We start from the raw sequence: 52,365 nt of genomic DNA, 5'->3' as shown, positions 1-52,365 counted from the left end.
CACCCTGACCTCGCCCGTCGACGGACCCGATGCCGATGACGGCGCCAACACCTTCACCGGCGTCGAGACCTTCGGCTACACCGCCACCGACGCCTACGGCAACACCGTCACAGGCTCCGTCACGATCGACGTCGTCGACGACGTCCCCACTGCCGTGGCAGCCGAGGATGCGGTCCTTGCGAATAGCTCCACCGGAGGCGGGACATTCTATCTCGACCTCGACCAGGCCCTGCTCGACAATTACGGAGCGGACAGTGCCGGGACGGTGCGCTTCGCAGCCAGCCTGGCAGGCCCGACCGAGCTGACGTCGGCGGGAAACACCATCTACTATTCGATCAGCCAGGACGGTCTCGTGCTGACGGCTTCCACCGACAGCAGCTTCGTCAATGCGGGTGCCGTCGTCTACACCGTGACGCTCGACCCGACGACGGCGACCTATGACGTCGACATGAACCGACCGGTGGACGCATTCACCAACATCAACTTCAATGATGGCAGCTACAATTTCGTCGGCGGCAACGACCCCTGGGCCGGCTTCGTGACAAACGCCGTGAATGGCTCCCGCGATTTGCTGCTGACGCCGATCACCGGCAATTCCGTCAACGGAACGGCGAATTCCGCCGGTATCGGCTCGAACGGCAATACCGGCGGCAACGCCATCGGCTCCACGGAATCCATACGTCTCGACTTCGTCTATGATCTGACCGGAAATCCGGCGGGAACACCGGCGGATTACGACGGCAACATAAGACAGCACGATCACAGCTTCGACGGCCATTATCTGGTCAACGGCGCGACGGTTCGCTTCGGTTCGGGGCAGAACAATACCACGATACGACTGGTGGCTTCCGACGACTTCGGCGCGGACGGCATCGACAACGGCCCCACCGGCGTCGACGACGAGCCGCAGGTGCAGATCAGCGGCAGCCCCGTTACCGCCGCCTCCGATCCCGTCATTTTTGCGGACAGTGTCGGCGACGGCGTCAAGGACAGCATCACGCAGGTCGTCATCAATTTCGGTGGCGATACGGAAACCGTCAGCTTTGCGAATGTCGGCTCGACCCCCACGACCGTGACCCTGACCAATTCGAGCGGGATCTCCCGCAACTATACCGTGACCTTCCAGACAATCGGCACCGGTGTGACGGCCTATGTCGTCGCTTCAATCACCGGCATTCTGGATCAGAACGTATCGATCGCGACCTTCACCGCCGACGGCTACAGCACGCTCGATATCATCCACCAGAGCGGCAATGCCTTCGTGCTCACCGGCTTCGGTGCGGCGAGCTCTTCGACCGATCCGGTGTCCACGACACTCCCCGTCGAAGTCGTGGACGGTGACGGCGACACGGCCCTGTCGGACATCAACCTGACTTTTGCCTCCGGCAGCATCGGCGATCACTCAGGAGAGGCGCAGTCGCCCACAGCATTCACCGCGAACGATGCCACGCCGAACATCATTGGCACCGCGTTTGCGGATGTCATCAACGGCAGCAGCGGCGCCAATGTGCTTTCGGGCGGCGCCGGAGGCGACACAATCGACGGCCAGGCAGGCAACGACACCCTGCTCGGCGGCGCGGGCAACGACACGCTGAACGGTGGCAGCGGCAACGACACGCTCTACGGCGGGGCGGGTGAAGACATCCTGGCGGGCGGCCTGGGCTCGGACGTGCTTCTGGGCGGTCTCGGCGCCGATACGCTGTGGGGCGGGAATGCCGGCGTGCTTGGCGGCGACGGTGCATCCGACATCTTCGTCTTCGACCAGGCGGCGCTCGACGAGGCGATCAGCGGCGGCATCCGCGACGTCATCATGGATTTCGAGGCCGGCTCGGGCGCGGCGAAGGACATGATAGATCTCTCGGACCTGTTCACGGCCGACATAGGCGGCGCGGATCCGAACACCGACCAACTGGCGGATTTCGTCCGGGTTGTCGGCACGACAGTTCAGGTGGACGTCGACGGTGCCGCTGGCGGCACGTCATGGGAGACGGTTGCGACATTCAACACCGCGCCCAATGATGTCGTCCGGATCCTGTTCGACGACAACGGCACCGATGCCATCGCAACGGTGCCCAATACTTGACCTTCGCAAACGGTAGCCACACACTGGGGTGAACGGACCGGACGGTGTGTGGCTGACCCAACGAAAACTCGGGATGGGGAAGACAATGACCACGAACTTCAAACGGATGACTGTCGCATTTTCGATGATCGGGCTTCTCGCAGGGCCGGTCTCCGCCGCGGATCTCGGAGCGGGCATGTGCCGGCTGGCCGGTCCATCGCAGCTCATGACGATCCAGAGCGACGTGCAGCTGACCGACGAGGTCGTACGGCTGATGACCGAGGCGGTGAACGTGGCCGACGACGAACGCTGGATTGCCTCGCGGAGCCCGGCCTTCACCTGGGCCTTCGAAGCGAAGGTCGCCTGCGGCAAGGCCTACGGTTATCTTCGCAACAATTATCGCGACGAGCAGTACCTGGACAAGTGCGAGTGCTTCCACCAGCGCATGGTCGGCTACATGTACTGATCGAGGCACGGAGGAGTTTCCTGCGAAACCGTCGCCGGAACATGTCGATGAGAGGGGGAGGAGCGCTGAACGATGCGCTCGTGCATGAACTCTTGAGCACCAAGCCCGGCCACCCGTTGCTGATCGTTGTCCTGGTTGCCGGCGCCATGCTGCCCTGCGCTCGCGCAGAAGGCGCCGAACCGGTCCTTGCTTCCGTGGCCCCTCACACCGCTTCCACGCAGGTCGCCCCGCCCCGCACCGCCGCCGGCCCAGCCGATTGCGGGGCTGTCAAGGCGCAGGAGCTGGCCTCGCGGGACGACTACGAAGCCTATGCGGGGTGCATGGCGGAAGAGATGGGCCTGCCCAGGCATTTCGCGACAGCGGTGATGGAGATTGAAAGCGGTTTCAATCCGCACGCTCGCGGGCGAGACGGCGAAATCGGTCTCATGCAGATCCTTCCCGCCACGGCATCGATGCTCGGTTTCGGCGGCGATACCGAAGAGCTTGCGGTGCCTGCGACCAATATCCGCTACGGCCTGCGTTACCTCGCCGGCGCCTACCGGCTGGGTTCGGGCGATCTCTGTACGACGGTGATGAAATACCGGGCCGGACACAGGGAGACGCGGTTTTCCGTTCTCTCGGTGCGCTATTGCGAAAGAGCGCGCGACATTTTCAGGCGTGACGGCCACGAGGTCTCGGGACCGCTCCCGGTCGCCACATTCGGCTTCTCCGCAGCGGCGGGTTCCAACCGGCGGGGGACGGCCTGCCTCCGGCGCAGCTTCGTTCCCGGACCGGGCTATGGACGCTGCCTCGCCGCAGCTCAGGGAGCAGCCGGACAGCGCTCGGTGGCGCAGCGTCGCGCGCTTTTCGAATAGATCATGCAGAAAGTCATCGACATGCAGTGGTTCAGCAATCTCCGCCTTCTTCTCGCCGGCTTTCTTCTTCTCCTCGTCGCATCCTGCCAATCGTCGGACAAGGCGAGTGATGTTCTCTCGGTCGATGCGCAGGCTCCGGCAGGGGCGACCGTAAGTCCCGAACGCGTCGGCGAGGGAGAGGCGACGATCATTCTGGCGCTCGACCTCGCCAAGGCGACGCGGGCGAATGCCGACCTCGCCGATGGCGCGCGCCTCGCCGCCGAACTGCTTGGCGGCGGCAAGGTCTCTCTCGCCATCGTCGATGCCGCGGGCGCGCAACTCACGCCTGCCGACAAGCCGGTCTTCTATGCGGCCGGCCCGGGCGTCATACCGCAGCCTCCCGCCGGACTTACGCCCGTCGGCGTCAGCGAAACGGCCCCCGCAGGCGGTTTTGCCTTCGTCGGGTCCCGCGAGGACAGTCTTGCGACCGGCATGCGCCACGCCGCACCGAAGGGCGAACTGGTCGCCGTGCTCGTACCTGAAAACGGACCGAATGACGGTTCACGCGTGGACGCCGCGCGCCTCGGCTCGGCAATCGGCGGCAAGGTCGGCGTGCTCACCTATGGCACGGGCGAATCCGGCGTCGAGATCATCAAGAAGATGGGGGACATATCCAAGATCGCCGCTGTCGGTTTCGCCTCCGCCGACCGGACCGAAATATCGCGGATCGCCACGATGCTGCGCAAGGTTTCCCCCGGCATGCTGATTGTCGGCAATTCGGACTGGACATCCTCGGTGGCTGCATTGCCGGTCCTCGAGGGAGCGGTCATCGCCCGCCCGGACACGCAGAGCGCCGAGGCCATCTCCGAACGGTTCCGGGCCAGATATGGCCGTGTGCCGAGCCAGATGGCCCTTTACGGCTTCGATCTGGTCGCCGTGCCGGCGGGAATTGTTCGTGCCAGGGGTGGATCGGCCGTCACCAGAGCGCAGCTGCTCGCGCCCGCAGGTTTCCGTGGAGCATCCGGCTCCTTCAGGTTCCGTCAGGACGGCCGCATCGAACGGCTTTTGGAACTCGCGGTGATCAAGGGAGGCAGGTTCACTGTCGCAAAACCGGCCGAAGGTGGTTTCTGAAGTCGCCGGACGATGTTGGCCCGTCCATCGGGAAAGCGCGCGGTGTTTCTCTCGCAGCCGCACGCTCGATGTTCGTCGTCGCGCGGTTCAGATGTAGATGCCCGAAAAGACGACCGTCAGTCCGATACCGACGAGAAGAACTGTTCTGAAGACCTTGCGCGTGCTGATGAGCCCGTAGGAGACGAGCCCCAGCCCGATGGCGACGCGAAGGGTGGCGAGGATCGCGAGTACCGGACTGTCGGCCAGGCGGAGCATGTCGGGATTGGCGATCATGCCGAGCGGGATGATATACAGCCCGACCCCGAGAGCCATCGCGGTCAGCGCGACCTTCAGCCAATTCTCACCGATCATCCCGGCCGCGATAAACACGGCACCGCAGACGGGCGGCGTGATCGTCGACAGCAATGCGAACCAGAAGACGAAGAGATGAGCCTGCAAGGGCTCCAGTCCCAGTTGTGTCAGCGCCGGGCCGGCCACGGATACGCAGATGACGTAAGCCGCCGTCGTCGGCACCTCCATTCCGAGAACAAGACAGGCGAGCGCGGTCAGCAACAGCGAGGGCCAGAGCAAGCCCCCCGCCCCTTCGAGAATGAGCGAGGTGATCTTGACGCCCAGACCGGTGATCGACAGGACGCCGATGATGATCGACGCACAGAGGATGATGGCAGCGATCATCGATACCTGGCGCGCGGCATTCATCGCCGCATCGCTGAAGCGCTCGAAGATCTGCGCGGGGCGGAATTCGAGATCCGCGTTCAGGAAAAGCAACAGCGCGCCGGCAAGGATCGCCAGGGCGGCGGCATATTCCGGCGTGAATTTCGCCGCGAACATGGCCCAGAGCAGGACCGAAAAGGGTATGAGGAAGAACAGCGATGTGATGACGACATCGCGTGGTCCGGGTCGGTCTGCGGCATCCACGCCCCTGAGTTCGAAGCGCGTGGCATAGGCATTTATGCCCACCCAGACGGCAAAGAAATAGAGCAGCGCAGGCAGGATCGCGGCCGCCATGATCGAGGTGTAGGGCACACCCGTAAGCTCGACCATGACGAAGGCACCCGCCCCCATCAGCGGCGGCATGATCTGCCCGCCTGACGAGGCGACCGCCTCGACCGCCGCCGCAAGGCGCTTGGGGTAGCCGAGTTTCGTCATTGCCGGCAAAGTGATGGCTCCCGTGGAGGCGACATTGGCGGACGCCGACCCCGAGATCGAACCGAACAGTGCGGACGAGATCACGGACACCTTGGCCCCTCCACCCTTGAGGCGCCCGGCAGCGGCGGCGGCAACATTCATGAACCCCTGGCCCGCCTCGCCCGCATTCAGTACCGCTCCGAAGATCACGAAGATGGACACCACTCCGACGGATACGCCGGTCAGTGATCCCCAGATGCCGCCTTCGGCGATGGTCAGAGTGCCGAGAAAACTGTCGATCGGGGTGCCGGCATGGCCGAACTGGCCTGGAATGTGCTGCCCCAGAAGACCGTAAAGGAGGGCTGTGGCAGCCACGAGAGGCAACGGCCAGCCGATCGCGCGGCGGGCGGCTTCAAGTGTCACGACCAGCAGCACAATGGCGATGGCCAGCTGCAAATTGTTCTCGAGGAAACCGTACTGGTCACCGAGCCTGTCGTGGTTGACCGCGATCCAGAGTGCTGCGGCGATGCCGAGAATTGCGAGTCCGGAACCGGTGATCGTTCCCCAGCGGCTCCTATTGCCCAGGATCAACACGAACGGCAATATGAACGCCATGTGCAGGGGGCGGCTGACGAGGTTCGGGACAAGTCCGGAAAAAACCAGTGCCAGATGGTACGCCACCAGGGCCACGGACAGGATCAGCCAGAATGCTGCGGCACCGCGGCTTTTGAAGAAATCGAGCATGCTTGGGGTCTCGTGCAAGGGAAAGTGAGCAGGCCGGAGGCGATGTCCGGCCTGCTAAAGCGTCGGCCGCCTATTTCTGCGCGTCGCTCAGCTCTATGCCCACCTCGTCGTAGTAGCGCACGGCGCCCGGATGGATCTTGCCTGAAATATTGCTCAGCAGAGCCTCGGCGACACCGTTCCACCAACGCGACGTCTCGCTCAGCTTGGCCTTGCTTTCCCAGAAGGTCTTGGTCAGCTGATAGGCGGTGTCGTCATCCATCCTGGTGGTGGTGAAAGCCACCACCGGCAGCGACGTCGTGGTAATGTCGCTCGTCTGCTCCGCATAGGTGCCGGCAGGGATCGTCATCTTCGTACGCTTGGTCTCCGCAATCTGCTCGTCGGTCAGCGACAATACCGTGACCGGAGTGGAAGCCGCCGCCTCGACCACGTTCGGCGCAGGCCAGGAACCGGCGGTAACGAAGCCGTCGATCTGGCCGTTCTTGAGCGCCGCGACCGCGTTCGAAAGTTCAGCATCCGCGATCTTGACGCTCTCCTCCAGGCCGAAAAGCTTGAGATAGGCCTCGCCCTCGGTTGCGCCGAACGAGCCCTTGCCGAGGAGAATGGTCTTGCCCGCCAGCCCCTTCATCTCGGTCACGTCGCTGTCCCGGGACATGACGAAATGCATGGTGAGCGACGGGATCGGGAAAAGGGCGCGAATGTCGTCGAAGGCGGGGCTGCCCTTGCCTTCGAACATCGCCTTGCCCTGCTGGGCGAGACCGACCAGCGCCGGTGGCGTGGTGAACACGTAGTCGCCGCCGCGCGCCCGCACCTCCATCACATTCTGCACGGACCCCTGGCTTTCCTCGACGGTGACGGAAATCTCCCCGCCGGTGCCGGCCTTCATGGCTTCTGCCAGTTCGACGCCCATCTGGTAGTAGGACGAGCCGGTCTTGGCCGACTTGTAGGTCACGCGCGTCTCCGCGGATGCGGATGTGAGCGCAAAGGCTGTGATCGCGCTCGCCGCAACCGCTGACTTCAGTAGCAAGTTCATCATGTTCCTCCCGAAAATGCTTCGCTGATTCATGATACACGTGTCGGCTCGTTCTCCACAAATTCAGTATCGACTTTCTTCACTGCAAAGACCGCTCAGGGCGAGCGGCAGGCCCCCTAGGTCCGGCGCGATGAAAGTTGGCGGAGCTGGGTGACAAGGTCTTCGCGGCCTTTCTGGCCCAGACTGTGGGCCAGCTGCCGGTCGTACTCCCTGGCGATGACGGCGAGATCCTCATAGACCTTACGCCCCGTCTTCGTCAGCTCCAGCGTCGCGCTGCGCCGGTCGGTGTCCGACGTCGTCCGTGCAACGAACCTCTTCCTTTCCAACGCCACGACGGCCCTGCTGACTTTGGTCTTGTGTACCCGCGCCTGGGCGCCGATCTGCTTGGCGGTCAGCCCGCCGGCCTCGCCCAGATGCGCCAGAACCCGCCACTCGGTATTCAGCATTCCATACCGGTCCCTGTAGATCGCCGCGAACTGCTGGCCGATCGCCTCGGCGGCCTGGCTGAGCAGGTAGGGAATGAAATCGTTCAGACGGAAATCCGGATGATCAGCCATCGCGGCTCCTCCCAGAAAAAGGTTGTTAGTTACAAATGCAACAAATACCCCGGTAGTCAAGAATTGACGGAGGAAACATGATGAGTGAAGCAAGCCACGCCCCTGCCGCGCTTCGATACATGCCGGGTTTCGGGAATGATTTCGAAACCGAAGCGCTGCCGGGCGCCCTGCCGCAGGGGATGAACAGTCCGCAAAAGGTGAATTACGGCCTCTATGGCGAACAGCTGTCGGGCACGGCCTTCACCGCGCCCGGCCACCAGAACGAACGCACCTGGTGCTATCGCATCCGGCCGTCCGTGCGCCATCAGGGCAGGTTTTCCCGCATCGATCTGCCCTACTGGAAAAGCGCGCCCCATGTGATCGACGACGTGACCAGCCTCGGCCAGTATCGCTGGGATCCGGTGCCGCACGGTGACGCCGCCCTCACCTGGCTGACGGGCATGCGCACGATGACGACAGCGGGCGACGTCAACACCCAGACCGGCATGGCCGCGCATATCTACCTCGTGACTCAGTCAATGCGCGATGCCTATTTCTACTCCGCGGACAGCGAACTCCTGATCGTCCCGCAGGAGGGAAAGCTGCGGTTTGCGACGGAACTCGGCATCATCGATCTCGCACCGCAGGAAATCGCAATCATCCCGCGCGGCCTCGTCTACCGCGTCGAGGTCCTGGAAGGCCCGGCACGCGGGTTCGTTTGCGAGAATTACGGCCAGAAGTTCCAATTGCCGGGCCGTGGTCCTATCGGTGCCAACTGCATGGCCAACAAGCGCGACTTCAAGACGCCGGTTGCCGCCTTTGAGGATCGCGACGCGCCCTCCACGCTCACGATCAAATGGTGCGGCCAGTTCCACGAGTGCAAGATCGGCCACAGCCCGCTGGACGTCGTCGCCTGGCACGGCAATTACGCGCCGGTGAAGTACGACCTTCGCACCTATTGCCCCGTCGGCGCGATCCTCTTCGATCATCCGGACCCGTCGATCTTCACCGTCCTGACCGCACCGTCGGGCGTCGAGGGAACCGCAAATATCGACTTCGTCCTCTTCCGCGACCGCTGGATGACCATGGAGAACACCTTCCGCCCGCCCTGGTACCACAAGAACGTCATGTCCGAGCTGATGGGCAATATCCACGGGCAGTACGACGCGAAGCCCCAGGGCTTCGTGCCCGGCGGCATGAGCCTTCACAACTGCATGCTGCCCCACGGCCCGGATCGCGAGGCCTTCGAGAAGGCCTCCAACGCCGATCTCAAACCGGAAAAGCTGGAAAACACGATGTCCTTCATGTTCGAGACGCGCTTTCCCCAGCACCTGACCGAATTTGCCGCAAGGGAGGCCCCCTTGCAGGACGACTATGTCGACTGCTGGGATGGTCTTGAAAGAAAATTCGACGGCACGCCGGGAGTGAAATGATGGGATATCTCAAAAGCTGGGTCGAATCGGCCAATAGCCCCGAAACCGATTTTCCGCTGAACAACCTGCCCTATGGCGTCTTCTCGACAAGCGGCACGGCACCGCGTTGCGGAGTGGCGATCGGCGACATGATCCTCGACGTCCAGGCCGCCGAGGCGGCCGGTCTGACTGGAACCGGCGGCCTGCTTGGGCAAGGGGCGTGGAACCCGCTCATGGCGGCAGGTCCCGCGACATGGGCCGCCTTTCGCCGAACCCTGACCGATCTTTTGTCGGAAGGCGCTGCGGGGAGGGAAACGCTGGCCGACATGCTGCACCCGATGGATAGCGCGACCCTTCACCTGCCGATCACGGTTGCGGAATATACCGACTTTTACGCGAGCAAGAGCCACGCCACGAATGTCGGCACGATGTTCCGGGGGCCCGAGAACGCGCTGCCGCCCAACTGGCTTCACATCCCCATCGGTTACAACGGGCGCGCTTCGACCGTGGTGGTGTCCGGTACGGACATTCGCCGCCCGAACGGCCAGACCAGGGCGCCCGATGCGGATGTCCCGAGCTTCGGCCCCAGCAGGCGGCTGGACATCGAGCTCGAGATGGGTGCCATCGTCGGCACACCCTCGAAAATGGGCGAGCCGATCACGACGGCCCAGGCGCAGGACATGATCTTCGGCTATGTCCTGTTGAACGACTGGTCGGCGCGCGATCTGCAGGCCTGGGAATACCAGCCGCTTGGCCCCTTCCAGGCCAAGGCCTTCGCCACTTCGATAAGCCCCTGGATCGTCACCCGCGCCGCCCTTGCCCCCTTCGCGGTGGATACGCCGCCGCGTGAGAAGGAATTGCTGCCCTATCTCAGCGAAGACTTCCCCGGCAATTACGACCTGCACCTGTCGGTCGAGATGAACGGCCATGTCGTCAGTCGCACGAATATGCGCGAGCTCTATTATTCGGCGGCCCAGCAGCTGACGCATCACGCCTCGTCGGGCTGCGCGATGCGCACCGGCGACCTCCTCGGATCCGGCACGATCTCCGGTCCGACACCCGACAGCTACGGCTCTCTGCTGGAGATGACCTGGGGCGGCAAGAACCCCATCAGCCTGCCGGGTGGAGAGCAACGGACCTTCATCGAGGATGGCGATACGCTGACCCTTGCCGGTCACGCCCAGGGCGACGGCTACCGCATCGGGTTCGGACGGTGCACCGGCACGATCCTGCCGGCAAGGATCTGAGAAATGGACGTCGTGATCTGGGACTACTGGCGATCCACCGCCGCTTACCGCGTGCGCATCGCCCTCAATCTGGCGGGCATCGCCTACAGGTCGGTTCCCGTCGACCTGCTCAGCGGCGAACAGCGCGGCGACGACCATATTGCCCGCAACCCGCAAGGCTTCGTGCCTGTGCTCGACATCGATGGCCAGCGTCTGAGCCAGTCGCTGGCCATCGTCGAATATCTCGACGAGACGCGCGGCCTCGGCCTGCTGCCCGGCGATGCTGTGCGACGGGCACAGATCCGCCGGATCGCCCACATCGTCGCGATGGACACTCACCCGGTCTGCAATCCCTCGGTGGTGGCACGGGTCATGGGGATCGCCGGAGAGGCAGAGCCCGTCCGGACCGAGTGGATGCAGCATTTCATCCACCGCGGGCTGTCGGCCTGCGAAGCGCTGCTTCCCGAAGGCGACGGCTTTGCGATGGGCGAGACCCCGACGCTGGCCGATATCTGCATTGCGCCGCAACTCTACAACGCCGCCCGCTGGAGCGTGCCCCTGGACGACATGCCGAAGCTCACACGGATCGAGGCGGCCTGCGCCACCCATCCGGCTTTCAGCGCTGCGGCGCCGGAAGCCGTGAAAGATCGACCCCCGGCTCGTCCTTCAACGTCTTGAGAACGATCTCGGAACGGACCTGTGCCACCAGTTCGTGTGGCAGCAGCTGCTCGTGGATGAAAGCCGCAAAGCTTCCCAGATCCGGCGTGCGAACATCGAAAATATAGTCGGCATCTCCCGAAACGGAAAAGGCCGCACGCACTTCGGAGCAACGCGCGATAAACTTGGCAAAGCCGCTTTCGCTGCCCCCGCCGTGACTGCGAAGGTTCACCCTTACGATCGCACGGAAGCCGAAGCCCAGCTTCGCGGCATCGAGGCGGGCCGAATAGCCCGCAATCAGCGACGCGGCTTCCAGCGCGGCACGGCGGCGAGAGCATTGCGAGGCGGAGAGATTGACCCGTTCCGACAGCGTCGCGTTGGTCATCGCCCCATCCTGCTGGAGAGCTCGAAGGATCGCGATGTCAAAACCGTCAAGCGTCATATACCCCTCCTTCTTCGCCTGCTCCGTGCGCGACTTGGCGCCGATATGCATTTATTATGCATTTCAGATGATTAATCGCAAGTTTCACGCATATGATGAGAAGGTGAAGGATCAATATACACGCTCTGCGCACGCCGCCCGGCCTACACTCCTGTCAACCATTGAAGGAGGAGACTGACATGGGCCCTTTCCCGCACGACGCCCCGAAAGCCGAAATTTCCGACAGCAACCCGGCCGGCACCGACGGCTTCTCGTTTGTCGAGTTCGCCCACCGCGAACCGGAGAAACTGGACAAGCTCTTCCGCCAGATGGGCTTCAGCCCTGTGGCCAAGCACAAGTCGAAGGACATCACGCTCTATCGCCAGGGCGACATCACCTATCTGCTGAATGCCGACAAGACCGGTCATGCCGCGAAATTCGTCGAAGAGCATGGCCCCTGCGCCCCTGCGATGGGCTGGCGCGTCGTCGACGCCCGGCATGCGCTGAAGCGCGCGGTTGAGCTCGGGGCCGAGGAATATACCGGCGACGGCAAGGCGATCGAGGCTCCGGCCGTTTACGGCATCGGCGGATCACTGCTGTATTTCATCGACAAGTACGGCGATGAAGGCAGCGCGTTCGATGCGGACTATGCCTGGTTCGGCGAAGCCGATCCACGGCCCGAAGGGTTCGGGTTCTATTACCTCGACCACCTGACCCACAACGTCGTCCGCGGCAACATGAACACCTGGTACAAGTTCTATGCGGAAACTTTCAACTTCAAGGAAATCAAATATTTCGACATCAAGGGCAAGCAGACCGGCCTGACCAGCCGCGCATTGACCTCGCCTGACGGGAAGATCCGCATTCCGATCAACGAAAGCGCTGACGACAACAGCCAGATCGAGGAATATCTGCGCGAATACAAGGGCGAAGGCATCCAGCACATCGCCATTGCGACCAACGATATCTATGGCGGCACCGATCGGATCGCCGATGCGGGCCTGGAATTCATGCCTGGCCCGCCCGCGACCTATTACGAGATGAGCCGCGCCCGCGTGAAGGGGCACGAGGAACCCATCGACCGGATGCAGAAGCGCGGCATCCTGATAGACGGCGAAGGTGTCGTCGGCGGCGGTCAAACCCGCGTGCTGCTTCAGATTTTCTCCAAGACGGTGATCGGGCCGATTTTCTTCGAATTCATTCAGCGCAAGGGCGACGACGGATTTGGCGAAGGCAATTTCCGGGCGCTCTTCGAATCGATCGAGGAAGATCAGGTACGCCGCGGCGTTCTCAAGGCCGATGCCGCCGAATGAAGTGGAGTGACCTCTCGACCTCCCCCGCGGCGGGGACCGTTGTCGCCAAGGCGGCCGATGTCCAGGGCGCGGTTACGATGACGATCAATACGGCAGCGGGGGACTTTCCCCTGCTGCTCGTGCGTATCGGCGGGGAGATAAGGGGCTACGTCAACATGTGCCCGCATCAGTACCTGCCTCTCGATTACCGAAGTGCGCAGGTGCTGTCGGCGGACGGCACGAAGCTGATGTGCAGCGCCCATGGCGCAATGTTCGACGCACACACCGGCGCTGGGATCGGCGGCGAGGGTTTGGGGTGCACGCTCGTCCCCGTTCCTCTTGCAGATATGTCCGGTGAGATCAGGATCGCCGGATAGGCTGCCCGATCCGGAGTGAAGCCATTCACCAGACTGCGAAACAGGCAAACGGCGCTGCCTGAAAGCTGTTGAGGGTGATTTGGAATCTACGACGCGTTACTTCGCGCCCCCTACTCCGCTGAATCTCCCGTTGCCCGGAAAGCAAACATCGGCCCACCCTTCCAGCGGGGAAAACCGTAGCCGTGGATTTCGACCAGATCGATGTCCTCGGCACATGTCGCGATGCCTTCGGACAGGATCGCCTGCCCTTCGGCATTCATGGTTCCCACAAGATGCCGCGCGATATCCGCGCGGGATGAGGGCCGAGAGGGATTGTCCGATATGCGGCTCCCCAGAAGCGCGGCCACCTTGTCCGATGGAAGCGGCGTCCGGTCTCCCTCGGCGTAGTCGTACCAGCCGGCACCGGCTTTCTGCCCCTTGCGCCCGGCATGTACAAGAATGTCGCCGAGCGTTTCAGCCACTATCTGTCCGGCGGCACGAGCCCCTTCGCGCTGCAGGAAGGCGATATCCAGACCACCGAGATCCTGCGCCTCGAACGGCCCCATCTTGAAGCCGTAATCGCGCATTGCGGCATCCACTTCGGCAATTGGCACGCCTTGCGTCACAAGGCCCTCGGCCTCGGCGCGATAGCGCTTGAGGATCCGGTTGCCGATGAAGCCTTCGCAGATCCCGGCCTGAACGGGAATTTTCTTCAGCGCCCGTCCGAGCGCGAAACCTGTTGCCAGAACGTCCGGCGCGGTATCGGGGGCCGGCACGATTTCCAGCAGCTTCATGATGTGGGCAGGACTGAAGAAATGCAGCCCGATGAAGCGGTCGGGATTGGACAGGCCCTCGGCGATCAGGCGGGGGTCGATATAGGAGGTATTGGTCGCAAGGATCGCATCGGGCCTGCAGACACGGTCGAGTTCGGCGAAGACGCTGCGCTTGACCGCGAGATCCTCGAAGACGGCTTCGATGACCAGGTCGGCGGCTGCCAGATCGCCATAGTCGGAACTGCCGCGCACCCCTGCCATCCGGTCGGCCCGGCCCTCCTCGCTAAGCTTGCCGCGCTTGACCCCGCCAGCAAAGATCCTGTCGATGTTCTCCAGTCCCCGCGCGACGGCTTCGGCATTCCGTTCGATCAGGATGATCTTCATCCCCGCCTCGCGGCAGGCAGCGGCGATGCCCGCACCCATCGTGCCGCCGCCGACAACGCCGATGGTGGCGAAGGCGCGCGGCTCGGTTCCTTTCACCGCGGCAGGCTTCGGCGCCGCGCGCTCGGCGAAGAAGACATAGCGCAGGGCCGCGGCCTCGTCCGAGCCGCGAAGGTCGAGAAAGGTTTGCCGCTCCTGCGCCATCGACGCGGCGAAGTCGTTCTCGGTCGCGAAACGGATGCACTCGAGCGCCCGCAGCGGCGCCTGATGGCCGGCCTTGGCGGCGGTCTTGCGCGCTGCCTGCCAGAACGCCTCGGACACGGGCTCCAGCGCGCGGGCAGAAACCGGCTGCGGCAGCTCCGCAGTCAGCGCCTGACGGACAAAGGCGATCGCCGCGGCTTCGAGGTCGGCGCCGACCACGAGATCCAGCAGCCCCGCATCCAGTGCCTCCGCTGCGGACAGCGGCTTGCCGCCGGTCACCATCTCGACGGCCGTTTCGACGCCTGCAAGCCGAGGCGTACGCACGGTCCCGGAGGCGCCGGGGATGATGCCGAGATTGACTTCCGGCAGACCAACCCTGGCACTCCCCACTGCCACGCGGAACCGGCAGCCCATTGCGATCTCCAACCCGCCGCCGAGAGCCGTTCCATGAATTGCAGCGACCCAGGGCTTCTTCGCCGCCTCGATCCGGTCCACGACGTCCGGCAGGTGCGGCGGAACCGGCACCTTGCCGAACTCGCGCACATCGGCGCCCGCGATGAAGGTGCGACCGGCGCAGATCAGCACCACTGCGCGCACGGATGGGTCTGCATCCAACTGATCGGCAAGATCGACCAGCCCCTTGCGCACCTCCCCGGAGATCGCATTGACCGGCGGATTGTCCAGGGTAACGACGGCGATCTCGTTATCGCGGCGCAGGCTCAGAAGTGTCATGTCTCAAAGTCCCAGGTAAGCTTCTCGGATCCGTGGATCGGCGATGAGGTCGGCGGCGGGCCCGCTGATGGTAATCCGCCCTGTTTCCATCACATAGCCGCGGTCGGCGATCTTGAGCGCGCCGAAGGCATTCTGTTCGACCAGCAGAACGGTGACGTCGCGCGCCTTGAGCGATTTCACGACATCGAAAATCTGCGCCACCAGCAAGGGCGCCAGCCCCATCGAGGGCTCGTCCAGCAGCAGGCAGTGCGGACGGCCCATCAGCGCCCGCGCGATGGCCAGCATCTGCTGCTGGCCGCCCGACAGCCCGCCGGCTGCCAGATTGCGTTTTTCCTTCAGGATCGGGAACATGGCGAAGGCGTCGGCCATGTCGCGATCGACCTGATCATCGGCGAAGAGGAACGCGCCCAGGCGCAGGTTCTCCTCGACCGAGAGATTCGTGAAGATCTGCCGCCCCTCCGGAGACTGTGCAAGCCCCAGCTTCAGCCGCTTGTGGGACGGGACCGCGGTCAGGCTTTGGCCACGAAAGACGATGGTGCCGTCGCTTGCGGGCTGTGTGCCAGACAGGCATTTCAGCAGCGTCGTCTTGCCCGCGCCATTGGCGCCGACCACGGTCACGATCTCGCCCTGGCTGACCTTCAGGTCCAGCCCGTGCAACACCTCGATCCGCCCGTAGCGCGAGCGCAGCCCCTCAACCGTCAGCATCGGCCTGCTCCTCTTCCTGGGTGCCGAGATAGGCCGCGATCACGGCAGGATCGCGCGACACGGTGGAGGGCTCGCCCTCGGCGATTTTCTCGCCGTGGTCAAGCACCACGATATGGTTCGAAATACGCATCACCAGCTTCATGTCGTGCTCGACCAGCAATATCGCGATGCCCGAGGCCGAGAGCTCGGCAATCAGATGGTCGATCTCCTCGGTCTCGACGGCGTTGCACCCCGCCGCCGGTTCGTCGAGCAGCAGGATCCGCGGCTCCAGGGCCAGCGCACGCGCGATTTCGAGCCGCTTGAGCGCGCCGTAGCTGAGGTTGCCAGCGATCTGATCGGCCTTGTCGTCGAGCCGCACCCGCTTCAGAAGTTGATGCGCGCCGGCGCGAGCCCGGGCGGCGCGGCGGCGCATGCCTGGCAAGGACAGAAGGTCGGCCCAGACCGAACCGCGCTCGGAGAGATGATAACCGGCCAGCACGTTGTCGAGCACCGTCATCTCCTGAAAGATCTGCAGGTTCTGGAACGTGCGCGACAATCCCATCTCGGCCAGCCGGTGGGGCGGGACGCCCGTCACATCGGTTCCGTCCAGGGAAACGGACCCGCGGCCGGGCAGGTAGATGCCGGAGATCATGTTGAAGAGCGTGGTCTTCCCGGCCCCGTTCGGCCCGATGACCGAAACGATCTCGCCGGGGGCGACTGCAAAGCTCACATCTTCGACCGCCTTCACCCCGCCGAAGCTGATGCCAAGGCCCGAGACTTGCAGAAGGCTCATGCGTCCCTCCCTTTCAGCCGCCGCGCGATCGAGGGCAGCAGCCCCTGCGGCAGGAAGATCATCACCAGCACCATGACGAGACCGAGAACCAGCTGCTCGTATTCGGCGAAAACGGTCAGCACCTGCGGAAGCAGCGTCAGGATCGCAGCGCCGAGGGTAGCCCCGAGCACCGACCCGACACCTCCGAGCACCGCCATCGTCACCATCTCGACGGAGTGGAGAAAGCCCGCGACATCCGGTGTGATATAGCCGTTCTGCAGCGCCAGCAACGACCCGGCGACCGAGGCGTAGACCGCCGATATCACGAAGGCGCGCAGCTTCTGCCGGGCGACATCGACGCCCACCGTGGCGGCTGCGACCTCCGAGCCGTGCAGCGCCCGCATCGCACGGCCCGAGGGGCTGTCGAAGAGGTTGAGCGCCAGCCAGGCCCCGACCAGAAGCACCAGACCGCTGATGCCATACCAGAATTCGCCGCCCGACAGCCGCCAGCCCATGTCGCGCAGCAGGCTGCGCAACCCCGGATCGGCAACGTTCATCCCGTCGGGACCGCCGGTCAGCGCCCGCTCGTTGGTCAGGATCATGGAAACGAGAATGCCGAAGCCGAGTGTGGCCACGGCAAGATAATAGCCCTTGAGCCGCAGGATCGGCTTGCCGATCAGCGCCGCCATCGCAGCCGATATCCCTGCCCCCAGAACCAGCGACAGCAGTGGATGCAGGCCGAGATGTTCTGGCGCCAGCGCGCAGGCATAGGCGCCGATCCCGGCAAAACCCGCATGCCCGAGGCTGATCTGCCCGGCATAGCCGATCAGGATCACCAGCCCGATCACCGAAAGCGCGTTGACGAAGATCAGGGCTCCGACGCGGAAGTAATACCCCGAGGGAAAGACCAGCGGCAGCAGTCCGATCAGCAATGCCAGCACGGCGAGCGATATCCATTTTCCGCGACCAGCCATCATACGCGCTCCGTGGTCTTGGCGCCGAAGAGCCCACGGGGCATGACGAAGAGCACCGCGAGAATGACGATGAAGGCGACGGCCTCCTTGTACTGGGAACTGACGTAACCCGCAGTCATCGCTTCCAGGCAGCCAAGCAGCAGCCCGCCGACGAGAGCGCCCTTGGGATTGCCCATGCCGCCGAGCATCGCCGCGGCAAAACCCTTCAGCGCAAGCGCCACGCCCACGTCGTAACTGACCAGCGTGATCGGCGTGACCAGAACGCCCGCGAACGCGCCGATTGCGGCCGACAGGCCGAAGGACAGCGTCATGATCCAGCCGGTATTTATGCCAACCAGCTGGGCTGCGATCCGGTTGTTCGCAGTGGCCAGCACCGCCTTGCCGGTCAGCGTGCGTGTGAAGAACACCCACAGCCCGACGAATACCGCCAGCGCGCCGCCGATCACCCAGAGGCTTTGGGGCAGGATCGTCGCCCCCAGGACCCGGATGGGATCGTCACCCGAGAAGGCCGGAAACCGGTGCAGCTGCTTGTCGAACACCAGCTGCGTTGCCCCGCGGATCAGGATCGAGGCCCCGATCGTGATGATGATCAGCGACACCACCGGTGCGCCACGTGCGGGCTCGATGGCCAGCTTGTTCAGCGCCACCCCGATCGCGGCGGTCACGAGGATCGCGACCACGGCTGCCAGCGGCAGCGGCACTCCGGCGTCAAAGGCGAAGACGGTGATCATCCCGCCCAGCATGACGAACTCGCCCTGGGCAAAGTTCACCACGTCCGAGGCGTTGTAGATGATGGTGAATCCCAGCGCCACGAGCGCGTAAACAGCACCCACGGTCAGACCGGAGAAAAGGAACTGTAGCAGGGCGTCCATCGGGGCTCCCGGAGCTGTTCGGGTTGGCAAGATGGCTCCGGAGGCATGCCCCCGGAGCCGGCATCGGTCACTCTATCGGTGTTACTCCACCGGCTGCCAGCCGCCATCCTTGACTTCGAGCATGCGGAATGCGCTGAGATCGAGGCCGAGATGGTCCTCGGGCGAGAAGCTGTAGGTGCCGGTGGTGCCGACGAAACCGCTGGTTTTCTCGAGCGCGTCGCGGATCGCCTCCGGGTCCTCCGCGTCGTCGGCGCGCGAGATGGCGTCTGCCATCAGCGCGAAAGCGTCATGCGCATAGCCGCCGAAGGTCGAGACCTCCTGGTTGTATGCCGCCTTGAAGGCCTTGGTGTAGCTGGTGACCACCTCGTATTGGGGATCGTCCTCGGACAGGCTGTCCGCGATCAGCAGCGCCGTGCCCGGCAACCGCAGCCCCTCGGCGGAATCCGCGCCCGCAAGTTCGATGAAGGCGTTCGAAGCAACGCCGTGGCTCTGGTACAGCGGCACGTCGAAGCCGAGCTGCGCCACGTTGCGCGTCACGATCGCGGGACCCTGGCCGAAGCCGGGGTTCAGCACCGCCTGTACGCCATCGGTGTTGCGGATGCGGGTGAGCTGCGGGGTCATGTCGGCATCCTGCGGCCCGTAGGTCTCGTCGGCCACGATCTCGACCCCGTAGTCGCCGGCGACTTCCTTGCACTGCGCCTGCATCGAGGCGCCGAAGCCATCGGTGCCCGAGATCATGCCGACCTTGCTGATGCCCTGTGCCTGCATGTCGGTGAAGATCTTCTCGCATGCCATCCGGTCGGTGTGCGGGGTCTTGAAGACATATTCGCGCACCGGGTCGATGATCGAGATCGCCCCGGCGAGCGAGATGAAGGGAATGCCCTCCCCTTCCGCCACCGACAGGATCGACATGGTGGTGCCGGTGGTCGAGCCGCCGATGATCGCCACGACCTCGTCGTCTTCGATGAGACGCGTGGCGAAGGTGCGCGCCTTGTTCGGATCGCCACCGTCGTCATAAAGCGTCAGGGCGACCTTCTCGCCGTTGATGCCGCCCTTCTCGTTGAGTTGCTCCACCAGCATCTCGATGGTCTTGGCCTCGGGGTCGCCGAGAAAGGCGGCCGGTCCGGTGGCCGAAACGCTCACGCCGAGACGGATCTCGGCCTGCGCGGCACCGCTCAGCGCGCCGAGCGCGGCAAGCGTGACAAGTGCGGTTGTGGTCTTGGTCAGCATCGTAATTCCTCCCAGAGTGTTGACTGTCGATTGCATTTCGCCGTCAGGCCGCTTTCGGCCTGCGGATCATCACGCGTCGAAAGCGCGACGCGACGAAGGCGGTGTCGGTCAGGCTGGCATTGCCCGCGGGGTTCGCCCCGGTGACGTGGAAATCGGAGAATGCCGCGGACTGGTTGACGTAGATATTGCCGGTCAGGTTCACCGACAGGTTCACACCGGCCTGCGCAAAGGCCTTCGCGGCGCGCTCAACGGTCGCGTCCTCGATGGCGTAGAGGGCCGCGGTGATCGCGCCCTTCTCCCTGGCTATTGCCGAGGCGCGGGCGATCGCATCCTCGGCATTGTCGCAGGGCACCAGGAAAGACACGGGGCCAAAGCATTCGGCGTCCTGCATCCCCTCCCCGGCAGCAACCTTCACCAGCAGCGGAGTGGCGCTGCGGCCATGCCCCGTACCCGCGCTTTCGCGAATGACCTCACCTGCCGCACGCGCCGCCGCGATGCGCTCGAGCGTTGCCGGATTGACGATGGTGCCGCAGACCCCCGCAGCGCGGTCGGCGTCCGACAGCAGCGCATCGATCGCCGATTTGATACCAAGCGCCACCTCATCGAAGCTCTTGTGCCCCTCGTCGGTTTCAATCCCGTCCTTTGGAACATAGATGTTCTGCGGCGAGGTACACATCTGCCCCGAATAGAGCGACAGCGAAAAAGCGAGGTTCGCGCACATGCCGGAAAAATTGTCGGTACCGGTGATCGTGACCGAGTTCACCCCGGCTTCTTCGGTGAAGATCAGCGCGCGGCTGTTGGCGCGGATCCAGTCGGCAAAGGCGGTCGAACCCGTATAGTCGACCAGCGCGATCCTCGTATCCGTCACCAGCGCCCTGGTGATTTCGGCGCCGGGCGCATCGGCGGCCAGCAGCACCGCGTCGCGCGGCAGGCCCGCCTCGGCGAAAACCTCGCGCAGCACGCGAACGGTCAGGGCCAGAGGCAGGATCGCGCGCGGATGCGGCTTGACGATCACCGGATTGCCGGTCGCCAGGCTGGCGAATATCCCCGGATAGCCGTTCCACGCCGGGAACGTGTTGCAGCCCACAGTCAGGGCAATGCCGCGCGGCATCAGAGCCCAGTGCTTCTCGATGACCAGCGGCGCATGCTTTCCCTGCGGCTTCTCCCACACGGCATGGCGGGCACTTCGGGTCAGCTCGGCATAGGCCGTGGCCACGGCCTCGAGCCCGCGGTCCTGCGCGTGCGGCCCGCCGGCCTGGAACGCCATGGCGAAGGCCTGGCCGGTGGTGTGCATGGTCGCATGGCCGATCAGGAAGCTCATCCTGTTGAGCCGCACCAGGGCTTCCAGCAATGCGCCGATGCGCTGCTCGACACCGGCCTCCGCGAACGGCACCAGCGCCGTCCCGGCGGTTTCGATAATCATGGCGGGATCGCAGGCAGGATAGGAGATGTTGAGTTCCGGCCCCCAGGGAGATACCTCCGCCCCGACACGCCCTACCTCGGGGTGACCGGGCAGGCCGAAGGGCGTGCCCAGCAGGTTCTGCCAGGCCGTCTCGCCGTCATCTCTTGCGGTTTCACCGTAGATCTTGCCGCTCGGAATTTCGGGAAAGGGCGTCCAGAACGCGCGCGTTTCCAACGCCGTCAGGGCGTCTTCGAGCATGTTGCGATGTCGGTCGAAGAAATCAGTCATTGCTCCTCCCAAAGCTTGATTGCTATCATTGACCGTCCGGTCGGTATATGCAAGATTATTTTTCGAGGACCTCTTGGAGAGGGTCCGGGAGGATTACATGACGGCATCGCAGACCATTCTTTCGGAGCAGAACTCCGGCGTCTTGAAACTCACGCTGAACCGCCCGGAAAAGCTGAACTCGTTCAACGAGGAGATGCACCTCGCCCTGCGGGCGGAAGTGCAGCGCGCCCACGATGACCCGGCCATTCGCGCCGTATTGCTGACGGGCGCCGGACGCGGCTTCTGCGCCGGCCAGGACCTCGGTGACCGCGATCCGCGCAAGGGCGGGCCGAAACCCGACCTCGGCCACACGATAGAGACATTCTACAATCCTTTGCTGCGGCTGATCCGAAAGCTGGACAAGCCTGTCGTGTGCGCCGTCAACGGCGTGGCTGCCGGAGCGGGAGCGAACATCGCCTTTGCCTGCGACATCGTGCTGGCGGCGAGGTCGGCGAAGTTCATCCAGGCCTTCTCGAAGATCGGACTGATCCCCGATGCAGGCGGCAGCTGGTCTCTCGCACGCATCCTCGGCGAGCCGCGCGCCAAGGCGCTCGCCCTGACGGCCGAACCGCTGATGGCCGAGACCGCCGCCGACTGGGGCTTGATCTGGAAGGCGATCGAGGACGACGCCCTGATGACGGAAGCCGAGGCACTGGCGGCCAAGCTCGCCGCCGGACCGACCGTCGGGCTGGGGCTGACCAAGCGGCTCATTCAGGAAGCCGCCGGCACCGATCTCGACACGCATCTCGACCGTGAGCGCGACCTTCAGCGCGAGGCGGGCTTCTCCGACGACTACGCCGAGGGCGTGGCGGCCTTCCTGGAAAAGCGCTCACCCAATTTTCGCGGGAGCTGACCGATGAAAGACAAGGAAGCGATGAACGCCCAGGAACTCGCGGAGGCCTGTGCGCAACAGATGTGGAACTCCGACAGCGCCTCGCAGCGTCTCGGCATGGTTCTGCGGCATATCGCACCTGGCGAGGCGACCCTGGAGATGGAGCTTACCGAGGCCATGACGAACGGTCACGGCAATGCGCATGGCGGATATCTCTTCACCCTGGCCGACAGCGCCTTCGCCTTTGCATGCAACACCTATGATTCCGTGACCGTCGCGCAGCACTGCTCGGTCACCTACATCATTCCGGGCACGCTCGGAGACAAGCTCACGGCCACTGCGCGCGAGGTATCGCGCAAGGGCCGATCCGGCATTTACGACGTGACGATCGCCCGCGAGGACGGGGCCGTTATCGCAGAATTCCGAGGGCATTCACGAATGCTCGGCACGCCGCTGTTGTCCACGACCCGCTCGGACGGCTGACCGCGAAGGGAGGAGACCCCATGACAGACCTGACACCCGCAAGGGACATTCTCGATCCGATCGAAATCGCCAGCCGCGACGAAATTTCTGCGCTGCAGGAAAAGCGCATGGCCTGGTCGCTGCGCCACGCCTACGAGAATTCGGCATTCTACCGGAAGCAGTTCGACGCACATGGCGCGCATCCCGACGATTTCAGGACGCTCGCGGATCTCGCCAAATTTCCCTTCACCCTGAAGCAGGACCTGCGCGACACCTACCCCTTCGGCATGTTCGCCGTCCCGCGTGAGGAACTGGTGCGCATCCACGGCTCGTCCGGCACCACCGGCAAGCCCACCGTTGTCGGCTACACGCAACGCGACATCGACACCTGGGCCGACTGCATGGCCCGGTCGATCCGCGCCTCGGGCGGACGCAAGGGCGACATCTGCCATGTCGCCTACGGCTACGGCCTTTTCACCGGAGGACTTGGCGCGCATTACGGCGCCGAGCGCCTCGGCTGCACGGTCGTACCGATCTCGGGCGGCATGACGGAGCGTCAGGTGACCCTGATGGAAGACTTCCGCCCGCAGATCATCATGGTGACGCCATCCTACATGCTGTCGATCCTCGATGAATTCCACCGCAAGGGGCTCGACCCGCGGCAGAGCTCGCTGAAGGTCGGCATCTTCGGGGCCGAACCCTGGACCAACGCCATGCGCGAAGAGATCGAGCAGGCCTTCGACATGCACGCGGTCGATATTTACGGCCTGTCCGAGGTGATGGGCCCGGGCGTCGCGCAGGAATGCGTCGAGACAAAGGACGGCCTGCACGTCTGGGAAGATCACTTCTACCCCGAGATCATAGACCCCGCGACGGGCGACGTGTTGCCCGACGGCGAAATGGGGGAGCTGGTGTTCACCACCCTGACCAAGGAAGGGTTGCCGATGGTGCGCTACCGCACCCGCGACCTGACCCGCATCCTGCCCGGCACCGCCCGCTCCATGCGGCGCATCGAGAAGATCACCGGCCGCAGCGACGACATGATCATCCTGCGCGGCGTCAATGTCTTCCCCACCCAGATCGAGGAACAGATCCTGAAATGCGAGGGGCTCGCCCCGCACTTCCAGATCGAACTGTCGCGCAAGGATCGCATGGACGTCATGACCGTGCATGTGGAATGCACGCCCGCCCGCAGCGATACCGATGCCCGCGCCGCTTCCGCGAAGGAACTTTCCCACCACATCAAATCCGTGGTCGGGGTTTCGACCAGGATAGAGGTGCACGATCCCGAAACTGTCGCCCGATCCGAGGGAAAGGCCAAACGCGTGGTGGACAACCGGCCGAAGTAGGCGCCCCTCAGGTGGCATAAGCTTCGTCCGGCGAATAGTGAGAGATCAGCATTCCTGCCGGCGGACAGAGAAGGAGCGATCGTACCAATGGCCAGAACGCGCGCAAGCGACTTCGAGGAGAAACAGCACAGCCTGCTTCTGACGGCCGCGAATGTCTTCGCGACGCAAGGCATGGAGAAGGCCTCCATGTCCCAGATCGCGCTGGAGGCAAACGTCTCGAAATCGCTCCTCTATCACTACTACCCGTCGAAAGACGCACTGATCTTCGCGATCATCAGGGGCCATCTCGAGGAGGTCGACGCGGCACTCGCAGGCGCCAAGGATGAGGCGCTGCCGCTGCGCGACCAGCTCGAGCTTCTGGTGATGACCGTGCTCGACGCCTACAAGGGCGCTGACGACCAGCACAAGGTCCAGCTCAACGCGGGCCCGGCGCTTTCCGACGAGCAGAAAGCGGATATCACCAAGATCGAACGCCGGATCGTCAAGCATTTCTCCAGCGTCCTCGGCCGGATGCATCCGCAACTGGACAAGCCGGAACGGCCGCTCCTGATGCCGGTGACGATGTCGCTCTTCGGAATGATGAACTGGGTCTATATGTGGTTTCGCGATGGCGGAAAGATCAGCCGCGAAGACTATGCGCGCCTTGCCACGACGCTGATCCTCGAAGGGGTCAAAGGCGTCCGCTAGCCCCACGTGCCCGGCAACGACCCCGTTCGCCGATTGCTGCAATCTCCCCGCACGAACCGGACAGATAGATGGAATCGGCGCCCAAGACGACCGATGGCGCAGCGATCCGCGCCACCGGTTCCAGGTCCATGGTGCCGGGCTCAGTCCTCTTCCGGCAGCGGCCAGCTTTTGGCCACCATCGTCAGCACGTCATATTGAGCGACGACCTCGTCCTTCTGGTTGGTGACCCGGCAATCCCAGCGCACCTCTCCGTAAACCGTTCCCTCGCGCGGGTTGATCTGCTTGCAGGTCAGCTGCACCCGAAGGCTGTCGCCGAAATAGACCGGCGTGAGAAACCGCAGATTGTCGACGCCGTAATTGGCCAGAACCGGCCCCGGATCGGGCTGAACGAAGAGCCCTGCCGCGAAGGAGGCGATCAGATAGCCATGCGCCACACGATCCTCGAAAAAGGGGTTCGCCTTGGCCGCCGCGCTGTTCATGTGGGCGTAGAACGTATCGCCGGTGAAATGGGCGAAATGCTCCACGTCCTCTTCGGTGATCAGCCGGCTTTCGGTGATCAACTGGTCACCGATGCGAAGCTCTGCCAGTGACTTGCGGAAAGGATGCGTGCCATGCTCCGCCGGCGCACCGGGCACCCAGTTGCCCGTTACCGATGAAAGCAGACGCGGCGTGCCCTGAACGGCGGTGCGCATCATGAAATGCTTCACGCCGCGCATGCCGCCCATCTCCTCGCCGCCGCCCGCGCGGCCGGGCCCGCCATGCACCAGCGGTGCCAGGGGCGATCCGTGCCCGGTCGAACTTTTGGCGCTGTCGCGATTGCCCAGCATCACCCGCCCGTGGAAGGGCGCGACGCCCAGCACCAGTTCGGCAGCCACATCGGTGTCGTTGGTGAAGACGGAGGAGACGAGCGAGCCCTTGCCCTTCATCGTCAGCGCGATGGCCTGGTCGAGACCGTCATAGCCCATCACCGTCGCGACGGGACCGAAGGCCTCCACCTCGTGCGGGGCGACCGCGTTCATCGGGTCGGCACAGCGCAAGAGGACGGGGTTGAGGAAAGCGCCCTTCTCGGCATCGCCCGAAACGACCTCCACCTTGTCCGGATCGCCGAAGACGATCTCGGCTTCGCGGGCGATCTCTGCGATCTTCTCCCGCACGCCATCGCGATCAGCCACGGAAGCCAGCGCGCCCAGACGGGTGTCGGGCCTGTCCGGCAGGCCCGCAGGTGTTTTCGCCAGCCGCTCGGAAAGCGCCGCGATGACGGCGTCTTCCAGTGCCTTGGGGACGATGATCCGGCGAATTGCGGTGCATTTCTGCCCCGCCTTCGACGTCATCTCGCGATGGACCTCCCTGATGAAGAGATCGAACTCCGGCGTGTCCGGTCCGGCGTCAGGGCCAAGTATCGTGGCGTTGAGGCTGTCCGCTTCCATGGTGAAGCGCACGGAGTTCTCGACGATCGCCGGATGCGACTTGAGCTTGCGACCGGTCGTGGCCGAGCCGGTGAAAGTCACGACATCCTGTCCGGTGACGTGGTTGAGCATGTCGCCCACTCCCCCGCAAACCAGCTGCAGCGCACCGTCCGGCAGGATTCCCATCTCGATGATTCGGCGCACGACCAGCTCGGTCACATAGGCCGTGGACGACGCGGGTTTGACGAGACACGGCATGCCCGCGATCAGCGCGGGGGCAATCTTTTCCAGCATGCCCCAAACCGGGAAGTTGAAGGCATTGATGTGGATCGCGATCCCCCGCATGGGCACGAGGATGTGCTGGCCGACGAAGCTGCCGTCACGCGACAACGGCTCGATCGCGCCTTCCGGGATGACCTTCGCATTCGGCAGTTCGCGCCGCGCATGCGAGGCGAAGGTCAGCAGCGTGCCGATCCCTCCATCGATGTCGGGCCAGGCGTCTTTCGGCGTGGCTCCGGTCGCCAGGCTTTCAGCGTGAAACTCGTCCTTCATCTCCATCAGCTTCAGGCCGACGGATTTGAGCATCAATGCACGTTCGTGGACGGTATGGCTGCGCAGGGCCGCGCCGCCGACCTCGCGGCCCCAGTCGAGCGCGCCCGCGAAATCGAGACCGTCAGAGCCGATATAGGCATGCACCTCGCCGGTGGCGGCATTGGCAAGCGGCTTGCCTTCGCCCTGCCCGGCGCGCCAGGCGCCCTGCACATAGCTTTCGAGGCGGCGAGCGGTGCGTCCCGTATCCTGCATCTGTCTGTCCCTTTCGTTCATTTCAGTCCGAGCGCGGAGAGCGTGCTCTCCGCCTCGGTCCGCCACACCTCGCGCAGCGTTTCGTTGTCCACCCGGCGCAGCCCCATGGCCTTGAGCCTTTCGAAACGGTCGGACTGCGCCGGCCCAAAGGTTTCGGCCACGCGCGGCATCCAGTAGGCGACGGAAGCCTTTGCCTCGTCGGTCGCCCCTATCCTCTCCAGCCCTTCCAGTCCGAGCTCCATGTGGCGCTTCTCGCGCGGAAGGAGATCGCGCAGCACATCGGCGAGAGGCTGGTAGGAGCAGCGCGTGAGCTCGCCCACCGCATGCTGCGTCGCCAGCCCCATGAGCACGTTCATCACCGCCGCATCGGTCCAGCCGATCAGGGGGTAGTGAAAGACCGACAGCCGCATGTCGCCGCCGTGACGCCTGGCCTCGAGCGTACTGTCGCGGCTTTCGCGCGCCGACCAGTCATGCGCACGTTCGTAAAGGGCCGCGTCGGTCCCGAAGCCCTCCATCAGGCGCAGGACCCGTTCGGCGTGGTCGGCTTTCTCCAGGGTGATCCGGCTGGCGGCAATCCGCGCCTTGATGCCCGGCGCCCAGTTGATCGCGCCGGCGAACCCCGCCGAGGCGGCCAGCTGGCTGTCGACGAAGGACGACATCAGCCGCAGCAGCTCGCCGCGGTAGCGCGGCGGCACGTTCTCGGGAGAAGTCAACTTGCCGCCCTGCGCGAGATAGTCGCCCATGGCCATCGTGTCGGGATCATTCGTCATAGCTGAGCACCAACCTGTCTGAGAGCGGAATGCACTGGCACGAGAGCACGTAGCCCGCGCGCACCTCGTAATCCTCGAGGGCGTGATTGATCTCCATTTCGACTTCACCTTCCAGCACCTTGGCGCGGCAGGTCGAACAGACCCCCGCCTTGCACGAGAAGGGCGCGTCGAGATTGTTCGCGATCGCGGCGTCCAGCACGGCAGTGCCGTCTTTCGGCATCTGGAAACTGCGCGTCGCACCATCGAGCGTGACCGATACCTCGCAGGTATTTCCAGCCGCCGCGGCCTGTTTCGAAATCACGCGTTTCCTGGCGCGACCGGGCTGGGAGGAGGCGAAAAGTTCGAACTTGATCTGATCGTCGCCCAGACCCGCCTGGCGCAGGCTTTCAGCGATGGTCAGCATCATCGGCTCGGGTCCGCAGATGAAGGCGGTATCGACACTTTCGGCGTCGATCCAGAGGCGGAACAGCATCTCCATCTTCTCGGCGTCGATACGACCGGTGAAGAGATCGATCTCCTGGCCTTCGCCATCGAGGATGTGGATCACCGAGAAGCGGCCGAGATAGGTGTTCTTCAGGTCCTCCAGCTCTTCGCGGAACATGATCGAACTGACCTGCCGGTTGGCGTAGACCAGCGTGAAGCTGGCGTTCGGCTCCTGCGCCAGCGTCGTCTTGATGATCGAAAGGACCGGCGTGATGCCAGAACCGCCGGCAAAGCCGAGATAGGTCCTGGCGCTTGCCGGATCGATCTGGGTGAAGAAGCGGCCCTGCGGCACCATGGCGTCGAGCGTGTCGCCGGGCTTCAGCTCTTCATTCGCCCAGGTGGAAAAAGCGCCGCCGTCGACGCGCTTGATGCCGACCTTCAGGCAGTTCTCGTCCACGCCGGCACAAATCGAATAGGAGCGCCGCAGCTCTTCCCCATCGAATTCGCGGCGAAAGGTCAGATACTGGCCCTGGGTGAACTTGAAATGCGGCGCGGCGTCCTCGCGCGGCCTGAGCGTGACGACGACGGCGTCGCGTGTTTCGCGACGGATGTCGGTCACTTCGAGGGGATGGAAACGGGGCATGTCAGACCTCCTCCGGGCTGGACAGGGACGCAAAAATCACGGCAGTGCCCGCCGGGGCACCGAAGAATTCAATGGCACTTGAAGTAGTCGAAGGGCTCCAGGCAGTCGCGGCAACGGTAGCTGGCCTTGCACGGGGTGGATCCGAACTGGCTGACCCGCTCGGTATGGCTCGAGCCGCAGCGCGGGCAGGCAATCACGAGGTTCGTCCGGCCAGACAAGCGCGCCGCGCGGCTCGCCGTCATCCCGTCCGAGGCGGTGCCGTCGACCGGGGGGGCGATACCGTAGGCGCGGAGCTTCTCGCGGCCAGCGGCACTCACCCAATCGGTTGTCCAGGGCGGTGATATACGGCGCTCCAGCCGCAGGTTTTCGATACCCTTTTCCCGCAGGTGGTTCTCGATCATCAGGTCGATGACGGCCGTGGCGGGGCAGCCGGAATAGGTCGGCGTCACGGCCACCACCAGCGCGCCCTCGTCCCAACGCACCTCGCGCACGATGCCGAGATCGGTGACCGAAACCACGGGAATCTCGGGGTCGGGCACTTCGCTCAACCAGTCCCAGACTTCTTCCGTCGATGGCAGGACCGTTGTCATCGGACTACCAGCTCGCGCCCGGATAGGCCCGTTGCAGGAACTGCATCTCCGCCAGGATGAAGCCGAGATGCTCGGTGTGTCGTCCCTGCTTGCCGCCCTTCTGCGCGTCGAAACGCTGCTCGGGCTTGCTCAGCGTCGCTTCGGCCAAAACCTCGTCCACCGTCTGCTGCCAGCGCGGCAGCAGCGCCGCCAATTCGGGCGCTATCCCGGCTTCGGCGACGGCGTCATCGACCGCATCGGCGGCAAACATCTCGCCTGTATAGGGCCACAGGCGTTCCAGAGCCGCCTGCATCCGCGCATGGCTTTCCTCCGTTCCGTCACCCAGCCGGATGACGAGGTCGGACGAGCGTTCGAGGTGATAGGAGACCTCTTTCAGCGCCTTGGCGGCGATTTCCGCCACACGTGGACTGGTGGAGTGCGTCAGCGCGGTCAACAGTTCGAAATGGAAGGCGTCGAACAGGAATTCACGCATCAGCGTGACGCCCATGTCGCCGTTCGGCAATTCGACCAGCTTGAGATTGCGGAACTTCATGGCGTCGCGGAGATAGGCCAGATCGTCGGCGCTACGTCCCGCATCCTCGACCTCGGCGGCAAGACCGAGCCACATCTGCGTGTGCCCGATGAGGTCGAGCGCGGTGTTGGCGAGCGCGATATCCTCTTCCAGCACCGGACCGTGGCCGCACCATTCCGAAAGGCGATGGCCGAGAATCAGCGCATTGTCCCCCATCCGGCAGAGCCAGTCGAAGAACGCCGGCTGAAGATCCACGTTCGCGAGGTGCGGATCGTGTGTCTGATGGGCGGCGGCCTGCCTGGCAAGCTCTGCGGCGTCGGGCGTTGCGGCATCGGGCAGCGAAGGCATCACATGTGCCCCACTTCATCGGGGATGTCGTAGAAGGTCGGGTGGCGATAGACCTTGCTTTCGGCCGGGTCGAACATCGGTCCCTTCTCGGACGGGCTCGACGCCGTGATCTGCTGGCTCTCCACCACCCATATGGACACCCCCTCCTTGCGGCGGGTGTAGACGTCACGCGCATTGCGGATCGCCATCTCGGCGTCCGGTGCGTGCAAACTGCCGACGTGACGGTGGTTCAATCCGTGCTGACCCCGGATGAAAACCTCCCAGAGCGGCCATTCTTTCTTGGTCATGTCAAAATCCTCCCGATTGCCTGTTCACTCGGCGGCTACGAGCGCATTCGCGCGGCGGGCGGCGGCCTTGTCGGCATAGGCCGTCAGGCCCTCGCGGAACCATGCGCCTTTCTCCCAGGCGTCGCGACGCGCACCGAGGCGCTCCTCGTTGCAGGGTCCGTTTCCCTTGATCACTTCGAAGAACTCGGACCAGTCCGGCTCGGCAAAGTCATAGCCGCCCTTTTCCTCGTTCCAGGACAGGGTTTCGTCGGGCACGGTCAGGCCGAGATATTCGGCCTGCGGCACCGTTTCATCGACGAATTTCTGGCGCAGTTCGTCATTGGTGTTCATCTTGATCTTCCACGCCATCGACTGCGCGGAATGCACCGAATCCTTGTCGGACGGACCGAACATCATCAATGCGGGGAACCAGAAGCGGTTGAGCGCGTCCTGCGCCATTTCCTTCTGCTCGGGCGTGCCCTTCGCCATCTTCATCATGATCGCGTAGCCCTGCCGCTGGTGGAAGCTTTCCTCCTTGCAGATGCGGATCATCGCCCGGCTGTAGGGACCGTAGGAGGTTCGCTGCAGCGGCACCTGGTTCATGATCGCCGCCCCGTCGACCAGCCAGCCGACGGCGCCCATGTCGGCCCAGGTCAGAGTGGGGTAGTTGAAGATCGAGGAATATTTCATGTTGCCCGACAACAGCTTCTCGGTCAGCTCGTCGCGGGTGACGCCCAGCGTCTCGGCAGCGGAATAGAGGTAGAGCCCGTGGCCTGCCTCGTCCTGCACCTTGGCCAGCAGGATCGCCTTGCGCTCCAGCGTCGGCGCGCGCGTGATCCAGTTGCCCTCGGGCAGCTGGCCGACGATTTCCGAATGGGCATGCTGTCCGATCTGGCGGATCAGCGTCTTGCGATAGCCATCCGGCATCCATTCCTTCGGCTCGATCTTCTCGTTGCGGTCGACCCGCTCCTGAAAGGCACGTTCCTCGGGGCTCATCTCCTCAGGAGATTTCATGCCTTCCGACTTGACCAACTGTGCGTACATGCTCGTTCCTCCGGATGAATGGTTATGCCCGCTCGAGGATCATGGCGATCCCCTGGCCCACGCCCACGCACATCGTGCAAAGGGCATAGCGGCCACCTGTGCGGTGCAACTGCCGCGCGGCGGTCAGCACGAGCCGTGCGCCGGACATGCCGAGCGGATGGCCCATGGCAATGGCACCGCCATTGGCGTTCACGTGCGGCGCATCGTCGGGCAGCCCCAGTTCCCGCAGGACGGCCAGGCCCTGGGCCGCGAAAGCCTCGTTGAGCTCGATGACATCCATCTGGCCGAGCGTCAGGCCCGCGCGCTCCAACACCTTGAGGGTGGCGGGAAGCGGCCCCATGCCCATCACACGCGGAGCCACGCCTGCCGCCGCCATTCCGACGATACGGGCCTGTGGCGTCAATCCGTTCCTTTGCGCGGCCGCCTCGGAGGCGACGATCGCCGCCGCTGCCCCGTCGTTGACGCCCGACGCGTTGCCCGCAGTAACAGTCAGGTCCGGGCCGTTGACGCCGCGCAACCGGGCAAGATCCTCTGAAGTGGTGCCGGGTCGCGGGTGTTCGTCGGTGTCCACCACCTTCGGGTCGCCCTTGCGCTGGGGGATCATGACCGGGACGATCTCGTCGGCGAAGATACCAGCTTTCTGCGCCTTCTCCCACCGCTCCTGCGAGCGGACGGCGAAGGCGTCCTGGTCGGCACGGCTGATGCCGTAATCCTCGGCCACATTGTCGGCCGTCTCAGGCATGGAGTGCGTGCCGAAGGCACTGTCGAGCCTGGGGTTCTTGAACCGCCAGCCGATGGTCGTGTCATACATCTCGGCATTGCGCGAAAATCCCGAAGTCGCCTTGGCGACGACGAAGGGGGCGCGGCTCATGCTTTCCACGCCTCCGGCCAGCAGAAGTTCGCCATCGCCTGCGCGGATGGTGCGGGCCGCAAGCCCGATCGCATCCATGCCCGAGCCGCAAAGGCGGTTGACCGAGGTGCCCGGCACCTCGATCGGCAGGCCGGCCAGCAGCCCCGCCATGCGCGCCACGTTGCGGTTGTCCTCACCGGCCTGGTTGGCACAGCCGAGGATGATGTCGTCCACGCTCTTCCAGTCGACGGCCCCGTTGCGCTCGATGAGCGCGGCCAGCGGAACGGCGGCCAGATCGTCGGCGCGGACGCCGGACAGCGCCCCGCCGTATCGGCCGATCGGCGTGCGGACCGCGTCACAGATAAAGGCTTCGGGCATTCGTGCTTCCTCCCTGGTCGCTCCATTCATCCAACAAAGACCGACCGTTCGGTCACTGTATTAGCACGCAATGCGGCACATGTTAAGACAAATTTTGAAATCACTGTAATGTTTGGTGTGAACTCCCGGCCCGGGCCCATGACGCGGCTTCGCTTTCAAGGCGGCTCAGACGCTGTTCCGTTTCGGCATTTACGGCCTCCAGGGCTCCCTGATCGTTGAGAAATGTCTCGCCGACAAATGCATCTGCGCGACCCGACAGGCCAAGATAGGCCGTCACGAAGAGGCGCCGCGCCCGCTCCGCGGGCCAGTCGGTCGGGCAGGCTGCGGGCGGCAATCGCGGATCGATCAGCGCTGCCTGGCGATAGTCGTGAACCAGCCGAAGCCGACGGGCAAGCGCCTCCTCCGGCGAGAGGGATGCCACAAAACTTGGCCCATCAAGCAGGCACTGATGACGGTCGAGAAACGCTTGGTAAGAGTGCGCGACATCCTCCAGCGCCCACTTCTCCCGGGCGAACGACCGCAGGTCACCCTGCCCCTCGACCTGCCCTGCCCGCATGACGACACCGTCGACGGGCGCAACACCCTCCCGGTTGGGCGCAATGGCCACTGTCGGCGAGAGGCGCACCCAGCCTGCGCCAAGCTCCTGATCCGACGAGGTTTCGGACAGGCAGAACAACCAGTCCTCGGAAGCGGGAGGCGGAAGGAACAATAGGCGCGACGCCGCGCGAAACTCGCTTCTCGCCGCGTCCGACAGGCGATAGTAGCTTCTCCGGCCGATACGCAGCCCCTCAAGTCGCCCCGCCGCAACGAGCCGGGAGACGGCTGTGCGCACAAGCGTTTCGCTCAAACCGTGCGCCCCGCAACATTCAATCAGGGTCCCCATCCAGAGCATTCCGCCGCGCGGCTCGACGACGTCTCCATAGATGGTCACGATGAAGGCGGGCGCGCGCGGCAGGTCAACGGAAGTTGTATCCGGCTCCTTCACAATTCGCCCCTGCTCCATCGTCATCACATGCTCCCGATACCGCACAGCCGCCCGCGGACTGTGATTGCGCATAAACATTACACGACATATGAAGTGCGCGGAAATCTGTGCCCAAACAAATGTCGGGCGCCCACCCTGCGATGAGCGCCCGAACAGGTCGGTCAATCCGCCGACCGATCATGAGAGCCGATCAGAACGCCGAGGCCGAAAGCGCGGCATCCGTCTGCGCACGTACCTTCTCCGCAGCCAGTTCCTTGACCGGACCGAAGCCGCGAACATCCATCACGAGCGCGGCGATCCGCGCCGCCTCGTCCCGGTTCTGCGCTGTCAGGCCCGCGGCAAGCCGCTTGAGAAGCGCCCGATACTCCCCGATCATCTCGCGCTCCATCCGGCGCTCGGCGGTATAGCCGAAGGCGTCGAGCGGCGTGCCGCGCAGGGACTTCATCCTCGCCATCGCCTTCAGGCCGGTTTGCATCCAGGGACCGAAACTGCGCTTGTAAGGACGTCCGCGCGCATCAAGTTTCGCCGGAATGAGAGGCGGCGCCATGTGATGCCTGACCTTGAAATCGCCCTCGAACCGCGCGCCGAGGCTTTCGTAGAAGCCGGTCTGGCTATGTAGTCGCGCGACTTCGTATTCGTCCTTGTAGGACATCACCTTGAACAGCCCCTTCATCGCGGCTTCCGTCAGCGCGCCCGGCGCACCGGCGGCCGCCGTTTCAGCGTCGCGGACCTCCTTGACGGCCTCGATATAGCGGCTTGCCCAGCGCGCATTCTGATAGTCGGTCAGGAAGGCGGCGCGACGGGAGATCTGCTGGTCGAGGGTATAGACCTCGGTAACCGGGATCGCCGCAATCCGCTCAACCGCGGCGCGGTCGCTGACGATGACCCGCCCCCAGGTGAATGCCGCCTTGTTGAGCTCCGGCTTGACCCCGTTGAGCTCGATTGCGCGCATCAGGCTCTCCTCGCCGAGCGGCACGAGGCCCGCCTGCCAGGCAGCACCCAGCATCATCACATTGGCAAAGACGCTGTCGCCCAGAAGCGCCTCGGAGAGCGAATTCGCATCCAGCGCCTGCAGGCTCCCCGCATGGACGGTGTCGCGAATTGCCTCCAGGCGGGTCACGGCGTTGAGGTCCGCATCCCGGTTCTGAACGAGATCGCCGGTCGGCATCACCGCCGTGTTGATCACCGCGCGGGTTTCGCCCTTCCGATAGGTCTTCGATGCCTTGGGCGAAGAGCTGACCACCAGATCGCAGCCTATCAGCGCATCCGCCGAGCTCGGCTCGATCTTCACCTGGTTCAGCTGCGCCTCGGTTCCGGCCATGCGGATATAGCTGAGCACCGGGCCGAACTTCTGCGCAAATCCCATGAAGTCCAGCACCGAGGCGCCCTTCCGCTCGAGATTGGCGGCCATGACGATCAACTGGCCCACGGTCACCACGCCGGTGCCCCCGACGCCGGTGACGAGCACGTCCCACGGCTTGGACAGTTCCGGCAGCCGAGGTGCGGGCAGTTTCGTCGCAAGACTCGCGAGCTGCGCCGGATCGGCGCCCGCGCCGGCCTTTTTCAGCGTTCCACCCTCAACGGTCACGAAGCTGGGACAAAAGCCGTTCACGCAGGTGAAGTCCTTGTTGCAGGTATTCAGGTTGATCTTCCGCTTGCGTCCGAACTCGGTTTCCAGCGGCTCGACGCTCAGGCAGTTGGATTCCACCATGCAATCGCCGCAGCCTTCGCAGACCAGCGGATTGATGACGGCGAATTTCTTCGGATCCTCCATCTTTCCACGCTTGCGAAGCCGGCGCTTTTCCGTGGCGCAGGTCTGCTGGTAGATCAGGACGGTGGTGCCGGGGATTTCCCGAAGCTCCCTCTGCACCCGGTCCATCTCACGCCGGTGCAGGATCTCGATGCCTGAAGGAAACTGCGAACGGTCGAATGCCTCCGGCGTATCCGAGACGATGACGACCTTGCTCGCGCCCTCGGCGGTGACCGACTGCGCGATGGCCGGCACCGAGATCGGCCCGTCGACATCCTGCCCGCCGGTCATTGCGACCGCATCGTTGAACAGGATCTTGTAGGTGATGTTGGTTCCCGCCGCGATCGCCTGGCGGATGGCGAGCGAGCCCGAATGGTAATAGGTGCCGTCGCCCAGATTCTGGAACACGTGCCTGTTGCCGTTATACTTGGACCTCGACACCCAGTTCACGCCTTCGCCACCCATCTGGATCAGCGACGTCGTGTTGCGATTCATCCAACTTGCCATGAAGTGACAGCCGATTCCGGCCAGCGCCTGGCTGCCCTCGGGGACCTTCGTCGAGGTGTTGTGCGGACATCCCGAGCAGAAATAGGGCGTGCGGGTCGCACCGGGCACATCGATCAACGACGGCGCGGGCACCGCCGTTTCCGCCTTCGACACCAGGTCGAGTTCGGGGAAGTTGCGCTTCAGCCGGGCGGCGATGTGGCGGGCGAGCATGACCGCGCCCAGTTCCTGCGTCCAGGGGATCAGCCGCGCGCCGTTCTCGTCGCGCTTGCCCACCATGCGATCGGGCTTGCGGCCCGGATAGTCGTAGAAATATTCCTTGAGCTGGCTTTCGATGATGCCGCGCTTTTCCTCGATGACCAGCAGTTCCTGCTTGTCCTTGGCGAAAGACAGCGCGCCATCGTGCTCGAGCGGCCAGACCATGCCGACCTTGTAGATGTCGAGGCCGATTTCCCTGGCTCGCGCCTCGTTGATGCCCAGGAGGCGCAGCGCCTCCAGCACGTCGAGATGCGACTTGCCGGTGGTCACGATACCGAAACGGGCATCGGCATGCCCCCATTCGGCCCGGTCTATCGGATTGGCGCGGGCGAAGGCGAGAACGGCCGCCTTCTTGTGTTCGAGCCGTGCCTCGATCTGCGGCCCCGGCAGGTCGGGCCAGCGGAAATGCAGGCCGTCTTGCGGGGCTTCGAAGTCCGGGGTGACGAAAACGCGATCGCCGGGCAGGTCGAAGGACATGCCCGACTCGACCGTTTCCGAGATCGCCTTGAACCCGACCCACATTCCCGAGAAGCGCGACAGCGCATAGCCCCACTCGGCGAAAGTCAGGAATTCCGCGACATTGGCCGGGTTGATGGTCGGCATGAAGAAATTCATGAAAGCGACATCGGACTGGTGCGACATCGAGGAGGAAACGCATCCGTGGTCGTCACCCGCCACCACCAGAACGCCGCCATGCGGCGAGGAGCCGTAGGCATTGCCGTGCTTGAGCGCATCCGCCGCCCTGTCGACGCCCGGCCCCTTGCCGTACCAGAGGCCGAACACCCCATCGACCGTGCGGTCGGGATCGGTCTCGACCTGCTGGGTGCCGATGATCTGCGTGGCGCCCAACTCCTCGTTCACCGCCGGCACGAAATCGACGCCCGCCTCGGTGACGAGCTTGCGGTTCTTCGACACTTCCAGGTCGATGCCGCCCACCGGCGAGCCACGGTAACCCGAAATGAAGCCACGCGTGTTCAGACCGGCCTTGCGGTCCCTGCGCGCCTGATCGAGCGCGATGCGCACGATCGCCTGCGTGCCGGTCAGGAAAATCCGCCCCTCCGTCTGCGTGTAGCGGTCGAGAAGCTGGTAGTCGCTAAGGATAGGCTTCTGGTGTGTCATGATATCCCCCCGGCGCTGCGCGTTGCGCATTTTGGCCGATTGTAAGGATACACGATGAAAAGTGTTTTCAAATTCGCCCATAATCATGGCATTCTGGCTTCGATCACACCGCAAAGAAGCAAAATATGAAATCTGATTTCAAATTGGGTCGGCTGGAAGCAAAGATCGCATCGATACTTCAGAAGGACGCCTCGATCAGCATCGACGAGCTGGCGGAGCGGACGAACAGTTCGACCACAACCTGCTGGCGTCGGATTCGCCAGATGGAGGAGGCGGGGTTATTCAGCCCGCCCGTGCGTCTGGTCGACCCTGCCAAAGTCAACCGTCCCATGGATGCCTTCTGCCAGGTACGCATGAAGTCGCAGGATGTGAAAGCCCGCGCGCTGTTCCAGCGCAGCATGGAGGCCGAACCGGCGATCGTCGAGGTCTACTCGATTTCGGGCGAATGGGATTACCTGCTGCACCTGGTGGTCCGCGACATTCCCGACGTCGAGGAGGTGCTGATGAACCGCGTCCTCGAACTCGACTGCGTGGCAAGCGCATCCACCCTGTTCGTCTTGCGCCGGGTCAAGCATACGACGGCCATCCCCGTCGACCCGGACGATTGACGGCTTCAGAAAACCGGACACCCATCATTGAAGGATGATGTCGGCAACGCGCTCCCGCCGCCTCCGGAAAAGTAAATTATTTTGCATCAGAGGCTGCAATATCGACTGATACTTTCATTATCGGTGTGTTTTTATCGCAATTTTCTTCGAAGTAATAATTTAGATTATTTCCATAACCATCCCAGAGGATAGAAAATTGCTTCTGCTTAACACCCACACACGCCATAATGATGCGCTGGATATGGAAGATGCGGAGGTTCTAGGCTCCGATGCCGCTAAGAAAGCAGCTCGCTTTCTCTCCTTTCGCGCGGATCATAGAATTACGCCGCTGCATTCTCTCTCCGGTTTGGCGAAGAAAGCCGGCGTTTCAGCAATCCACATAAAGGATGAAAGCGAACGCCTGGGGATGAACAGCTTCAAGGCCCTGGGCGGTTCTTACGCCGTTATTTGCCTTGTACTCGAGGAAGCCGCCCGCAAGCTCGGGATACCGGTCGACATCTCCGAACTACAATCGCCAGCAGTTCGCGAGATTGCATCCCGGATGACTTTCGGCTGCGCGACAGACGGCAACCACGGCAAATCTGTCGCCGCAGGCGCGAAGATGGTGGGAGCTAAGGCAGCCATCTTCGTTCACTCCGGCGTCTCGGAGGAACGGGTCGCTGCCATTGCCGAGTATGGCGCAACAATGATCAGGGTCGACGGCACCTACGATGATTCCGTCGCGGAGGCGCAGCGCAAATGCGCCGATATGGGGTGGACTGTCGTCTCCGACACCTCGTGGCCCGGCTACGAGCGGATACCTTCATTGGTGATGCAGGGTTACACGGCAATGCTCAAAGAGGTGGTCGCATCTCTCCCGGAGACGCCCACCCACGTCTTCATTCAAGCCGGGGTCGGAGGGCTTGCCGCGGCTGTCGCAGGCTTTTTCGACATCTTTTACGGCGAGGATCGCCCGCAATTCATCACCGTGGAGCCCGATCGCGCTGCCTGCATTTTCGCAAGCGCGGAAGCCGACGATCTGATCAAGGTCGACAGCACGGAGCCCACCATCATGGCGATGCTCGAATGTTACGAACCGTCGCTCGTGGCCTGGCGCATCCTGACGCGCAAGGCCGATGCCTTCATGACCATCACCGAGGAAGACGCTGCCGAGACGATGCGCCAGCTGGCGCGTCCCGTCGACAACGACCCGCCGATCATATCAGGTGAAAGCGGCGCGGCGGGACTGGCCGGATTGCTGGCTGCCGTGAGGGATCCGGACATGCGCTCAACGCTCGGCATCGACGAAACCTCGCGGATTTTCGTCATCAATACCGAAGGAGCAACCGACAAGGGACGCTATGAGAAGATAGTGGGCATGACGGCGGAAGAGGTGAAACGGGTCGGCTGAAAAGCCGACCATACGGAAGCGGATCTGCGGCTGGCCTCGCGAGATGAGACAGCGGTCACTCTGATTTAGGGACCTTGTTCTCCAGAAGATCGACCCGAAGGGCAAAGCAGTCCTTGTGGTAATGAATATGGGCGATGTAAATCGCGATGCCGTTCGCGTCCACGAGTGTCAGCTGACAATCGGCGGTGGGTTCTCCGAGACCGATCTTGAGGAGCTCTGCGGTTTCCGGGGTAGCCACTCCGATGGTCAGAACCTGGTGTGCATGGACGATTTTGATGTCGTCCATCTCAATGAGCCTCGGCAGCGCCGCTGAGTGCGAGAACTTCTTGCGATCGCGCACAAAAAGGTTCTGTTCCAGGAACAGGTTGACTACGGAAAAAGGCTTGCCGTCATTGTACTGAACGCTACGCAGGAATGTGTACTCGGGTGCAAGCTTGCCTTCGTCCTTGGAAATTTTCGGAGCATCGACGTTTTCCTCGACATAGACACGCTCGATCACATTGTCTTTGACGAGGCTCACCATTGTGTCGAAATCGTTGGCGATGTTGAGCCATCGATTGTGCTTCGGCTTACCGGAGACGAATGTGCCGCGTCCCTGCTGCGCGTCCAGAAGCCCCTCTTCCCGCAGAAGTTCAATCGCCTGCCGGATCGTGACGCGAGCTACGCCGAACTCGGCTTCGAGTTCCTCAAGCGTTGAAATCTTGCTGCCCTGCGTCCAGAAACCGCTGTCGATGCGCTGACGCATGACGGACGCAACCTGGGCATAAAGAGGAACCCTGCTTCGATCGTATAGAGAAGTTATCGTTTTCATATTCACGCATAGTTTCAATTGAAAGGGAGACATATCCTACAGATAGGAACAATGCCAGAGCGTATAGAGCCGTTTGCAAGCCGGTTGGCAACATGCCATGCAACCCTGACTTGAAGCAACTAGAGAGAGCGACCCGGCGGCCACCGGCATCGCCTGCCGGTTCGTCGCCGAAGCCGGTTTAATCCCAGCCTCCTTCGAAGCAGTTCCTACCAATCATCGGCGGCCGAGCAGGCGGGCGAAAAACTGCTTGATCTGACCGATGACGACCGACGACATGAGCGATCCCGCATCCAGCGCGGCGGATTCGGGCGCGGTCTCCTTGGTGCCGCCGCCCGCCTCGTGATTGAGACGCGCCTCGAGATTTTGCACGAAGACCGCGATCAGCCGGCCCGCGACATCCTGAACCAGGCCCGAACGGCTGAATTGCGCCAGCACGCCCGACAAGGTGTAGCCGATCGAAAGCTCGACCAGCGTCTCGCCGGGCCTATCGCCCTCGCGCACCACATAGCGGATCCTGCCGCGTGTGGCGGAATTGCTGCGCTTGTCCTTGCCGGCGCCGTCGATCGTCCCGGCTTTCGCTGTTTCGTCACGGGTGATGTCGGCCACACCCTGGAACTCTGCGGAAATCGGTCCGACCTTGACCTTGATCTGCCCTTCGACATGACCGTCTTCTGCCGCACCTTGAAGCGAGGCGCCGGGCAGGCAAGCCGCCACCTCCTCAACTCGACCGAAGAAGTCCCAGACCACTTCCGGAGGATGCGAAACGGTGAAACTGTCCTCCAGCGTGGTCTGCGGCCGCCAGTTGTCATCCCGGCTGACCTGGGCGGCCCGCGTAGCCGCGGCGGCTTCGGCGGGCGCCGCCCGCTCCCGTTTGTTTTCCTGCACGGCGCCGGCATGACCCGAGCCCGCAGGCCCGAGCCGGTCTCGGCCGCCTCCCGGCACGGCGGCTATGCCGCGGGCGCGTCTGGCCTCGATGACGCTCTGCACCGCACGGACGATGCCGACATAACCGGTGCAGCGGCACAGATTGCCGCTCAGGGCGACGCGGATGTCATGCTCGCTCGGAGCTTCCATGCGCAGGACGATGTCGCGCGCCGAAACCACCATGCCGGGCGTGCAGTAGCCGCATTGCAAACCGTGTTCCTTCGACAAGGCCGTGCGCAGTTCGGCGGCGATCTCATCCTCGTCGAGACCCTCGATCGTGGTCACCCGCGCCCCCTCGCAGGCATGGGCGAAAGTGATGCAGGAACGTGTGGGGACGCCGTCGACCAGCACGGTGCAAGCCCCGCAAACGCCGTGTTCGCAACCAAGATGCGTCCCAGTGAGATTCTCTGCCTCACGGAGAAAATCGGCCAGATGCGTGCGCGGCTCGCACTCGCCGCTGACCTGCCTGTCGTTGATCGTGATCTGAACCATGCTCACACCGTCCCGGATTGCTCGAGTGCGCGGCGCAGGGCCGCGACGTGGATTTGGCGGTCGATCGGGTCGTTCATCCCGTTGTCTCGGATCAATTCGTCCGCGCGGCGGCTGTCGAAGCCCTGGGCGAGATCCCTCTCGCCGGTTCGGCCGATGAGGTCGCCCGCCTCGCTCACCACCAGAGGCTTGCTCTCGGTGGCCCCGAAGACGGCGCGACACACGTCACGATCGGGATCGATCAGGAAGGCGCCGATGGCATGGGCGAATTCGCCGGTCTTGCGGCAGCTTTTGTAGTAGCCCCAACGCGCCGCCGGACCGAGCTTCGGCACGTTGACCGACACCAGCAACTCGCCCAGGCGCAGATCCGCCTCGAGCGCACCGAGCATGTAATCCTCCACGGCGAGCGAACGGACGCCGTCGGGGCCGCGCAGCGTCACCGTGGCGCCGATCGCGGACAGGATGGAGATCCAGTCTGCCGATGGGTCGGCGTGGGTTATGCTGCCGCCGATCGTGCCGCGGTTGCGAACCGCGCGATAGGCGATTCCGGCGGCGACCTTGGGCAGCGCGCCGCGGGTGACGTCGGCGACCCGCAGATCCTCGATGTCGGAATGGGTCACGCAACCGCCGATGCCGACCTCATCGGCGCGGTCCTCCACCTGACGAAGCTCCTCGATGCCGGTGATGTCGACGACCAGATCCGGCTGGACGAGCCGCATGTTGAGCATGGGCCCGAGCGACTGACCGCCGGCGAGAATTTTCACAACCCGGCTCTCGTCGCCGATCAGCGAGATGACGCCCGCGACGTCCTTTGGCCGCGCATAGTCGAAATTGACTGGTTTCACGTCCTCCCTCCCCTGTCCGAGTGGTCTTGGCTGTCCGCGTTGGTCGCCGCGAAAATCGCTTCGAGGACGCGCCTTGGCGTCATCGGCGTGCGGACCAGCTCGGCCCCCAAATCCTTCAATGCATCGTTGACGGCATTGCCGATCGCCGCGGGTGGTGCGATCGCTCCGCCCTCGCCGATGCCTTTCACCCCGAACTCGGTGTAGGGCGAGACCGTTTCCATATGATCGAGCCGCGGCGCGGGCACTTCCGTCGGCCCCGGCAGCAAGTAATCGGCGAAGGTCGAAGCAAGCGGCTGGCCGGAGGAATCGAAATTCATCTCCTCGTAGAGCGCCGTGCCGATGCCCTGGGCAAGACCGCCATAGATCTGGCCGTCGACCACCATCGGATTGATCAGCTTTCCGCCGTCCTCGACGATAACGTAGTCGAGAATCTCGATGTCGCCATTCTCCGGATCGACCGCCACCACGGCGGCATGCGCGGCATAGCTGAAGGTGCCGGTGTCGCGCTTCGGCTTGTGCCCGACGGTTCCCTCCAGACCGCGCGGATCGACATCATCCGGCAGGTTCTGCGGGAGCCGATACCAGGTGTGCGCGATTTCCTCGAGGGAAACGCTTCCCGAGGGGCCCTTCACCCGGCCACCGACGAGTTCGACGTCGTCGACATGGACCTGGAGAAGGTGGGCGCCGATCTTTCTGGCGCGGGATGCGACGTCACGCGAAGCGGCGGCGACGGCACCGCCGGCCATCACAGCGCAGCGCGAGCCCCAACTGCCGGTCGAATAGGGAGTGTATTCCGTATCGCCGTGGACGAGCTTGATTTTGGAAATATCGATTCCGAGGATTTCATGGGCGATCTGCGGCAGCGTCGTTTCCATACTCTGCCCGTGCGAATGGACACCGACCCGCAGTTCCAGCCCGCCGTCCGGCGTCATCCGTGCGGTCGCCTGCTCGTGCCCCGGCACCATGGGAATGCCCCAGCCCGAATAGACCGAAGTGCCATGGGCGCCCTGCTCGCAATAGATCGAATGCCCGACGCCGATTAGCCTGCCGTTTTCCTCGCCGCGCTTCTGGCGCTCGCGGATCGCCTTGACGTCGATCGCCTCGATCGCACGCTGCAACGCCTCCGGATAATCGCCGCTGTCGAAGTGCTTCCTGGTGATGTTGTCGAAGGGCATCTGGTCGGGCTGGACGAGGTTCTTCAGCCGCACCTCGTGCGGTTCCAGCCCCGCTTCCCGGGCGACCGCGTCGAGCACCAGTTCTAGCGCATAGCACACGCCGGTTCTGGCCACGCCGCGATAGGGCAGAATCGGGCACTTATTGGTTGCCACCGACCAGGTCCGGCAGCGATAGGAGGGGAAATCATAGGGGCCGGGCAGAATGCTGGCGACCTGAGCCGCTTCCAGACAGGCGGAGAATGGATAGGAGGAATAGGCTCCCGAATCCACCGTCGCTTCGCAGTCGATGCCCCGCAATTTGCCGTCGCGATCCGCATAGGCGGTGATGACGTAATGGTGTTCGCGGCAATTGGCGCCGGCGGTCAGATGCTCGCGCCGGTCCTCGATCCATCGCACCGGATGTCCGCAGCGCATGGCGTACCAGCCGAGGCAGATGTCTTCCGGAAGCAGGATGCCCTTGTAGCCGAAGCCGCCGCCGACGTCCGGCGACACGATCCGCACCTGGTGCTGACCGAGCCCGAGACATTCGGCAAGACCGGTGCGCACGATATGAGGCATCTGCGAGCCCGAGATCAGCACGAGCTGCTCCATGCGCTTGTCCCAGTAGGCGACCGTACCGCGCCCCTCCATGGGAGCCATGCTCTGGCGGGCGGTCTTGATCTCGCGCGTGATCTTGATCGGCGCGTCGAAAGCAGCCTCGATATTGACGTCGACAAAGGTCTCCAGGAAGACGTTGTCGCCCCAATCCTCGTGCAACAGAGGAGCGTCCTTGTCGCGCGCGGCAATCATGTCGTGGACAGCCGGCAATTCCTCGAGATCAAGCTCGACGCGGGCGGCGATGTCTTCCGCCGCCGCGCGGGTGTCGGCGACGCACATCGCGAGAAGCTCGCCGACCTGCCTGACCTTCTCGAAAGCGAGTACAGGTTGGTCCGATGGCTTGAAGCCGGCCAGACCGGAAACGGCACGAATCGGCTTGACGCCTTCCAGATCGGCGGCGGTGACCACCTGGCTGCGCAGATCCTCCGGCGGGTGAACGCCCTTGACCCGCGCATGAGCGATAGGCGAGCGGACGAAGGCGACGTCTTTCATGCCGGCGAGCCGAACGTCACCGACGAACTGGCCGCGACCGCGCAGCAGCCGGTCATCCTCCTTGCGCAGCATGGAGACGCCGACGCCCTGCTTTTCGACCTCCGCTATTGCCATGATTGGTCTCCTCCTGAACCGACGATTGACCGGGATGGGGTCGGTCGACCGATATGTACCTATATATAGAATGATAGAAACAATCAGTCGACCCGTTTTGCCCGTCTGGTCACACCTGTTTTATCTCGACGCCGAGCTGGGCTATGGACTGTTTGGCGTCGCCGAACAGCATACTGGCCTTGGGGGACACGAAAAGCTCGTTCTCCACGCCGGAGAAGCCCTTGCCCCTGCCCCGCTTGAGCACGATCACGCTCTTGGCGTCCTGCACGTTGAGGATGGGCATGCCGTAAATCGGCGAGCTGCGGTTGGTCCGGGCCGCCGGATTGACCACATCGTTGGCGCCGATCACGAGGACAACGTCCGCATCCGAGAAACGGTCGTTGACGTCGTCCATGTCGAGCAGCTTCTCGTAGGATATGCCCGCCTCTGCAAGCAGCACGTTCATGTGCCCGGGCATCCGTCCCGCGACGGGGTGGATTGCGAAGCTGACGTCGACCCCGCGCTTTTCGAGCTGATCGGCCAGTTCGCGCACCTGGTGCTGCGCCTGTGCCACGGCGAGACCGTAGCCGGGGACGATGATCACGCGCTGCGAGTAGGCGAGCCGGATCGCCGCGTCGTCGGCTTCGATTGCCACCATCTCGCCGCCGCTGGCGGAAGCGCCTTCATCCGCGCCGCCGGATTCGGAACCGAAGGCGCCGAACAGGACGTTGGCGAAGGACCGGTTCATCGCCTTGCTCATCGCCATCGAGAGAATGAAGCCGCTGGCCCCGTCGAGCGCGCCGACCACGATGAGAATGTTGTTGTCCAGCGCAAAGCCGGTGGCGACGGCGGCGAGACCCGCATAGGAATTGAGCAGGGAGACGATCACCGGCATGTCGGCGCCGCCGATCGGCAGCACCATCAGGATGCCGACGAGCGTTCCGATGACGAGGATGACCATGAAGAAGGTGACGTCATAGGGCGTGGCCACGAGCCAGACGAGCGAGGCCAGCCCGACCGCGAACAGAGACAGGTTGAAGAGGTTCTGGCCGCGAAAGGTGATCGGCGCGCCGGGCAGGATTCCCTGCAGCTTGCCGAACGCCATCAGGCTGCCCGTGACCGTGAGAGAGCCGAGGAAAATCTCGAAGCTCAGAGCCAGCGTTTGTCCGTGGCTCAGCGTTTCGGCATGGAGGCCGTGCAGATATTCGCCGACACCGACGAAGGTTGCCGCGAGCGCGCCGAAGGCGTGGCTGAAGGCGATGCGCTGCGGCATCGCCGTCATCGGCACCCACATGCCGAGCGGATAGCCCACAATGCCGCCCGCCACCAGGCCGACGATCAGCCATTCATAGCTGACGATGCGCTGGTCGACGAGCGTGGCGCAGACGGCGACAAGCATGCCGAAGGCGGCCATCTGCATGCCGCGGCGCGCCGTCGTCGGCTGGCCGAGGGAGCGCAGCGCCATCACGAAGAGCGCCGCGGAGGAAAGATAGGCGAGCTGGATACCGGTTGTTATGATCACGCGACGGACTCCTTGGCCTCGAGCTTCGCCGGCTTGAACATGGCCAGCATGCGGTCGGTGATCAGGAAGCCGCCGACGACGTTGGCGGTCGCGCAGCCGACGGCGATTGTTCCGAGAATGGTGCTGAACAGTCCCTGGTTCGACCCGGCCAGGACCAGCGAAGCGACCAGGGAGATGCCTGAGATCGCATTGGTGGCCGCCATCAGCGGCGTATGCAGCAGGGGCGGAATGCGGGTGATGGTCTGAAAGCCGACGAAGCCGGCGAGCAGGAACACGAATAGCTGTATGATGACGGTAGGCGTCATGATTGTTCTCCAGATTGAGGGAAAGGCGGAAGCGTGTCGCGGCCCTAGCCGGGCTGCGCCCCGCCGAAGGCCGGATGCACGATGGCGCCGTCTCGGGTCAGGTTGGTGCTTCTGACCAGTTCGTCGTCCCAGTCGATCGCCAGACCTTGCTGGTCGCGGTCGACCAGTTTGGAAATGAAGCTGTACATGTTGCGCGCGTAGAGGCTCGAAGCGGTCGTGCCGATCCGGTCTATGCTCGAATTGCCGATGATCCTGACACCGCGGCCGAGCTCGACGATCTCGCCCGCTTTCGAACCTTTGATATTGCCGCCGCGCTCGACGGCCAGATCGACGAGCACCGAGCCGGGCCGCATGCTATCGATCATTTCCCTGGTGATCAGACGCGGGGCGTCGCGACCGGGGATGAGGGCCGTGGTGATGACGATGTCCTGCTTGGCGATATGGGCGGCGACGAGTTCGGCCTGCTTGGCAAGATATTCCTTCGACATCTGCTTGGCGTAACCACCGGCGGATTCGGCCGCCAGGAACTCTTCGTCCTCGACCGCGACGAACTTTGCCCCCAGGGAAGCCACCTGTTCGCGTGTCGCCGGGCGCACATCGGTCGCCGAAACGGAAGCCCCCAGCCGCCGCGCGGTCGCAATTGCCTGAAGGCCCGCCACTCCGGCGCCCATGACGAAGACCTGCGCCGACGGGATGGTGCCCGCTGCGGTCATCATCATCGGCAGCAAGCGGGTGAATGCGCTGGCGGCGTCGATGACGGCCCGGTAGCCGGCGAGGCTCGCCTGACTTGAAAGGATGTCCATCGACTGGGCGCGGGTGATGCGTGGCATCAGCTCCATGGCGAAGGCGTCGACCCGCGCATCGGCCATGATTTCAAGAGAGCCGTTGGCCCGATAAGGATCCATCGTCGCAAACATCGCCGCACCCGGCTTGCAGGCGCGGATAATCCGTTCCTCCGGTCGGCCGACTGCAAGAATGATGTCCGCTTCCTTCACGGCCGCATCGGCACCCTCGACAATGCGTGCGCCGGAGGCCTCGAGATCGCCGTCGAGCATGCCTGCCTGCGCGCCGGCGCCCTGCTGCACGAATACCGTGCCGCCGAGCGCTTCGTACTTGCGGATCGTCTCGGGGGTTATCGCAACACGCGTACTCGTGTCGGCCAATACCGCGATATGCATTTTCGTCTCTCCTTGAGTTGCCGGGGGAGCGACGGAAAAGCCGCTGCCGGGCATGTCCGCAATCTGACTCAGCGTAAGCAACAAGTCAATCTATTTATAGTAAGATAGTACCTATTGATTGCCGGACGACTGTACCGAGACGAAAAAGCGCCGCTCGAGAGCGGCGCTTCATGGGGAGGTCGGTTGGCTGGTCGGGGGCGGGAGGGGTTGACATACGCCCGCCCTTCGAGCCGGGTTCAGCTTTTTGCGACGGGCTCGGCGTTGCACCAGTCGTAGATCGAGAGGGCCATGACCTTGATGGAGGTGAGGTAGTCGTCGATCGAGACATACTCGTCGTTCGAGTGCATGATAGCCGTCGACCCCGGTCCGAAAATGACGGTCGGCGTCTCGCCATAGCTGTTGAGGAACCGCGTGTCCGCCGCGCCCTGCCTGCCGCTGATGGTCGGTTCCTTGCCGGTCACCTCGGTGTAGATCCGCGAGACCGTGTCGACGATGGCGTGATCGCGCGGGATTTCCGAGGCTTCGGCGTCATAGCCGACGAAACGGACCACCGGCGGATGATCCTTCATCCAGGGATCCTCGGCGGCGACCTCGGCGATCTTGTCGACCAGGCTCTGCTTCACGCCTTCGTGGTCTTCGCCCGGGACCGTGCCGATTGATCCCTTCAGCAAGGCTGTCGCCGGGAAGGCGCTCGGATAGGTTCCCGCCTGGAAGCTGCCGATCAGGCACGGCAGAGAATCGATGGCGCTCGGATAAAGCGGATGCGTCACGGTCGCGACGCGGTGGTCTTCCAGCTCCTGCACCGCCTTGGAGATCTTGTAGCCGAGCTCGATCCCGCTGATGCCGAGATAGCGCTGCTGAACCCCGGCAGGTTTGCCCTGGATCTCGATCTCGAACCAGATGCGGCCGATGCAGGCGGGCTGCACGTGAAGATCGGACGTCTCACCGGAAATGCCGGCATCCGCCGAATAGCCGCGGATGACGGTGTCGAGCGTGCCGTGGCCGCTGACTTCTTCATCGATGACGATGTTGATCATCACATCGCCCTTCGGCGTCAGCCCCAGTTCCTTGAGATACTGCACCGCCAGGATGTGGCTCGCCACGCCGCTCTTCATGTCGCATGAGCCGCGACCATAGATGCGTCCTTCCTTGATCGAGGCAGACCAGGGATTGTCGCTCCAGCCCTCGCCGTCGCCGACGGGAATGACGTCGGTATGGCCGTTGAGCAGCAGCGAACGTCCGCCGCCGGTGCCCTTGAGCGTCGCCACGATATTGGGACGGCCCTCGTAACCGCGCGCGACTGGACGATAGCCGGGATGCTTCTTGAGCTCCTCCCAGTCGGTCTCCCACATGTCGACGTCGAGGCCGACCTCGGTAAGGTAGTCGTGCATCAGCTTCTGGATGGCCGCCTCGTCCCCGGTGACGCTGGGGACGGCGACCATGTCTTGCAGCAGTTTGATTGCCTGGTCGCGCGATTGATCGATCTTGTCGATGATCTTTTGACGATTTGGATCAGTCATGAATTCCGGTCCGCAATTGAGTTGGGTAAGCGGGCCGCCGCCCGGCGGCCCGACGTGAACGTCCGTGGGCGCCTCAGGCGTTTCGCAGGCGCGGGATGATTTCCTCGGCGATCGTCTCGACCTGATCCATCTGGTACTTGTAGGGCACGAAGATGATCTTCTGCACGCCGGCATCGATGTGCTCGCGCAGCTGGGCGACGCATTCGTCCACCGATCCCATGATCGCGCTTTCGCGGGTGCAGTCGCTGTGCTCCGGGAAGTCCCATTCCTTGTTCAGCCAGTCCATCATGTCGTCCTGGACGGCTTCCTTCGACTTGCCGATCATGATGGGCAGCTGCGACGCGTTCATGATGTTGTCGGGGTTCTTGCCCGCTTCCTGGGCGAAACCGCGGATCTTGTCCCACGACTTCTTGAAGTCCTCGGCGCGGTAGAAATAGGTCAGCCAGCCGTCGCCGCTGGTGGCGGCACGCTTGAGCGCAGCGTCGGCATAGCCGCCGATCAGCAGCGGAAGCTGCTCTTGTGCGGGCTTCGGATACATCACCGCCTTCGACAGGGCATATTCGAGCTCGATCCCGGTCTTGTCATCGGAGATGTTGTAGGTTCCGGTGACAGCGGGCTCCGTCCACAGGCGGCGCATGATCTCCAGGTTCTGGTCCATGATCTTGCCGCGCTTGGTGAACGGAATCCCCATCGCATCGAATTCGCGCTTGTACCAGCCGGCAGCCATGCCCATCACGAGGCGACCGCGCGAGAGCTGGTCCATCGAGGAAAGCTGCTTGGCCAGCGCGACCGGGTTGCGCAACGGCAGGACGAGAATGCCCGTGCCCATCTTGATGCGCGTCGTGCGCGCTGCAATGCCGGTCAGGACGGTCAGGGAATCGATGATCGGGAAATTCGGATCGACACCGAGCAGCATGTGATCCCACACCCACACGGAATCATATCCCAGTTCCTCGACGCGGACGCCGTACTCGACGAGTTCCAGCGCATCAGGCATCTCCGGATACGCCTTGAAGTTGCGCGCGGCGATACCAAACGTGTTTGACAGCATTGTCATGAATTTCCTCCAGTGATCAATTGATGAACAGGCGCTCGGAATCGAGCTCGCGCAAAACGCGCAGTTCCGTTTCGGTGGGTGGTTCGGTGACGGCGAGGTTGTCGGCGAAGTCGAGCGTGAAGCCCGTATTGTCCTGAACCTCTTCGCGGGTGACGCCCGGGTTGAGCGCGAGTACCTTCATCCGGCGGGTCTTTTCGTCGAAGCCGAAGACCGCCAGTTCCGTGATCACCCGGAACATGCCGCCCGCCGGCAGGCCGCTATCGCGCCTGCTTGTCCCGCCACGGATGAAGCCGGGACTGGTGATGAAATCGACATGCTCGACGAAGCGGCGCTTTTCGTGCTTCATCGCCACGATCATGTTTGTCAGGCTTGAAATGTCGTTGCCGCCGCCGGTGCCCGGAAGCCTCGTCTTAGGCGCCGCGGGATCACCGATGAAGGACGAGTTGAGGTTGCCGAACTGGTCGATCTGCGCCCCGCCCATGAAACCGAGATCGACATAGCCGCGCTGCAACAGCAACAGAACGTCCGAACTGCCAAGGACCATGTTCGCCCGCCGCGTGCAGCGCTGGTCGTTGGTGGAAGGGGGCAGCTTGCCCGGCTCGACGAACGCGCCGACGACACCACCCTCGAACAGGATCGTGAGCCGCGGACAGTTGAGCCGCTGTGCCAGCGTGGCCGCCAGCAGCGGCGTTCCCACCCCGGCGAACACCACCATGCCGTCGCGCAGCTGGCGCGCGCTCAGAATCGGCAGGATTTCGGATGTCGTATAGTTCTTGCTCTCAGTCATTGTAGATACTCCGGCCGTGCTGGCTTGCTTCCAGGACTTGCCTCATGCCGATCAGGTCGAGGTAATCGTTCCAGTCCTCGGGTCCGTGGAAATAGCGGTCGAGATAGGCCTGCATGCCGTCGATCGGGTCTGCGTTGACCTGCTTCACATATGCCTCCATGTGCTTCATCATCGGCTCGTAAAGGCCGAAGCACTCGTGCGGCGCCGAGCCGTAGGGCACTTCCACCACCGCATCGACGCAGAAGAACGGAATTTTCGTCTGGTCCGGTGCGCGGCGGATCTGGTCGTTGGACACGATCCGCTCGGTGGTCAGGATCACCCGGTCTGCTGCAAGCGCCAGATCGATGTCCATGAACTGCAAACCATCGATCTGCGCGTTGCCATAGGCGTCGCACCGCTGAACGTGGATCAGCGCGACGTCCGGGTTGAGGGCCGGCGCAAGCAGCAGCTTTTCGCCGGTGAAGGGACAGTCGATCTCCTTGGCTTCGGGCCGCTGCTTGAGAACGTCGGAACCGAGCATGGCGCGCATCGGCAGGAACGGCACACCCATGCCGCCCGCACGGAAGCGCATGCCGACACCCATGTGGCTCCACTCCTCGTAGGTCTTGCCTTCCTTCTCCACGTGGTGACGCATCACCTTGGACAGGCCCCAAAGGATGCCCTGGGCAAACCAACTCGTGATGATGTGGTCGGAAACGCCCGAGCCGAACAACAGGTCACCGTCGGTGGAAACGATCGCGCGCGAACAGGTGAGGTTCTTCCGGCGATCCCGGATGAGCTGCCACAACAGCGCCATCGGCGTGCGCGACATGGTCGACCCTCCGACGCCGATGCTCATCCCGTCCCGAACGAACGAGCCGGCCTCCTGCAGCGACATGACCTTTTCACGCAGACTGCGGTCGCGTGCCGCCATCTTTTCCCTGAGCCTGTCGTAAGACTCCACTGAATGCT

47 protein-coding genes are annotated in these 52,365 nt (G+C 63.6%); 15 read left to right on the top strand and 32 right to left on the bottom strand.

Annotation, left to right across the window (positions count from 1 at the left end; translation table 11 throughout):
• The 4 genes from E2A64_RS16060 to E2A64_RS16045 all read left to right on the top strand — a co-directional run.
• A partial coding sequence (locus E2A64_RS16060; RefSeq protein ID WP_133285497.1) for a type I secretion C-terminal target domain-containing protein occupies positions 1–2,083 on the top strand: 2,083 nt, incomplete at its 5' end.
• 85 nt (positions 2,084–2,168) lie between these two features.
• Entirely contained in the window at positions 2,169–2,528 is a 360-nt protein-coding gene (locus E2A64_RS16055; protein ID WP_133285496.1) for a hypothetical protein, read from the top strand.
• A 47-nt stretch (positions 2,529–2,575) separates the two neighbouring features.
• Positions 2,576–3,382 carry a lytic transglycosylase domain-containing protein gene (locus E2A64_RS16050; protein WP_244598326.1) on the top strand — a complete coding sequence of 269 codons (807 nt, stop codon included), beginning with the start codon at positions 2,576–2,578 and terminating at the stop codon, positions 3,380–3,382.
• A gap of 3 nt (positions 3,383–3,385) precedes the next feature.
• The gene (locus E2A64_RS16045) at positions 3,386–4,492 is read left to right on the top strand and encodes a type 1 periplasmic-binding domain-containing protein (protein WP_133285495.1); all 1,107 of its coding nucleotides are present in this window, start codon (positions 3,386–3,388) and stop codon (positions 4,490–4,492) included.
• Between the two features lie 87 nt (positions 4,493–4,579).
• Here the strand turns inward: E2A64_RS16045 and E2A64_RS16040 are convergent, their stop codons facing one another.
• The 3 genes from E2A64_RS16040 to E2A64_RS16030 all read right to left on the bottom strand — a co-directional run bounded on the left by E2A64_RS16040 (position 4,580) and on the right by E2A64_RS16030 (position 7,951).
• A complete protein-coding gene (locus E2A64_RS16040; RefSeq protein WP_133285494.1) occupies positions 4,580–6,364 on the bottom strand; it encodes a TRAP transporter permease in 1,785 nt (594 codons plus the stop codon).
• 70 nt (positions 6,365–6,434) lie between these two features.
• Positions 6,435–7,397 (bottom strand): TAXI family TRAP transporter solute-binding subunit, encoded by a 963-nt coding sequence (locus E2A64_RS16035; protein ID WP_428977495.1) that lies wholly within the window; start codon positions 7,395–7,397, stop codon positions 6,435–6,437.
• Positions 7,398–7,510: 113 nt separating this feature from the next.
• The gene (locus tag E2A64_RS16030; protein ID WP_133285492.1) at positions 7,511–7,951 is read right to left on the bottom strand and encodes a MarR family winged helix-turn-helix transcriptional regulator; all 441 of its coding nucleotides are present in this window, start codon (positions 7,949–7,951) and stop codon (positions 7,511–7,513) included.
• Positions 7,952–8,031: 80 nt separating this feature from the next.
• Here E2A64_RS16030 and hmgA point away from each other — a divergent pair, with 80 nt between their 5' ends.
• Genes hmgA through maiA form a run of 3 tightly spaced genes read left to right on the top strand, consistent with a single transcriptional unit; the run spans position 8,032 to position 11,246 of the window.
• Positions 8,032–9,363, top strand: coding sequence for a homogentisate 1,2-dioxygenase (hmgA, locus tag E2A64_RS16025; RefSeq protein WP_244598325.1), 1,332 nt, complete (start codon positions 8,032–8,034; stop codon positions 9,361–9,363).
• Positions 9,363–10,589, top strand: coding sequence for a fumarylacetoacetase (gene fahA / locus E2A64_RS16020; protein WP_133285490.1), 1,227 nt, complete (start codon positions 9,363–9,365; stop codon positions 10,587–10,589). Before hmgA ends, fahA begins: the two co-directional genes overlap by 1 nt.
• 3 nt (positions 10,590–10,592) lie before the next feature.
• On the top strand, positions 10,593–11,246 hold the full coding sequence (gene maiA, locus E2A64_RS16015; protein WP_133285489.1) for a maleylacetoacetate isomerase: 654 nt from the start codon (positions 10,593–10,595) through the stop codon (positions 11,244–11,246).
• Here maiA and E2A64_RS16010 read toward each other — a convergent pair.
• The gene (locus tag E2A64_RS16010) at positions 11,185–11,667 is read right to left on the bottom strand and encodes an Lrp/AsnC family transcriptional regulator (RefSeq protein ID WP_133285488.1); all 483 of its coding nucleotides are present in this window, start codon (positions 11,665–11,667) and stop codon (positions 11,185–11,187) included. The genes maiA and E2A64_RS16010 overlap by 62 nt on opposite strands.
• A gap of 179 nt (positions 11,668–11,846) precedes the next feature.
• On the opposite strand from E2A64_RS16010, the gene hppD reads away from it, so the two are divergent.
• Both hppD and E2A64_RS16000 read left to right on the top strand, forming a co-directional pair.
• Complete coding sequence (gene hppD, locus E2A64_RS16005; RefSeq protein ID WP_133285487.1) at positions 11,847–12,959, top strand: 4-hydroxyphenylpyruvate dioxygenase; 1,113 nt, start codon at positions 11,847–11,849, stop codon at positions 12,957–12,959.
• On the top strand, positions 12,956–13,315 hold the full coding sequence (locus E2A64_RS16000) for a Rieske (2Fe-2S) protein (protein WP_133285486.1): 360 nt from the start codon (positions 12,956–12,958) through the stop codon (positions 13,313–13,315). The genes hppD and E2A64_RS16000 overlap by 4 nt, the downstream gene beginning before the upstream one ends.
• 110 nt (positions 13,316–13,425) lie before the next feature.
• Here E2A64_RS16000 and E2A64_RS15995 read toward each other — a convergent pair whose 3' ends face one another.
• From E2A64_RS15995 to paaN, 7 genes are all read right to left on the bottom strand, one after another.
• Positions 13,426–15,381, bottom strand: coding sequence for a 3-hydroxyacyl-CoA dehydrogenase NAD-binding domain-containing protein (locus E2A64_RS15995; RefSeq protein ID WP_133285485.1), 1,956 nt, complete (start codon positions 15,379–15,381; stop codon positions 13,426–13,428).
• A gap of 3 nt (positions 15,382–15,384) precedes the next feature.
• The gene (locus E2A64_RS15990) at positions 15,385–16,086 is read right to left on the bottom strand and encodes an ABC transporter ATP-binding protein (RefSeq protein WP_133285484.1); all 702 of its coding nucleotides are present in this window, start codon (positions 16,084–16,086) and stop codon (positions 15,385–15,387) included.
• The gene (locus E2A64_RS15985) at positions 16,073–16,858 is read right to left on the bottom strand and encodes an ABC transporter ATP-binding protein (RefSeq protein ID WP_133285483.1); all 786 of its coding nucleotides are present in this window, start codon (positions 16,856–16,858) and stop codon (positions 16,073–16,075) included. The genes E2A64_RS15990 and E2A64_RS15985 overlap by 14 nt, the downstream gene beginning before the upstream one ends.
• The gene (locus tag E2A64_RS15980; RefSeq protein WP_133285540.1) at positions 16,855–17,811 is read right to left on the bottom strand and encodes a branched-chain amino acid ABC transporter permease; all 957 of its coding nucleotides are present in this window, start codon (positions 17,809–17,811) and stop codon (positions 16,855–16,857) included. Before E2A64_RS15980 ends, E2A64_RS15985 begins: the two co-directional genes overlap by 4 nt.
• Positions 17,811–18,683 carry a branched-chain amino acid ABC transporter permease gene (locus tag E2A64_RS15975; protein ID WP_133285482.1) on the bottom strand — a complete coding sequence of 291 codons (873 nt, stop codon included), beginning with the start codon at positions 18,681–18,683 and terminating at the stop codon, positions 17,811–17,813. The genes E2A64_RS15980 and E2A64_RS15975 overlap by 1 nt, the downstream gene beginning before the upstream one ends.
• Positions 18,684–18,764: 81 nt before the next feature.
• Positions 18,765–19,913: an ABC transporter substrate-binding protein gene (locus E2A64_RS15970; RefSeq protein WP_133285481.1), complete on the bottom strand. Its 1,149-nt coding sequence runs from the start codon at positions 19,911–19,913 to the stop codon at positions 18,765–18,767.
• Positions 19,914–19,956: 43 nt separating this feature from the next.
• Complete coding sequence (gene paaN, locus E2A64_RS15965; RefSeq protein WP_133285480.1) at positions 19,957–21,603, bottom strand: phenylacetic acid degradation protein PaaN; 1,647 nt, start codon at positions 21,601–21,603, stop codon at positions 19,957–19,959.
• A gap of 97 nt (positions 21,604–21,700) precedes the next feature.
• Here paaN and paaG point away from each other — a divergent pair, with 97 nt between their 5' ends.
• The 4 genes from paaG (at position 21,701) to E2A64_RS15945 (ending at position 24,972) form a co-directional block, all read left to right on the top strand.
• A complete protein-coding gene (gene paaG, locus E2A64_RS15960) occupies positions 21,701–22,495 on the top strand; it encodes a 2-(1,2-epoxy-1,2-dihydrophenyl)acetyl-CoA isomerase PaaG (RefSeq protein ID WP_133285479.1) in 795 nt (264 codons plus the stop codon).
• Between the two features lie 3 nt (positions 22,496–22,498).
• Positions 22,499–22,957, top strand: coding sequence for a hydroxyphenylacetyl-CoA thioesterase PaaI (gene paaI / locus E2A64_RS15955; RefSeq protein WP_206662462.1), 459 nt, complete (start codon positions 22,499–22,501; stop codon positions 22,955–22,957).
• Between the two features lie 20 nt (positions 22,958–22,977).
• On the top strand, positions 22,978–24,285 hold the full coding sequence (gene paaK / locus E2A64_RS15950; RefSeq protein ID WP_133285478.1) for a phenylacetate--CoA ligase PaaK: 1,308 nt from the start codon (positions 22,978–22,980) through the stop codon (positions 24,283–24,285).
• A gap of 87 nt (positions 24,286–24,372) precedes the next feature.
• Complete coding sequence (locus tag E2A64_RS15945) at positions 24,373–24,972, top strand: TetR/AcrR family transcriptional regulator (RefSeq protein WP_133285477.1); 600 nt, start codon at positions 24,373–24,375, stop codon at positions 24,970–24,972.
• A 140-nt stretch (positions 24,973–25,112) separates the two neighbouring features.
• Here the strand turns inward: E2A64_RS15945 and paaZ are convergent, their stop codons facing one another.
• The 10 genes from paaZ to E2A64_RS15895 all read right to left on the bottom strand — a co-directional run bounded on the left by paaZ (position 25,113) and on the right by E2A64_RS15895 (position 37,621).
• Positions 25,113–27,182: a phenylacetic acid degradation bifunctional protein PaaZ gene (paaZ, locus tag E2A64_RS15940; RefSeq protein WP_133285476.1), complete on the bottom strand. Its 2,070-nt coding sequence runs from the start codon at positions 27,180–27,182 to the stop codon at positions 25,113–25,115.
• Between the two features lie 17 nt (positions 27,183–27,199).
• Positions 27,200–27,952, bottom strand: coding sequence for a Phenylacetic acid catabolic protein (locus E2A64_RS15935; RefSeq protein WP_133285475.1), 753 nt, complete (start codon positions 27,950–27,952; stop codon positions 27,200–27,202).
• Complete coding sequence (gene paaE / locus E2A64_RS15930) at positions 27,942–29,018, bottom strand: 1,2-phenylacetyl-CoA epoxidase subunit PaaE (RefSeq protein ID WP_133285474.1); 1,077 nt, start codon at positions 29,016–29,018, stop codon at positions 27,942–27,944. The genes E2A64_RS15935 and paaE overlap by 11 nt, the downstream gene beginning before the upstream one ends.
• Positions 29,019–29,086: 68 nt before the next feature.
• Positions 29,087–29,608 carry a 1,2-phenylacetyl-CoA epoxidase subunit PaaD gene (gene paaD / locus E2A64_RS15925; RefSeq protein WP_133285473.1) on the bottom strand — a complete coding sequence of 174 codons (522 nt, stop codon included), beginning with the start codon at positions 29,606–29,608 and terminating at the stop codon, positions 29,087–29,089.
• A gap of 4 nt (positions 29,609–29,612) precedes the next feature.
• Entirely contained in the window at positions 29,613–30,467 is an 855-nt protein-coding gene (gene paaC, locus E2A64_RS15920) for a 1,2-phenylacetyl-CoA epoxidase subunit PaaC (protein WP_133285472.1), read from the bottom strand.
• On the bottom strand, positions 30,467–30,754 hold the full coding sequence (gene paaB, locus E2A64_RS15915) for a 1,2-phenylacetyl-CoA epoxidase subunit PaaB (protein ID WP_133285471.1): 288 nt from the start codon (positions 30,752–30,754) through the stop codon (positions 30,467–30,469). Before paaB ends, paaC begins: the two co-directional genes overlap by 1 nt.
• 24 nt (positions 30,755–30,778) lie before the next feature.
• Positions 30,779–31,777, bottom strand: a complete 999-nt coding sequence (gene paaA, locus E2A64_RS15910) for a 1,2-phenylacetyl-CoA epoxidase subunit PaaA (RefSeq protein ID WP_133285470.1) — start codon at positions 31,775–31,777, stop codon at positions 30,779–30,781.
• 22 nt (positions 31,778–31,799) lie between these two features.
• Positions 31,800–33,005, bottom strand: coding sequence for a 3-oxoadipyl-CoA thiolase (pcaF, locus tag E2A64_RS15905; protein WP_133285469.1), 1,206 nt, complete (start codon positions 33,003–33,005; stop codon positions 31,800–31,802).
• Between the two features lie 100 nt (positions 33,006–33,105).
• On the bottom strand, positions 33,106–34,155 hold the full coding sequence (locus E2A64_RS15900) for a PaaX family transcriptional regulator C-terminal domain-containing protein (RefSeq protein WP_206662461.1): 1,050 nt from the start codon (positions 34,153–34,155) through the stop codon (positions 33,106–33,108).
• Between the two features lie 25 nt (positions 34,156–34,180).
• Positions 34,181–37,621 carry an indolepyruvate ferredoxin oxidoreductase family protein gene (locus E2A64_RS15895; protein WP_133285468.1) on the bottom strand — a complete coding sequence of 1,147 codons (3,441 nt, stop codon included), beginning with the start codon at positions 37,619–37,621 and terminating at the stop codon, positions 34,181–34,183.
• Between the two features lie 125 nt (positions 37,622–37,746).
• On the opposite strand from E2A64_RS15895, the gene E2A64_RS15890 reads away from it, so the two are divergent.
• On the top strand, positions 37,747–38,229 hold the full coding sequence (locus tag E2A64_RS15890) for an Lrp/AsnC family transcriptional regulator (protein ID WP_133285467.1): 483 nt from the start codon (positions 37,747–37,749) through the stop codon (positions 38,227–38,229).
• Between the two features lie 196 nt (positions 38,230–38,425).
• On the top strand, positions 38,426–39,619 hold the full coding sequence (locus E2A64_RS15885) for a diaminopropionate ammonia-lyase (protein ID WP_133285466.1): 1,194 nt from the start codon (positions 38,426–38,428) through the stop codon (positions 39,617–39,619).
• 55 nt (positions 39,620–39,674) lie between these two features.
• Here E2A64_RS15885 and E2A64_RS15880 read toward each other — a convergent pair whose 3' ends face one another.
• The 11 genes from E2A64_RS15880 to E2A64_RS15830 all read right to left on the bottom strand — a co-directional run bounded on the left by E2A64_RS15880 (position 39,675) and on the right by E2A64_RS15830 (position 52,327).
• A complete protein-coding gene (locus E2A64_RS15880; RefSeq protein ID WP_133285537.1) occupies positions 39,675–40,430 on the bottom strand; it encodes a GntR family transcriptional regulator in 756 nt (251 codons plus the stop codon).
• A gap of 213 nt (positions 40,431–40,643) precedes the next feature.
• A complete protein-coding gene (locus E2A64_RS15875; RefSeq protein WP_428977494.1) occupies positions 40,644–41,846 on the bottom strand; it encodes a xanthine dehydrogenase family Fe-S subunit in 1,203 nt (400 codons plus the stop codon).
• Positions 41,847–41,848: 2 nt separating this feature from the next.
• Complete coding sequence (locus E2A64_RS15870; protein ID WP_133285464.1) at positions 41,849–42,688, bottom strand: FAD binding domain-containing protein; 840 nt, start codon at positions 42,686–42,688, stop codon at positions 41,849–41,851.
• Entirely contained in the window at positions 42,685–45,066 is a 2,382-nt protein-coding gene (locus tag E2A64_RS15865) for a xanthine dehydrogenase family protein molybdopterin-binding subunit (RefSeq protein WP_133285463.1), read from the bottom strand. The genes E2A64_RS15870 and E2A64_RS15865 overlap by 4 nt, the downstream gene beginning before the upstream one ends.
• Positions 45,067–45,175: 109 nt before the next feature.
• Complete coding sequence (locus E2A64_RS15860) at positions 45,176–46,567, bottom strand: NAD(P)(+) transhydrogenase (Re/Si-specific) subunit beta (protein WP_244598323.1); 1,392 nt, start codon at positions 46,565–46,567, stop codon at positions 45,176–45,178.
• Positions 46,564–46,872 (bottom strand): NAD(P) transhydrogenase subunit alpha part 2, encoded by a 309-nt coding sequence (locus tag E2A64_RS15855; protein ID WP_133285462.1) that lies wholly within the window; start codon positions 46,870–46,872, stop codon positions 46,564–46,566. The genes E2A64_RS15860 and E2A64_RS15855 overlap by 4 nt, the downstream gene beginning before the upstream one ends.
• A gap of 44 nt (positions 46,873–46,916) precedes the next feature.
• A complete protein-coding gene (locus tag E2A64_RS15850) occupies positions 46,917–48,050 on the bottom strand; it encodes an NAD(P) transhydrogenase subunit alpha (protein ID WP_133285461.1) in 1,134 nt (377 codons plus the stop codon).
• Between the two features lie 236 nt (positions 48,051–48,286).
• On the bottom strand, positions 48,287–49,570 hold the full coding sequence (locus tag E2A64_RS15845) for an ArgE/DapE family deacylase (RefSeq protein WP_133285460.1): 1,284 nt from the start codon (positions 49,568–49,570) through the stop codon (positions 48,287–48,289).
• 73 nt (positions 49,571–49,643) lie between these two features.
• A complete protein-coding gene (locus E2A64_RS15840) occupies positions 49,644–50,627 on the bottom strand; it encodes an LLM class flavin-dependent oxidoreductase (protein ID WP_133285459.1) in 984 nt (327 codons plus the stop codon).
• A 16-nt stretch (positions 50,628–50,643) separates the two neighbouring features.
• Positions 50,644–51,414 carry a CoA-transferase subunit beta gene (locus E2A64_RS15835; protein ID WP_133285458.1) on the bottom strand — a complete coding sequence of 257 codons (771 nt, stop codon included), beginning with the start codon at positions 51,412–51,414 and terminating at the stop codon, positions 50,644–50,646.
• A complete protein-coding gene (locus tag E2A64_RS15830) occupies positions 51,407–52,327 on the bottom strand; it encodes a CoA transferase subunit A (RefSeq protein WP_133285535.1) in 921 nt (306 codons plus the stop codon). Before E2A64_RS15830 ends, E2A64_RS15835 begins: the two co-directional genes overlap by 8 nt.
• Positions 52,328–52,365 lie beyond the last annotated feature (38 nt).

The sequence above is a fragment of the Pseudohoeflea suaedae genome, from assembly GCF_004354915.1.
GTDB lineage: Bacteria > Pseudomonadota > Alphaproteobacteria > Rhizobiales > Rhizobiaceae > Pseudohoeflea > Pseudohoeflea suaedae.
Note: the sequence above shows the minus strand (reverse complement) of the source record. Positions and strands in the feature narration are given on the sequence as shown.

Bases quoted from the DNA above. Each gene is read 5' to 3' on its own strand.
- E2A64_RS16055 (WP_133285496.1), top strand. From the start codon at position 2,169: ATGACCACGAACTTCAAACGGATGACTGTCGCATTTTCGATGATCGGG.
- E2A64_RS16050 (WP_244598326.1), top strand. From the start codon at position 2,576: ATGAGAGGGGGAGGAGCGCTGAACGATGCGCTCGTGCATGAACTCTTG.
- E2A64_RS16045 (WP_133285495.1), top strand. From the start codon at position 3,386: ATGCAGAAAGTCATCGACATGCAGTGGTTCAGCAATCTCCGCCTTCTT.
- E2A64_RS16040 (WP_133285494.1), bottom strand. From the start codon at position 6,364: ATGCTCGATTTCTTCAAAAGCCGCGGTGCCGCAGCATTCTGGCTGATC.
- E2A64_RS16035 (WP_428977495.1), bottom strand. From the start codon at position 7,397: ATGATGAACTTGCTACTGAAGTCAGCGGTTGCGGCGAGCGCGATCACA.
- E2A64_RS16030 (WP_133285492.1), bottom strand. From the start codon at position 7,951: ATGGCTGATCATCCGGATTTCCGTCTGAACGATTTCATTCCCTACCTG.
- hmgA (WP_244598325.1), top strand. From the start codon at position 8,032: ATGAGTGAAGCAAGCCACGCCCCTGCCGCGCTTCGATACATGCCGGGT.
- fahA (WP_133285490.1), top strand. From the start codon at position 9,363: ATGGGATATCTCAAAAGCTGGGTCGAATCGGCCAATAGCCCCGAAACC.
- maiA (WP_133285489.1), top strand. From the start codon at position 10,593: ATGGACGTCGTGATCTGGGACTACTGGCGATCCACCGCCGCTTACCGC.
- E2A64_RS16010 (WP_133285488.1), bottom strand. From the start codon at position 11,667: ATGACGCTTGACGGTTTTGACATCGCGATCCTTCGAGCTCTCCAGCAG.
- hppD (WP_133285487.1), top strand. From the start codon at position 11,847: ATGGGCCCTTTCCCGCACGACGCCCCGAAAGCCGAAATTTCCGACAGC.
- E2A64_RS16000 (WP_133285486.1), top strand. From the start codon at position 12,956: ATGAAGTGGAGTGACCTCTCGACCTCCCCCGCGGCGGGGACCGTTGTC.
- E2A64_RS15995 (WP_133285485.1), bottom strand. From the start codon at position 15,381: ATGACACTTCTGAGCCTGCGCCGCGATAACGAGATCGCCGTCGTTACC.
- E2A64_RS15990 (WP_133285484.1), bottom strand. From the start codon at position 16,086: ATGCTGACGGTTGAGGGGCTGCGCTCGCGCTACGGGCGGATCGAGGTG.
- E2A64_RS15985 (WP_133285483.1), bottom strand. From the start codon at position 16,858: ATGAGCCTTCTGCAAGTCTCGGGCCTTGGCATCAGCTTCGGCGGGGTG.
- E2A64_RS15980 (WP_133285540.1), bottom strand. From the start codon at position 17,811: ATGGCTGGTCGCGGAAAATGGATATCGCTCGCCGTGCTGGCATTGCTG.
- E2A64_RS15975 (WP_133285482.1), bottom strand. From the start codon at position 18,683: ATGGACGCCCTGCTACAGTTCCTTTTCTCCGGTCTGACCGTGGGTGCT.
- E2A64_RS15970 (WP_133285481.1), bottom strand. From the start codon at position 19,913: ATGCTGACCAAGACCACAACCGCACTTGTCACGCTTGCCGCGCTCGGC.
- paaN (WP_133285480.1), bottom strand. From the start codon at position 21,603: ATGACTGATTTCTTCGACCGACATCGCAACATGCTCGAAGACGCCCTG.
- paaG (WP_133285479.1), top strand. From the start codon at position 21,701: ATGACGGCATCGCAGACCATTCTTTCGGAGCAGAACTCCGGCGTCTTG.
- paaI (WP_206662462.1), top strand. From the start codon at position 22,499: ATGAAAGACAAGGAAGCGATGAACGCCCAGGAACTCGCGGAGGCCTGT.
- paaK (WP_133285478.1), top strand. From the start codon at position 22,978: ATGACAGACCTGACACCCGCAAGGGACATTCTCGATCCGATCGAAATC.
- E2A64_RS15945 (WP_133285477.1), top strand. From the start codon at position 24,373: ATGGCCAGAACGCGCGCAAGCGACTTCGAGGAGAAACAGCACAGCCTG.
- paaZ (WP_133285476.1), bottom strand. From the start codon at position 27,182: ATGCAGGATACGGGACGCACCGCTCGCCGCCTCGAAAGCTATGTGCAG.
- E2A64_RS15935 (WP_133285475.1), bottom strand. From the start codon at position 27,952: ATGACGAATGATCCCGACACGATGGCCATGGGCGACTATCTCGCGCAG.
- paaE (WP_133285474.1), bottom strand. From the start codon at position 29,018: ATGCCCCGTTTCCATCCCCTCGAAGTGACCGACATCCGTCGCGAAACA.
- paaD (WP_133285473.1), bottom strand. From the start codon at position 29,608: ATGACAACGGTCCTGCCATCGACGGAAGAAGTCTGGGACTGGTTGAGC.
- paaC (WP_133285472.1), bottom strand. From the start codon at position 30,467: ATGCCTTCGCTGCCCGATGCCGCAACGCCCGACGCCGCAGAGCTTGCC.
- paaB (WP_133285471.1), bottom strand. From the start codon at position 30,754: ATGACCAAGAAAGAATGGCCGCTCTGGGAGGTTTTCATCCGGGGTCAG.
- paaA (WP_133285470.1), bottom strand. From the start codon at position 31,777: ATGTACGCACAGTTGGTCAAGTCGGAAGGCATGAAATCTCCTGAGGAG.
- pcaF (WP_133285469.1), bottom strand. From the start codon at position 33,005: ATGCCCGAAGCCTTTATCTGTGACGCGGTCCGCACGCCGATCGGCCGA.
- E2A64_RS15895 (WP_133285468.1), bottom strand. From the start codon at position 37,621: ATGACACACCAGAAGCCTATCCTTAGCGACTACCAGCTTCTCGACCGC.
- E2A64_RS15890 (WP_133285467.1), top strand. From the start codon at position 37,747: ATGAAATCTGATTTCAAATTGGGTCGGCTGGAAGCAAAGATCGCATCG.
- E2A64_RS15880 (WP_133285537.1), bottom strand. From the start codon at position 40,430: ATGAAAACGATAACTTCTCTATACGATCGAAGCAGGGTTCCTCTTTAT.
- E2A64_RS15875 (WP_428977494.1), bottom strand. From the start codon at position 41,846: ATGGTTCAGATCACGATCAACGACAGGCAGGTCAGCGGCGAGTGCGAG.
- E2A64_RS15865 (WP_133285463.1), bottom strand. From the start codon at position 45,066: ATGGCAATAGCGGAGGTCGAAAAGCAGGGCGTCGGCGTCTCCATGCTG.
- E2A64_RS15855 (WP_133285462.1), bottom strand. From the start codon at position 46,872: ATGACGCCTACCGTCATCATACAGCTATTCGTGTTCCTGCTCGCCGGC.
- E2A64_RS15850 (WP_133285461.1), bottom strand. From the start codon at position 48,050: ATGCATATCGCGGTATTGGCCGACACGAGTACGCGTGTTGCGATAACC.
- E2A64_RS15845 (WP_133285460.1), bottom strand. From the start codon at position 49,570: ATGACTGATCCAAATCGTCAAAAGATCATCGACAAGATCGATCAATCG.
- E2A64_RS15840 (WP_133285459.1), bottom strand. From the start codon at position 50,627: ATGACAATGCTGTCAAACACGTTTGGTATCGCCGCGCGCAACTTCAAG.
- E2A64_RS15835 (WP_133285458.1), bottom strand. From the start codon at position 51,414: ATGACTGAGAGCAAGAACTATACGACATCCGAAATCCTGCCGATTCTG.
- E2A64_RS15830 (WP_133285535.1), bottom strand. From the start codon at position 52,327: ATGGCGGCACGCGACCGCAGTCTGCGTGAAAAGGTCATGTCGCTGCAG.